This is a genomic window from Aestuariivirga sp., from assembly GCF_047602625.1.
GTDB lineage: Bacteria > Pseudomonadota > Alphaproteobacteria > Rhizobiales > Aestuariivirgaceae > Aestuariivirga.
The window spans coordinates 674,610-730,364 of sequence record NZ_JASGGV010000001.1; the positions used below are offsets into that span (position 1 = coordinate 674,610).

A 55,755-nucleotide genomic window follows, 5' to 3' on the forward strand; every position below is an offset into this window, starting at 1 on the left:
CAGGAGGGGCACTGGCGCGGGTCGCCGCCATCCGCACGGGCCGGGAAGATATGCGGAGCCAGAAGATCGTTCAGCGCGTCGAGCACATTGGCGACGCGGAGATCCTTGATCTCGTCCAGCGCCACCGTGAAGTCGCGCCAGAAATCGCGCATCACCTGCTTCCAGTCGATCTCGCCGGCGGACACGCGGTCAAGCTGCTCTTCGAGATCGGCGGTGAAGCCATATTCAACGTAGCGGCCAAAGAAGCTTTCCAGAAACGCCGTGACGACGCGGCCCTTGTCCTCGGGAATGAACCGTTTCTTGTCGAGGCGTGCGTAGCCGCGGTCCCGGATGACCGAGAGAATAGAAGCGTATGTTGAAGGGCGGCCAATGCCCAGCTCTTCCAGCTTTCCGATGAGCGAGCGTTCGGAATAGCGCGGCGGCGGTTCGGTGAAGTGCTGATGCGCGGCAATGTTCCTGATGCCAATTGAATCGCCGCGCGCCATTGGCGGCAGGCGGCGGGCGTCCTCGTCTTCCGTATCTTCCAGATCTTCGTTGTACACCTTGAGAAAGCCGTCGAACTTCACCACCGATCCGGTGGCGCGGAAGGTGTAGTGTTTGCCGTCGCGGCCATCTGCGCCGATGTCAGCGGTGGTGCGCTCAAGTTCGGCGCTTTCCATCTGGCTGGCGATGGTGCGTTTCCAGATCAGCTCATAAAGCGCATGCTGTTCGCCATCGAGATTCTTGCGCACGCTGTCGGGATGACGCGAGAGCTCGGTCGGGCGGATGGCTTCATGGGCTTCCTGCGCGTTTTTCGCCTTCGTTGTGTATTGGCGCGGCGCGGATGGCAGATAGGGTTCGCCGAACTGTTTGAGGATGGTGTTGCGCGCATCGGCGATGGCCTCGGGTGCCATATCAACGCCATCGGTGCGCATGTAGGTTATGAGACCCACCGTCTCGCCGCCGATATCAACGCCTTCATAAAGGCGCTGAGCGATCTGCATGGTCTTGGATGCCGAGAATCCGAGTTTGCTTGAGCCTTCCTGCTGCAGCGTGGACGTGCGGAAGGGCGCGAAAGGATGCCGCCGCGCCGGCTTGCTTTCAATCGTATCGACCTTGAAGGGCTGGCCCTTCACCGCCTGCTCGATGGCGCGTGCGGAGGCTTCGTCCTTGAGATCGAGCTTGGCCAGCTTCTGACCATTGACGGCGTTCAGGCTGGCGGAGAACTCCGCCCCCTTTGGCGTGACGAAGGTGCCGTCGATGGTCCAGTATTCCTGCGACCGGAAGGCTTCGATCTCCAGTTCCCTGTCACAGATGAGGCGCAGCGCCACGGACTGGACGCGGCCGGCAGAGCGGGAACCTGGCAGTTTCCGCCACAGCACAGGCGAAAGCGAGAAGCCGACGAGATAATCGAGCGCGCGGCGGGCCAGATAGGCATCAACTAGCGCCGCATCCACCTCGCGCGGATGCTTCATCGCTTCCAGCACCGATTGCTTGGTGATGGCGTTGAACACCACCCGCTGCACCGCCTTGCCCTTGAGGGCACCCTTCTTGCGCAGCACTTCAAGAACATGCCAGGAAATCGCCTCGCCCTCGCGGTCAGGGTCGGTGGCGAGGATGAGCCGGTCATCACCCTTGAGGGCCGAGGCGATGTCAGCGAGGCGCTTGGCGGATTTGGCATCCACCTCCCAGGACATGTCGAAATCCTCATCCGGGCGGACGGAGCCATCCTTGGGCGGCAGGTCGCGGACATGGCCATAAGAGGCCAGAACCGTGAAGTCCTTGCCGAGATATTTGTTGATGGTCTTGGCCTTGGCCGGGGATTCGACGACAACGACGGTCATTCAGTGTCCAGAATTGCGGGGTTGTGCGCCTCATATAGGCATCGTCTAGCTGTCGCAAGGTGGGGAGGGGTAAACTGGGCCGACGGATCAAATACTCAATATGAGTCAGAATGCAGCTAAACTCAACTTATAATTGCTTCATATTGTAATATGCACGTATATACTAGGTATGGGGTTGAGAGAGTTGGGGATGGCACGGGATGCGTAACAAATTCGATGCAGCGCAGCAGCGCGAGGCAAAACGGCTTCAGCTTGCTATTCTGGATATCAAACAATCTGCGGAACGGTTCAAACTGACGACCGCCATCCCACCTCTCAACTACGCCCTCCAGGAAATGACTGAAATCGCCTTCCCGGGTACCGGATTACCCCCGGAGATCAGAGAGTTGCGGCAGGGCAAATCGAAGCTTTTCTGACCAGCGATCATTTCCCTCTTCCAAGGATCATTTTCAATCAAATGCAATTTTTACGTGCTTAACATTTACTATGACACGTAATAGGTGTGTTGACGTAAGGGGCATCAATTTTGGAGAGCCACCATGCCGTCGACCACTACACCCCGAATTGCAGGAGTTGAGAATAAATCTGTGTTGCCAAGCAATCTGCCCAACCCGGACAGCATGACACAACGCCAAACCGCGCAATATGTTGCGGATATGGTTCTCGAGCTTCGGAAGATGAGCAAGGCGCAAGGCCTTTTCAAAGTCATGCCTCCGCTGGAATATGCCTATTACGAGGCGTTCACGCTGGCCAATCAGGTTGACGTGCCAAAGGAAGAGCTAGACCACCTTCGTCAGCTCGAACAGGCGGGGCGCGATCAGGAAAAAGCGATTTGCAACGATTATTGATGTTTGCCGGACACCGTGGCGATCAGCGCTATCGCGCGGTCTTGCGGCTCCAGCAAGACGTTTTCGCCGCAAACGGCCACAAGGCTTTCGCCGTTTGCCACCCACAAGCCATTCGCGTGAACCCTCGCGCCGATAATGTGAACAAGCAGGGTTTGATGCAGGCCTGCTTTCAGGCGTTGCGGTTGGCCGAGATGGGCAACACGCAGATCGCTATCAAGTTCTGATCGCAACGCCATCAGGTTGAAATCCTTGAGCGGGCTGCCGCGCAAACTTGCCCGGATCGGCCAATCGCCGGAAAAACGCCGGGGCTGGAAATGCTGTGTGAGGTTTACGGGGCCGTCCGGGCCGCCCTCCAGCACCATGCCGCCGCCTTCGAGCACGAGGATATGCCGGTCATAACCTGGAAAGAGCGAGAAAGGGCCATCGGCTGATACGCCAGCAATGCTGACGCGCCACAGGAAGGGAAGCTCTGGATCGGCTAGTTCACGGTAAAGCTCAGCGGTCGATCCGCCGCCGTTCTTCCACGGCATAACCCTGTAATCCGCTGGCTTCAGCAGGCGCATGGCGCTCAAACGTCCGGGTGGATTTGTTCGATTGCCGCCGCCACACGTTTCTGCAGGTCCCATAAATATGGATCGTGAATGCCGTTGGTTTCCAGCGCCAGCACGGTCTGCAAGAGGTAGTCCGCGCCGCTTCCCCAATGCCCGCAGGCGCTCGCAAGCCGCCGGGCGATCTCATCGGGATCAATCGTTCCAAGATAATTTGGGCTAGACGTGTTGGCGACGAAGGCAACCGCGCGGGCAGGGCCATCCGCGGTTTCAACGTCAATCCATTCCGGCAACTGGCTTGCGGGTTTCACCGTCATTTCACGGCGAAACAGGATGTCCAGTGTCCGCGCTTCCGTTCCCGATCGGATTGTTTGAAGCATCCCCTCGCACAGGCCGCCGCGATCGATCTGCATCATCAGGCCGGGCTGGTCGATGGTGCCGCGGAACCGCATTACCCTGAGGCAGAAGGCGCGGTGCCACCCATGCGCGGTGGCGCGGGTGACGGAGGCCGGGACAAAGGCAGGTTTCCAGATCAGCGAACCATAGGAAAACACAGTCAGAGGGCCACCGCGCCAGCCATTCAGCACATGCTCGACAAAGCTGGCGTAGTCTGCATCCGTCAGAAGCTCCATATCGGGGAGCGGCCCCGGGTCCGCCATGTCACGGTGGACGCGGGCGATATGGCCGGACGTAAGGTGCAGGGATGCAGTCATAGGCATGACTGTGCTGTTTGATCGCAGGGGATGCAAGCCTTGCAATGCAGCGTGTTGCGGCTTTGCCCTTGCGCGTGCGGCGCAACACGTGGCTCCACTGCTGCAGCAATCATGTCCGCCGAATCCACCATTGCGCCGATGCCCCTGCCGAGACGCGCGGGAGCCTATACGTTCGCGATCCTTTTTTCGCTCGAGAGCTTCACCCGGTCCCTGAACTCTACAGTCGTTTCGCTGCAGGCCTACGACATTTTGGGCGCCAGCCAGAAGGTGAGCGTGCTGTCCACCTCAGTTTCGCTGTTGGTGCTGATGACCACGCTGATGCTGCCGCTTCTTCTGGGGCGGCTACGGCGGCGCTGGGCCTATACGCTGGCGGCCTGCCTTATGAGCTGCGCCGCGCTGGCGCTGGCCACCCACACCTTGCCCGGCCAATGGATCGGCGCCTATTTGCGCAACAGCTCCGCCGCGATGTTCAACATCGTGCTTCAGCTTTATATTCTCGACAATATCCGGCGGCACGAACTGGCGCGCGCGGAACCAATCCGCCTTTCGGTCTCGACCCTGTCATGGACAATCGGGCCGGCGCTCGGTGTCTGGCTTTATGTCGGCTTTGGGCCATGGGGGCCACAGCTTGGCGTGATTGCTGCCGTAGCGCTGCTGATGGCGGTATTCTGGACCCTCCGCCTGTCCGATCACGGGCAGATTCTGCCGTCCGGCCGCGCCCACAGCTTCAGCCCGCTGTCCAATGTGAAACGGTTTATCGCCCAGCCCCGTCTGCGGCTGGCATGGACGATTGCCTTCGGGCGGTCCTGCTTCTGGACCACATTCTTCATTTATGGACCGCTGCTGATGGTCGAAGGGGGAATTCCCAAGAGTGTCACTGGTCTTGTCATCTCGGCCAGCCAGGCGCTGCTGTTCACCGCTTACATTTCAGGCTGGATTGCACGGCGGAAGGGATTGCGCACGGTGATTGCGGGGGCGTTTGTGATTGCCGCATTGGCGTCCATCGCTGCGGGATTGGCGGGCACGCACTTGCCATGGCTGGCCGTGGGATTGCTATTGGTGGGCACCGTGGCATCCTCCGCCATTGACGGCGTGGGCGCCATTCCCTTCATGCGCGCGGTGAAGCCGCACGAGCGGCAGCGCATGACGGCGGTCTACCGCACCTTCATCGATTTTTCCGAATTGATCCCGTCTTTCATCTTTGCCTTTGCATTGATGTGGCTGCCGATTGGCGCAACCTTTGTGATACTTGGGATTTGGCTTTTGATTTGTTCAGTCATCAGCTGGCGCTATTTGCCGCGCGGGCTGTGACGAGGCCTTGACGTGTGAACTGCGGCTGCTGCAACGTGCGCCGCTTTTGAATGAGGAGTGGTAGCAATGGCGCAGAACATCACGCTTGGCATCAAGGATATGATGGCCAATGCTGACAAGGCTGTGGATAGTGTAACAGCGGAGGAGGCCATTGCGCTTCACGGCCGCAATGATGTGGTGATTATCGACATCCGCGATCCGCGCGAACTGGAGCGCGAAGGGCGTATTCCAGGTTCGTTTCACGCCCCGCGCGGCATGCTGGAGTTCTGGGTTGATCCCGCGAGCCCCTATCACAAGCCGATCTTCGCCGAGGATAAGACCTTCATCATCCACTGTGCCAGCGGCTGGCGCTCGCTCCTCGCCACTGAAGTGTTGCAACGCATGGGCCTAAAGCCCGTCAAGAATCTGAAGGGCGGATTCGGTGCGTGGAAGCAGGCGGGCGGGCCGGTTGAAGCGAAGGAGCCTCACAAATGAGCAGCCTGACGCTGGTGATCGGCAACAAAAACTATTCGTCCTGGTCGCTGCGGCCATGGATGGCGCTGACCATGGCTGGCATTCCGTTCAACGAAATCGTCATTCCGTTGGACCAGCCGGATACGAAAGAAAAAATTTCAGCACACAGCGCAGCTGGCCGCGTTCCCGTGCTGCATCATGGGCGGACGGTGATCTGGGACTCGATGGCGATCATCGAATATGCTGCAGAGCTGTTCCCGGAGAAAAACCTGTGGCCAAAGATGATTGCCGCGCGCGCTATGGCGCGCTCCGCTTCGGCGGAAATGCATTCCGGTTTTTTCGCCCTTCGCAACGCATGCCCGATGAATCTGAAACGCGGCAAAAAGCCCGTTCCGATGGACGATGCCGTCAGGGCTGATATTGCGCGCATTGAATCGCTCTGGGCCGATTGCCGCGCGCGCTTCGCCAAAAGCGGCAAGTTCCTGTTCGGCAAATTCAGCGCGGCGGATGCCATGTTTGCGCCTGTCGTGACGCGTTTCGAAACTTATGAAGTGCCGGTGAGCGGCAGCACCCGCAGCTATATGGATGCGGTGATGGGCACTCCGGCTTTCACATCATGGAAGGACGCGGCGCTGAAAGAAAACTGGGTTGTGCCATCTGATGAGGTGGACTGAATGGCGATCAAGCACTCAATGAGATTGCGCCCTGAGCGTGACGGATAATTTTTCCGGCGAGTTCCAGTTCCAGCAAAAGACAGGTTGCAATTGCTGCCGGGAGCATTGATTCTCTCACGAGATCGTCGAGGTCAATCGGGCTGGGAGACAATAATTCGATCAACCGCTGGCGGTCTGTGTCTGAAGTGCCGCGCGCGTCGAATGGTCCGTATTCAGCTTCGCGGAACGGAAGATGCGCGCCGGTGAAACTACCGAGCGTTTCCAGCACGTCATTGGCAGACGTCAAAAGGGTCGCACCCTGGCGTATCAGGCGGTTCGTGCCCTCGCAGCGCGGATCGAGCGGTGAACCCGGAACGGCAAAAACTTCGCGGCCCTGTTCGGCGGCATTGCGGGCGGTGATGAGAGAGCCGGAACGCAAGGCTGCTCTATCACAATGGTGGCCCGCGAACTGCCGGAGATAATGCGGTTACGGCGGGGAAAGTGATCGGCCTTGGGAATGGTGCCCGGCTTCATCTCCGAAACAAGAAGGCCGCGCTCGCCGATCAACGCGTGGAGTTTGGCGTTTTCCGGCGGGTAGATATTATCGAGTCCACCCGCCAGCACCGCGATCGTTCCGGTTGTCAGTGATGCCTCATGCGCCGCCGTGTCAATTCCTCGCGCAAGGCCGGAGACAATGACAAGCGCTTCACTCCCTAATCCTGATGCGATTTGCCGCGTAAATTTCAGACCAACAGCAGAGGCGTTGCGCGCGCCGACGATGGCGATGGCAGAGCGCTCCGTGATCGAGACATCACCTTTCACCCACAGGACGGGAGGCGCCGAGTCGATATGGCGGAGCAAATCAGGATAACCTGCCTCTCCCGGCAAGACGGCCGATGCGCCCATCGCCTGGCCGCGCGCAAGGTCTGCATCAGCTTCCGCCTCACCATAGATGCGTGGGGGACGGGACAGCCCGCCCTTGCGCGAGAGTTCCGGCAGATGCGCCAGGGCGTCACCGGCGTTTCCATAGAGCGCCAGCAATTTGCGGAATGTAACTGGCCCGACATTTTCGCTGAGACTGAGCCGCAAAAGGTCACGGCGTTCGGCGGCGCTGATCATCAGCCCTTCTTGCCCAGATCAATCCTGGGCTCGGTGCCCTTGATGAGGCGCGCGATGTTCTCGTGGTGCTTGATCCAGATGGCAGCGCCGATGACGAGCGTTGGAATCAACAGGTCTATGCGATGAAAGAGAAACGCCCAGAGCGGCGTGAGCAGGCTGGCGGTGAGCGCCGACAACGAGGATTTCCGGAACAGGAAGGCGATGGCGATCCACACGGCAAGAAAAATCAGCCCCAGCGGCCAGAACCAGCCGAACAGCACGCCGATGTTGGTGGCCACGCCCTTGCCGCCCTTGAACCCCAGCCAGACCGGGAAGAGGTGGCCTGCGAAGGCCGCAAGGCCTGCGATGATTCCGGCAGCTGGACCATAAAGCCATGTGGCGGCCAAAGCGGGAATGGTGCCTTTCAGGGCATCGCAGAGGAGGGTGAGGGCGGCGATCTTCTTGCTGCCGGTGCGCAGCACGTTCGTGGCGCCAATGTTGCCCGAGCCGATCTGGCGCACATCGCCCAAGCCCGCCCAGCGGGTGAGGATCAGGCCAAATGGAATGGTGCCGCAGAGATAACCCAAAACGGCAGAGACGATTGCTTCCAAGGCGCCCAAGCTGATTTCCCCAAACCCACTAGCGAGCGTAAGCGTAAACGCTGCGGCCCGCAACGACGGTTTCAACCGCCCGGCCTTCCAGCGTGCGGTGCTCGTAAGGCGAGTTCTTGGAGCGCGACCGCAAGAGGTCGTCCTCCACGGTCCAACTCAGATGCGGATCAACGACCGTGAAATCGGCGGGCGCGCCGGGCGCCATGCGGCCTTGTTCGAGCCCAAGTATATCAGCGGGCTGTGAAGACATTGCTTCAACAAGGCGCGCTAAGGATATGCTTTCACTATGATAAAGGGAAAGTGCAGCGGACAGCATGGTTTCCAGCCCGATGGCGCCAAAGGCCGCTTCGGCGAAGGGCAGACGCTTGGTGTCGGCGCTCTGTGGGTCGTGGCCTGAGACGATCACGTCAATCGTCCCGTCCGCCACGCCGTTCACCAGCGCCCGTCGGTCTTCCTCCGACCGGAGCGGCGGAGAGAGCTTGAAGAAGGTGCGGTATGCGCCGACGTCCAGTTCATTCAGCGTGAGGTGGTGAATCGAAACGCCGCAGGTGACCGGCAGGCCCTTGGCCTTGGCGGCGCGGATCACCTCCAGCGACAGGCGCGAGGAAATCTGGTGCGCATGGTAACGGCTGCCCGTCATCTCCACCAGGCGCAGGTCGCGCTCCAGCATGATGACTTCCGCCATGGCTGGAATGCCCGAAAGGCCCAGCCGCGCGGCGCTTTCGCTGGCGTTCATCACGCCCGTGGAAAGTGAGGGTTCCTCCACATGCTGGATCACCGGCATATCGAAATCACGCGCATACATCATAACACGGCGCAGCACATTGGCATTGACGAGCGATTTGTTGCCTTCGGTGACGGCGACAGCGCCGGCATCCTTCAGCGCGCCGATTTCCGTCATCACGTCGCCGGCCAGGCCTTTGGTAATGGCGGCCATGGGATGCACGCGCACCAGCGCCGTATCGCGGGCACGCCTGAGGATGAAATCCACAATGGCGCTGTCGTCGATAACCGGCTGCGTATTGGGCATCACGATCATGGTGGTGACGCCGCCCGCCGCCGCAGCGACCGACGCGGAGGCGAGGGTCTCGCGATATTCAGTTCCTGGCTCGCCAGTGAAGACACGCATGTCGATCAGGCCGGGGATCAGAAGCAGGCCCTTGCAATCCGTCACGGCGGCAGCGCCGATGGTGTCACGCGTCACCTTGGGGCCGGCAGCGAGGATCCAGCCATCCTCGATCAGGATGCCGCCCGGACCATCGAGGCCCTGCGCGGGCGCCACGATGCGGGCGTTGAGATAGGCGCGGCGGGAGGAGACCATCAGCCGTTTCCTCCGCCGGGCATATTGCGGGCCAGCGCGTCCAGCACTGCCATGCGGACGGCCACGCCCATTTCCACCTGTTCGCGGATCACCGACTGGACGCCATCGGCAACATCGGAGTCGATCTCGATGCCACGGTTCATCGGGCCGGGATGCATGACGAGAGCATCGGGCCTGGCGAGTTTGAGTTTTTCGGCGTTGAGGCCATAGAAGCGGTAGTATTCGCGCTGCGAGGGCACGAAAGCGCCACTCATGCGCTCAAGCTGGAGCCGCAGCATCATCACCACATCGGCATCGGCAAGGCCCGTTGTCATGGAGCGATGCACATCCACGCCAAAATTGCCAATGCCGGTGGGAAGCAGCGTTGAAGGCGCCACCACTCGGACGCGCGCGCCCATTTTGTTGAGCAAATGAATATTGGAGCGGGCGACGCGCGAGTGAAGCACGTCACCGCAGATCGCCACCGTCAATCCCTCGATGCGGCCCTTGCGGCGGCGGATGGTGAGCGCGTCAAGAAGCGCTTGGGTGGGGTGCTCATGCTGGCCATCGCCCGCATTGATCACCGCGCAGGAGACTTTCTGCGCCAGAAGCTCCACAGCACCTGAAGAGGAATGGCGCACCACCAGAAAATCGGGATGCATGGCATTGATCGTCATGGCGGTGTCGATCAGGGTTTCGCCTTTGGAAACCGAGGACGTGGCAACCGACATGTTCATGACGTCGGCGCCCAGCCGCTTGCCGGCGATCTCGAAAGAGCTTTGCGTGCGGGTAGAGGCCTCGAAAAACAGGTTCACCTGCGTGCGGCCCGAAAGCACATCCTGCCGCTTGGATACCTGCCGGTTTACCTCGACATAGCCTTCGGCCAGATCGAGCAGGGCTGCGATTTCAAGCGGGGAAACATCCTCGATGCCCAGAAGATGCTGGGCCTTGAGGAGCGGGCGGGGGCGCTGCGGCGATGTCATTAAAGCCGGGTGTGTAGGGGCTAATCCCGCCAAGGGCAAGAGGGTCGATGCGGCTGTTCACACCATATCGAGATAGGTCTCGTATTCGAAGTCGGTTACCTGCAGGGCAAAGGTGTTCATCTCCTGCCGTTTGCAGGCCACCAGCATGTCGCGCAGCATGGTGGGAAGCATGTCCTCCACGATGCGGCCTGCCGCGAAAGCCTCGATTGCCGAAGCCCAGTCGGGGGGAAGGCTACGGAGCTTGAGCGTATAGGCATCACCAGTTACGGGTTCGGGCTGTGTCATCTGGCGCTCGATGCCCGCCAGTGCCCCGGCCAGAATGCCGGCCAGCACGAGATAGGGATTGGCATCGGCGCCCGCCACGCGATGCTCGATTCGCCGCGCCACGTTTGGTCCGCCTGGAATACGGACGGCGACGGTGCGGTTTTCATAGCCCCACGCGGCTGCGGAGGGTGCATGCGTTCCGGGCCTGAGGCGGCGGTAGGAATTGGCATGCGGCGCAAAGAGCAGCGTTGTCTCGGCCATCGTTTCGATCAGGCCACCCACGGCGTTCAGCATGATCGGGCTTCCATCCCGCGTTCCATTGTCGAAGACATTTTTGCCCGCGCGGTCCAGCAGGCTGAAATGAACGTGCAGGCCGCTGCCCGACCGCTGGCCGTAGGGCTTGGCCATGAAGGACGCGGCAAAGCCATGCTTGCGCGCCACGCCCTTTACGATGCGCTTGAACAGCACCGCGTCATCGGCCGCCTTTAGAGGATCGGCCACATGGAGCAGGTTAATTTCAAACTGGCCGATGCCGTTTTCGGCAATGGCGGAATCGGCGGGTACGCCCTGCAAGGCGCAGGCGTCGTACACATCGCGGAAGAAGGCCCCGAAGTCATCGAGCTCATCGATGGAGAGGACAGAGTCCGCATCGAGCCGCTTCCCGGTGATGGGCGACACGGGTGCGGCGGGGCGGTCTTCCGCCGGATCGTAAAGATAGAACTCCAACTCCATGGCCACCACCGGCGTGAAGCCATGGCTGGCAAAGCGCTGCACGATGGCATCCAGCGCGCGGCGCGGATCACCGCCAAAGGGCATGCCGTTTTCTTCGCGGAGCCATAGCGGAATGAGGGCTGTGGGTTCTGATGTCCAGTCCATGGGAAGAATGCCGCGACCGATCGGTTCGCAGAGGCCATCTGCATCACCGGTGGCAAAGACAAGCGGCGAGTTCACGATATCCTCTCCCCAGATATCGACGCCCACCACGGAGAGTGGCATGCGCAGGCCCCCTGCCAATACCTTCTCGGCCTGTTCAACGGGAATGCGCTTTCCCCGCATCACGCCATTCAGGTCGCAGACGGCGGCTCTCAGGCTGCGAACATCCCGGCGTTCGTCGAGCCATCTTAATGCGTCGGTCGGCTTCATAAATTCCCCTCAATTCGGCCATAGCGTAGCCCTCAGCGTGCCGAAAGGCAAAGAGTCATAAATTTCAATGGATTGCAGGAATAGCCGCGATGACCGTCAATATCGTTTCACAATCGCAATACATGCTTGACGGAATTTTTCTGGCCCGTGCGACCTATGGCGGAGAATATATCGCTCCCGCCTATGATCTCGGTGGCGATAACGACGCCGAACGCAATGACGATTATCGGGGCTACATTGCCTCGCAAGGCTCGGGGTGGCGTCTGCTCGATGCGTCGGATTTGCCGACTTTCAACAATCATGGTGGCGACGACGAATTCACCAGCGGCGGACTTTACAACGCTGTTGTCCACACCGCGACGACAGACAGCCATGACGCGCAGGGCCTGCTGGCCGTGCAGGGCAACACATTGGTCATGTCTTTCCGCGGCACGGACGGCGAAGACCCTGCGGTTCTGTCGGGCCAGACCTTTGTCGGTTCATCTCTTGCTGCCAATTACGAAGCTTTCGAGGGTCTAATCGATGCCGCCTACGACTATCTCGCAGCGCATCCCGAAATTGATCATATGGTCGTATCGGGCCACAGCCTTGGCGGCGCGATGGTGGATTTGTTTACGCTCACCGACGCGGCGCGTTTCCGCGCGCTGTTGAACGGTGGGCTCACCATCGTGTCAATTGCTTCTTCGGGTGTGCCGAAGGATACGCCGGAATATCTGGACAATGTCGATACGTCCGTCGCAACCATCAAGGTCAAGAATGGCGTGAGCACAATCACGTCGCTAACACCGCCGGATGATTATGTCTCGCTGGCATCGGATCACGACCGTGCCCGCTTCGCCAAGGATTTTCCGGATGTGCCGGAAGCGCTGGGGCTCGTTCCGATCGTCACGCTGAAGGACAACCTGCACTTTGGCGCTGATGTCGTGGTGAGCAATCTCAACATCAACAACAAGGATGTGACCTATCACAACCCGCTCACGCACCCCTATGATTTTCGCGGCATCGGCGCCCAGCACAGCAGCGCGCTGATGTGGGTGAACATGCAGGCTTTGCTGACGGATGCCCTGAAGGCCGACTATACCAATCAGCACATCATTTTTGGCATCGATGACTATGCTCATGCCAAGGATTGGGATGGCGACACCATCAGGCTGTTCAAATATTATAATTATCTGGATACGGCCGGAAATGACAACGACTCCGGCACGAAGTCGCTGATTGGCACGGCGGGCGCGGACTATATCCTCGGGCTTTCCGGCAATGACACGATCCGCGGCGGAAAAGGTGCTGATCTCTTGTCGGGTGGCGATGGCAGCGACACGCTGAGCTATCAGGGGTCAACTGCTGTGACGGTGAACCTCGCGCTCAACACCGCAACCGGCGGCGATGCTACCGGTGACAAGATCGCTGGATTTGAGAACCTCATTGGCGGCGCCGGCAACGACGTGTTGACCGGTTCAGGAGTGGTCAATCGCCTGAATGGGGGCGGCGGCAACGACCGGCTTACAGGCCTTGCAGGCAAAGACACGTTGACCGGCGGAACGGGCACTGACACCTTTGTATTCACAGCCATCACCCAATCGAAGGTCGGCGCTGCGCATGATGTGATTACGGATTTCAGCCAGACGGACCATGACCGGATCGGCCTGGCGGCGATCGATTCCGACACGAACGCTACTGGCAACCAGGCCTTCAGCTTCATTGGCACGGCGGCATTTGATGTCGGCGTGGCTGGCGAGTTGCGCGCTTTCCAGCAGGGCGATCAGGTGATCGTTCAGGGCGACGTGAACGGCGACGGCAAGGCGGATTTCGAAATTGCCTTGAACGGCCACATGGTTCTGACGGCGCTGGACTTCATCCTGTAACTCCAGCCAGCCATAGCACCAGCGGCAGGGTGAAGGCGGCGGTGATCACCTGCATGGTCATGATGCTGGCAATGAGCGAGGCATCGCCGCCCATCCGTCTGGCCAGCACATAGGCGCCGGACCCGGTCGGCACTGCGGAGCACAGCATCGCTACCTGTGCCGCTTCGCCATGAACGCCTAGCAACACCAGCCACACCGCCATGAATAGCGGCATCAGCAACAGCTTTGCGGACGTAGCAAAGATCACCGGCGCTTTGGTTGAAAGAGCCTCATCGATTTTCAACCCGGCGCCCACAGTGAGAAGCGCCAGCCCAAGCGCCCCTTTGCCGATCATGTCCAGCACCTGCACGCCCATCCCGGGGACGGGCAGATGCAGAAGTTGCCACGCCACGCCCCCAAGTGAGGACAGCACAAAAGGGTTGCGGATGATGGAGCGGAGCAGGGCGCGGTTGTCGGGACGGTGCCCCAGCCCATAGATCGAGATGACCGCAACATTCACGATGTTGAGCAGCGGCGTCATGGCGGCAGAGCTCAGGCCGCCGAGGGCCAACGCCTTTTGCCCGAAATAAATGGGAATGATGGCGAAGGCGATGAAGGTGTGCCAGCGCGTTGAACCTTGAAACACGCTAGTGAATTGCGGTCCATCCAGCCCAAGCCAGTCACAGAGCCGCTTCCTGCCCCAAAGCAGCAGCGCAAACATGGTGATGATGGCCATGATCATCGCGAAGGACATGCGCCATACCGGAACCCCGGTGAAATCGGCGGAGGCGATTTCCTTGAAGATGATGGCCGGGAAGAGAACATAGTAGCAGACATGATCCACCGCATCCCAATGATGCGCGTCGATCAGGCCGGAGCGGCGCAGGCCATAGCCCACCAGAATGACGATGAAGACCGGCAATAGCCCCAGGATCGCGGCCGTCATCGCAGCGAATCCAGCGCCGCCTGCAGCAGCCACGCGGCGGCCAGCTTGTCGATCACCTCGTCGCGGCGCGCGCGGGAGGTATCGGCCTCGATCAACATGCGCTCCACCGCGGCGGTTGAAAGCCGTTCATCCCAGAAGGCGATGGGGATAGGCGTCAGCTTCGCCAGGTTTCTCGCGAAGGCCCGTGTGGATTGGCAGCGCGGGCCTTCCGTGCCGTCCATGTTCACCGGCAGGCCGAGAACGAACAGCCCGACAGCCTCCCGCGCCGCCAGCGCCAGAAGCTGCTCTGCGTCCTGCGTGAATTTCTTGCGCATGATCGTGGTAAGGGGGGTGGCTATCTGGCGCGTCAGGTCGCTGGTGGCGATCCCGATGGTTTTGGACCCCAGATCAAGCCCCATCAGCCGCGACATGGGCGGCACCGCTTCCAAAGCGGTCTTGAGCGGGGTATCGGAAGTGGCCATGCCGCTTCCCTAGCCGATTTGGCAGGAAGGGCAAGATTTGTGGAGATTTGCCATGGCGAAGAGAAGCGAAACCAGGAAGATTGAACGCCCGGTGGGCCACCCGGTTGACCCGCTGCCGCCCGGCAACGTTCCCGATCTCAGGCCATTGCCCGGCCGCTGGGTGAAGCTGGAACATGTCTCAGCCGCCAAACATGCCCGTGATCTTTATGACAGCTTTACCGGCAGCGACCCGGAAGGCCATGTGTGGACCTATCTCGCTTATGGCCCGTGGCAGAGCTTCGAGCAGTTCGAGGAATGGCTGAAAGGCCGCGAGGCCTCCCGCGATCCCTGGTTCTACGCCTTCATCGACCGCGCCTCGGGCAGGGCGGTGGGCATGGGCTCTTTCATGCGCAACGATCCCGCCAATGGCGTGATCGAGATTGGCCATATCTGGATGTCTCCGGGGTTGCAGCAGACACGCGAAGCCACCGAAATCATCTTCCTGATGATCCGGCATTGCTTCGACGATCTCGGAGTCAGGAGGCTGGAATGGAAATGCGACAGCCTCAACGCGCCGTCGCGGAAGGCGGCGGAGCGCTTCGGCTTCAAGTTTGAAGGCGTTTTCCTCCAGCATTTCATCGTCAAGGGCCGGAACCGCGACACCGCGTGGTTTGCCATGCTGGACAAGGACTGGCCGCGCATCCGCAAGGCCTTTGAAACATGGCTGGAGCCATCGAATTTTGACGCCGAAGGGCATCAGAAAGCCAAGTTGCGGGCCGCCTGACGAGGTGTTATCCACCGCCCGTCGCAAGCTGAAGGGTGTTTTGGATGTCGGTCGATCAGGCCACGGTCAAGCGGGTGGCGCGTCTCGCGCGCATCAAGGTGAAGGATGAGGACGTGCCGCGCCTGGCGGGCGAACTCAATTCCATCCTGCACTGGATCGAGCAACTGAACGAGGTCGATGTCTCGCAGGTCGAGCCTCTCACTTCCGTTGTCACCATGAAGATGAAGATGCGCGAAGACGTGGTGACGGACGGAAATTATGCTGCCCGCGTGGTCGGCAATGCGCCGGCGGAGGAGGATTCCTTCTTCATGGTTCCGAAGGTGGTGGAATGACTGCGCTCACCTCGCTCACCATTTCCGCCGCGCGTGAGGCGCTGCGGAAGAAAGAGTTTTCCGCTCTCGAGCTGACGGATGCCTATCTCGCGGCGATGGAAAAGGCCCGCGTTCTCAACGCCTATGTGGTGGAGACGCCGGAAAAGGCGCGAGCCATGGCCAGGGCCTCCGATGCGCGGCTGGCGAAGGGCGAGGGCGGGGCACTGGAAGGCATTCCGCTGGGCATCAAGGATCTCTTCGCCACCGAAGGCGTGCATACCCAGGCCTGCAGTCACGTGCTGGATGGCTTCAAGCCCGCCTATGAATCGACCGTCTCCGCCAATCTCTGGCGCGATGGCGCGGTGATGCTGGGCAAGCTCAACATGGACGAATTCGCCATGGGTTCGTCCAATGAAACGAGCTATTACGGCAACGTCATAAATCCGTGGAAGCGTCAGAACGCCAATGCCGCGCTGGTGCCGGGCGGATCATCCGGCGGCTCGGCAGCAGCCGTCGCGGCGCATATCTGTGCTGCGGCAACGGCAACTGACACGGGAGGCTCCATCCGCCAGCCCGCCGCCTTCACGGGCACGGTCGGCATCAAGCCAACCTATGGCCGCTGCTCGCGCTGGGGTGTGGTGGCCTTCGCGTCCTCTCTCGATCAGGCAGGCCCCATCGCCCGCGATGTGCGCGATGCGGCGATCATGCTCAAATCCATGGCGAGCGTGGACGGCAAGGACACGACCTCGGTCGATATGCCGGTGCCGGATTACGAGAAGGCCATTGGCCGTCCCATCAAGGGCCTCCGCGTGGGCATTCCAAAGGAATACCGCGTCGACCCGATGCCTGCCGAAATCGACGCGCTGTGGGCCAAAGGCGCCGAGATGCTGAAGGACCAGGGGGCGGAGATCGTCGAGATTTCCCTGCCTCACACCAAATATGCGCTGCCCGCCTATTACATCGTGGCGCCGGCTGAGGCCTCTTCAAACCTCGCGCGCTATGATGGTGTGCGCTATGGGCTGCGCGAAAAAGGCGATGACATCGTCGCGATGTATGAAAACAGCCGCGCCGCCGGTTTTGGCCGCGAGGTGCAGCGCCGCATCATGATCGGCACCTATGTGCTGTCGGCGGGCTATTATGACGCCTATTATGTGCGGGCGCAGAAGGTCCGCACACTGATCAAGCGCGATTTCGACGAGGCGTGGAGCAAGGTGGACGTGGTGTTGACCCCCGCCACGCCCAGCCCCGCTTTTGCGCCGGGAGAGATCACTGATCCGGTGCAGATGTATCTGAACGACATTTTCACCGTCACGGTGAACATGGCGGGCTTGCCGGGAATCGCCGTTCCGGCCGGCATATCATCGGATGGCCTGCCGCTCGGCCTGCAGTTGATCGGCAAGCCGTTCGATGAGGAAACGCTGTTCCAGACAGCCGCGGCGATTGAGGCGGCGGCAGGCGGTTACACCGCGCCCAGATGGTGGTGAACGGCGGGGCGTGCCGGGATTACTTCTTGTGGGATCCCATCACGTTCCAGTTGCCGCACATCTTGTTCTTGGCTGTGCAGACAAGCGTGTAGCTGTCATGCTTTTTCGGCGGCGGAGCGTGCTTGGTTTTGTGCGCTTCCGCCGGGAGCGTTGCGCATGCCGCAGCAATGCCGAGCGTCAGCGTAACTGCCGTCAGATATTTCATGATTGGTGTTCCTCCGCATTTTGCAGCGCGTTTTGCGGTAGCCGCGTACCAATCAAATAAAGCCGCTGTCACGCGGTCAAGTGAAAGAAAGTTAAGGGCGCCGCCTGACAAAGCAAAACCCCGGCGGAAACGCCGGGGCTCTTTCGGAATGCGATAGCTGCAATGGCCTATTTCGGCTGCGGCACGACGCGCAGATAGGGCTTCAGCGTTTTCCAGCCGCCGGGGAATTTTTCCTTGGCGGCGTCGTCTGAAACCGAACCCAGAATGATCACGTCATCGCCCTGTTTCCAGTCGGCGGGTGTCGCCACCGATTTGGTCGCGGTGAGCTGCAGCGAGTCGAGCACGCGCACGATCTCGTTGAAGTTGCGGCCGGTGCTCATCGGATAGGTGAGGATCATCTTGATCTTCTTGTCCGGCCCAATGATCAGCACATTGCGGACGGTGGCATTGTCAGCGGCGGTGCGGCCAGAGGCATTGCCTGACACGTTCGGATGGATCATGCCATAGAGCTTGGCGACATGCAGGTCGGTGTCGCCGATCATCGGATAGGCAACCGTCGCACCGGTCACGTCCTTGATGTCCTGCTTCCAGCGCTGGTGGTCGGCCACCGAGTTCGACGGAAATGCCGATCAGCTTGGCGCCGCGCTTGTCGAATTCCGGCTTCATCTTCGCCACGGAACCGAGCTCAGTGGTACAAACAGGCGTGAAATCCTTGGGATGTGAGAAAAACACCACCCATGATCCGTCGATGTAATCGTGAAACTTGATGTGGCCTTCGGTGGTATCGGCCTCGAAATCGGGTACGATGTCGCCCAGTTGCAGAGCCATTATGGCCTCCTCGTTTTTGCGTGATCTCTGTCGCGGCAGGCTATATAGCGGGATTATCGTTCGGATTAAAGAACAACCGGGTTTTAAAATTTCTCACATCAGCCCTGAGGGAATCGTAATGACCACGCAAGACGGCGGCGCCGTCAAAACATCATGGGTGCGCTACATTCTGAGCTTTCCGGCCCTGGCGCTGGTGGTCGCCGCCTACAATGCCTTCGTGCTGCTCACGTTTGGCATGCTGGACGCGTTATCGCAGATGTTTTCCTGGGTGCTACCATCCGGCGCGGAAGCCTTTTTCTCGGCCGGGGACCTGTTCGTGATTGCCGGCGTGGTGGCGCTGTTCACCGAAATCGTAAAGGCGGCGAAAATGGGCACCGCGTCATGGGCGGCGCGCGGCATGTCACTCGCCCTGTTTGCGGTGGCGCTGATTGAATTCCTGTTCGTGCCCTTCTGCGGCACGTCCTCGTTCTTCATCCTGCTGGTGATGACGCTCATCAGCGTGCTGGCGGGTTTCTCGATCGCCTGGTTCGGCTGGCGCTACACCCGCTAGCTCACGCCTTGATGCGGGCACCCTTGGGATCATAGAAGGGCGCGAACTGAACGGTCGCGGGATAGCGCTTCCACGCCAGTTCCACCTCCCATGATCCGCTGTCCAGCCAATCCTTGGTGACGCCAGCTTCATGCTTCACATAACCCATGCCGAGCGACAGGTTCACGCGGTGGCCCCACGCGCCCGAGGTGGTGGAGCCGACGATCACGCCGTTCCGGTAGATCGGCTCCTCGTGATACATCATCGGGGCTGAGGCTGAATTATTTTTAAGCGCAAGGCAGACCATGCGCTTGGGCTGCACGCTCAAGGCCCGCTGCTTTTCCAGCGCCTCCTTGCCGATGAAGCCGCCCGCCTTGTCCCAAGACATCACGAAGCCGAGGCCCGCTTCCATGGGCGTATCCTCGTCGGAAATGTCATGGCCCCAGTGGCGGTAGGCTTTCTCCACGCGGCAATTGTTCATGGTGTGCATGCCAGCGGGGGTGAGGCCGAAGTCCTTGCCAGCCTCCCACAGCCGCTCGAACACATGGGCGGTAAATTCGGCGGGGATATAAAGCTCCCAGCCAAGTTCTCCCACATAGGTGATGCGGCTGGCGCGCAGGCGGGCATAACCGATCTCGATCTCTTTCGAGGTGCCAAAGGGGAATGCCTCGTTGGAGAGATCTTCACCGGATAGCTTCTCCAGCAATGCGCGCGACTTCGGCCCCATCACGGCGATCATGGGAAGGCCAGAAGTGATGTCCGTCGCCACGCAATTGGCGCCCTCCGGCGTGTGGCGCTTCAGCCAGGCCATGTCACGTACCTGCGGTGCCGCGCCGGTCACGACGAGGAACTTCTCGTCTGCGAGACGCGTGACGGTCAGGTCAGCCTCGATCCCGCCGCGCTCGTTCAGCCACTGCGTGTAGACAATGCGGCCCGGCTCGACGTCGATGTTGGCGGCGGAGATGCGGTTCAGAACCTTGCAGGCATCGCGTCCTTCAACGGAATATTTGGCGAAGCTCGCCTGGTCGAAGAAAGCACAGTCGCTCATCAGCTTCTTTGCTTCATAGTCGGCACAGGGAAACCAGTTCTGGCGGCCATAGCTGTATTCATATTCAGGCTTCACGCCATCGCGCGCATACCAGTTGGGGCGTTCCCAGCCGTTCACTTCGCCGAAAACCGCGCCCAGCTCTTTCTCGTAAGTGTAAAGCGGAGAGCGGCGCACGCCGCGTGCCGTTTCCGGCTGCCGGTAAGGCCAGTGCATGGCATAGAGAAGCCCCAGGCTCTCGGTCACGCGGTCATGCACATATTCGCGCACCGACTGGAAGGGATGGATGCGGCGGATGTCCATGCCGCTCACGTCCATGGAAGGATGGCCGTTCTTGATCCAGTCGGCCAGTACAAGACCCGCGCCGCCCGAGGACTGGATGCCGATCGAGTTGAAGCCGGTCGCCACGTAGCAGTTCTTCACCTCCGGCGCTTCGCCGAGATAATAGCGGTTGTCGGGCGTAAAGCTCTCGGGGCCATTGAAAAACAGCTGGATGCCCGCCGTTTCCAGCAGCGGCACGCGGTTGATGGCATTACCGAGGATCGGCTCGAAGTGGTCCATGTCCTCCGGCAAGGTCACGAAGGCGTGTTCGTCGTCGATGCCGCAGGTGCCCCATGGCTTGGCTTTGGGCTCAAACGCCCCAACCATCAGCTTGCCTGCGTCTTCCTTGTAATAGGTGCATTCGTCCGGCACACGCACGACGGGCATGTTGCGCGGCAAATCCGCAATTGGCTCCGAGACGATATAGAAATGCTCGCAGGCGTGAAGCGGGATCGACACGCCGATGGACTTGCCAAGTTCGCGCGACCACATGCCGGAGGCGATCACCACCTTGTCGGTACGGATCGTGCCATCGGTGGTTTCAACGCCAACTGCCGCGCCGTTCTCAACGATGATGCGGGTGACCTTTGTATTCTCGAAAATCTTGGCGCCACGCGAACGCGCACCCGCCGCCAGCGCCTGCGTCACGTCAATCGGGTTCACCTGTCCGTCCTTGGGCAGGAACACCCCGCCCAGCACATTTTCCATATTGTAGTGGGGCAGGCGCTGCTTGATGTCGGCGGTCGAGATCACTTCCACCGCAAGGCCGAAATTCTTGGCCATGGATGCGCCGCGCACCAGTTCCTCGAGCCTTCCCGGCGTGAGGGCGATCGAGATCGAGCCATTCTGCTTGAAACCCGTTGCTTGGCCGGTTTCTTTCTCAAGCCCTTCAAACAGGCTGGTGGTGTATTTGGCGAGTTCAGTGAGATTGCGCGAGGCGCGGAGCTGCCCCACAAGCCCCGCCGCATGCCATGTCGTGCCGGATGTCAGCTGCTTCCGCTCCAGCAGCACGGTGTTGGTGATGCCCACTTTCGTCAGGTGATAGGCAATCGACGCGCCGACGATACCGCCGCCGACGATCACGACATCGGCTTGGGCGGGCAGGGATTTGGACATCTCGAAACTCCGGATTGGCTGGTGAATTCTTCTAACAGGTCAGCCCCCTGCGCCGGAAGCGCCAGACTGTCTCACTGGAGAGGGCGAACGGCTCACCAGCGGGCGCTGTCCGCTACTTCTTGTGTTGATGGTCGTAAAACAGTTTAAACATGAAATTTGCATCGTCTGCAAAGCCAGGCTCGGACTCGATGCCGGAAACATTCCTGACGTCGATGAAGTTCATAAGTTCGACATCGCTGTAGTCGTCATTGTAAATGGCGACGCGTGCACCTCCACGCATCGGATCGCCAAACTCGTTCTTCGAGATATCCAGCCAAATATAGAATTTTGGCCAACCCACGCCCGTAACTCGCGGTCTTCCGAGCACGGTGAACTTGACGGCTGAATCTGCAGGAAGTCTCAAAAACTTGAAAATTGCGGTTTTAAGTGCCGCCGGAGGATCCTTGAGATCGGGTAACGGTTGAACACTTGCCCAAGCTCGATATTCTTCAAGGGTGGTGATGCTGTCGGGTGCCGTTGGAAAATCCCAGTCATAAGGGCCGGGAGGATAGGGCGTTGCAGCGAACGCCAACTGTTCTCGGGACATCGAGACGGCGAAAAGAGAGGACCAGCCAAGGAGTTCAATAAGTGTTCGCCTATTCATCTGTTCACTTGCACAAGCTTCATCGCGGCCGCGATCCTTCCATGTTTTAATAACGCCTTCAACACTCGGAAGCGCCAGACTGTCTCACTGGGCGGGGCCACCCGTTCACCACCGGCGAGAAAGAGCGTATATTGAAGCTTTCCCGCATGCCGTGCCGCATTTAACAGGAGGTTTTGATGACCGCTTACAATGCCGTGCGTTTCAAGGTGAAGCAGGGGATGGAGAAGGCGTTTGAAGACGCTCACCGCATCAATCCGGTCTTCAAGGGTTTCAAGGGCGGCGGATTGGTAAAAACCGGTGACCGCGCCTATTGCTTTGTAGGCGCGTGGGACAGCATGGATACGCTGGCGGCGGCGCGGCCGCAGATGCTGCCCATCCTCGACAGCATGCGCCACATGCTGGAAGATCTGGGCGGCGGACTTGGCGTCACTGATCCGGTATCCGGCACGGCGGTGGTGGAGTTTCCGGCCAGCAAAGCCTGATCGCAAAGGCCAGCAGCCAATTCCGTTTGCGGGCCGTTCCCGTTTCGACTATTGCTGTTCGAAATAACGAACGGGTTCAAGCCATGCATCAGGGCGATATTTCAGCCGCGGAAGCTTATCAGCGGCTGCAGAACAACGCGGCCGCCGTGCTCATCGACGTGCGCACGCAGCCGGAATGGGTGTTTGTCGGCGTTCCCGCCGTCGAACGGCTGATCCGCCTGTCCTGGCAGGTCTTTCCTTCCATGCAGGTGAATGCCCAGTTCGTGGCCGAAATCGAGCAGATGGGCTTGCCGAAAGATACGGAGATCCTGTGCATTTGCCGCTCCGGCGCGCGCTCGGCATCCGCCGCCTCGGCGCTGACTGACGCAGGCTTTACCAACGCCTGGAATGTGGCGCAGGGCTTCGAGGGCGACAAGGATGCCCAGGGGCACCGCGGCACCTTGGGCGGGTGGAAGGCGGCGAGCCTTCCCTGGGTGCAGAGCTAGGCGATCATGAAAAAGAAATTTCCATCAGACCCCAAGGGCTGGGGTGATGCCACCAAGCTCGTGCGCGGCGGGCTTGAACGCTCTCCGCATGGCGAGACCTCGGAGGCCCTCTATCTCAATTCAGGCTTTGTGTACGACGAGCCGGAAACCGCCGAGCGCCGCTTTGCCGGCGAAGATGACGGCTATGTCTATGGCCGCTACGGCAATCCCACCGTCACCATGTTCGAGGAACGGCTGGCGCTGCTCGAGGGCGCGGAAGCCTGTTATGCGCTGGCTTCGGGCATGGCGGCGGTATTCGGGTCCCTCGCGTGCCAGTTGAAGGCTGGCGATCATCTTATTGCTTCTAAAGCGCTTTTTGGATCCTGCTACCAAGTCATTACCAGCATTCTGCCGCGCTTTGGAATCACCAGCACGCTTGTGGATGGCAGCGATCTCAAAGCCTGGAAAGAGGCGATCACGCCCAGGACCAAATGCGTGTTCCTCGAAACGCCGTCCAACCCGACGCTTGAGGTGATCGACCTTGAGGCCGTCTGCGGCATCGCCAAGGCTGTTGGCGCCAATGTCGTGGTGGATAATATCTTCGCCACGCCGGTTCTGCAGAAGCCGCTGGCCTATGGCGCGGATGTGATCGTCTATTCCGGCACCAAGCATATGGACGGGCAGGGCCGGGTGCTGGGCGGCGCCATTGTCTCGACGAAGAAGTTCAAGGAAGAACTGCTGAAACCCTTCCTGCGCCACACCGGGCCTTCGATCTCGCCCTTCAATGCCTGGGTGCTGCTCAAGGGCATGGAAACCCTGAAGCTCCGCGTCGATGCGCAATCGCAGGCCGCGTCGAAAATCGCCGAAGTCCTGTCGGGCCTCCGGGGTGTGTCGCGGGTGATCTATCCGCATCTCGACAGCCATCCGCAGGCAGCATTGGCCCGCAAGCAGATGCGGCTGGGCGGCACCATGGTCACCTTCGAAGTGGAAGGCGGAAAGAAGAAGGCCTTCGACCTTCTCCGCTATCTCGGCATCATCGACATCTCCAACAATCTCGGCGATGCCAAATCGCTGATGACGCATCCTGCCTCCACCACGCACCGGAACATCGGCGCCGAAGCCCGCGCCATGATGGGCATTACGGATGGCATGGTGCGATTGTCAGTCGGCCTTGAGGAAGTGGACGACCTGATCGGCGATCTGAAGCAGGCGCTGGCGCGGTGATCGCCGACGCTTAAGCGTTCAACACTTTTTCAACATCAACGATTTCATGCGTGCCGTAGCCGTTGAAGCGGGTGCGGGTGGCGAGGCCGTAGGCGCCCAGCGTGCCGAACTCGATGAAATCGCCTTCCATGATGGTAGCTGGCAGATCAAGCCGGTGCGGCAGCACGTCCAGCGGATCGCAGGTGGGACCAAAGGTTTTCCACGCCTTGGTTTCACCGGTGAGAACGGCGCCGTCGCGGATCACGCGGTAAGGCGGTTGCAGTTCCGGGGCCTGCATATATTCCATCAGCCCGCCATAGATGCCGTCATTGATGAAGATGTCATCGCCATCCGTGCTGACCAGCTTGATGCGTGTGAGAAGCGACATGCAATTGGCTACAAGCCCGCGGCCCGGTTCGCATTCGAGCTTTGGCTCATTTCCCGCGCCGAACGCCTTTGTGGTGGCGGTGGCAATTGTCTTGAAGAATGAGGAGAGCGCCGGAGCCTTGCTGTTGGGATAGTTGGCGGGAAAGCCGCCGCCGACATTGAGTTTGCCGATGCGGATGCCCGCCAGCTTTGCAATGCGAGCCGCAGCTTCGATATGGCGTGAATAGGTTTGCGGCTCCCGGCTTTGCGAGCCGGGATGGAAGGTGAGCAGCACCTTGAAACCGCGCGCCGCCGCATCTTTCAGAAGCTCGACGCAGATATGTTCTGGCGCGCCGAATTTGGTGGAAAAGTCATGGGCGGATGATGTGCGTTCGCGCGGCAGAACGAGGCGCACCGCGATTTCGACAGCGGGGTCAGAGCCGGTGACGTCAGCGACCTTCGCCAGCTCTTCGCGGCAATCCACGGCGAAACGCCGGCAGCCGTAGATGCCATAGGCGTCGGCAATCTCCCGCCGCGACTTGACAGGGTTGTGATAGTGAAACACCGCGTCAGGCGAGACCCGGCGCACGGCGGCCATTTCATGGACCGAAGCTACGTCCCAATGCTTCACACCGGCGGCAGCGAGCGTCCGCAGCACCGGCTCCGAATCATTGCATTTGACCGCATAGGAGACTTCGCCGGGAAAGCCTTTTTTGAACGTCGCCAGCCGGTCACGAAGCTGACCGGCACTGAAGCAGAAGAGCGGCTCCTCGGGGAGAAGATTGCGCGCCACGCTCGGCGCGTCGGCATAGGCCGGGGCATCGGGGCGCTGGATTTTCAGGGCAGCAACGGTCATCGAATCCTCCAGGGCGGCATGGCAGAGGTGACGGGATGTAACGGGCGCATGAGTTGGATAACATACGGCGATGTGCTGAAATATGACGGACGAGTCGTCGAAACGCCAATTCTTGCCCCGAAACGCCGGATGCTTCACTTAACCTCCAAGGACGAAGAACTGATCGCGCTGCTGCGCGTGGATGCGCGCGAACCCGTGGCATCCCTGGCGCGCAAGCTTGGTCTTTCACGAACGACTGTGCAGGACAGGCTCCGGCGGCTGGAGGATCAGGGTGTCATCACCGGTTACGCCGTGCGCCTGGCCGAGGAAGTGGACAAGGGCGGTATCCGTGCGCTTGTCACGATATCGGTCGAGCCAAGGCGGCAGGTCGAGGTGGCGCGGCTGCTCGCGCGCTTTCCGCAATTCGAGACGCTTCACACGGTGAGCGGAAAATTTGACCTCGTGGCGACGGTAAAAACCGCTTCTGCTGAAGATATGGACACGCTCATCGACAAGCTGGGCGTGATTCCCGGCATCACCAGGACAGAAACCGCGGTCATTTTGTCGACAAAGCTTGATCGCAGATAAAGCTTCTTTTGAAACAGGGATATTCCATGCGCACAGTGATCGCCGTCATCGCGGCAGGCTTCATGATCGCCACGCCCGTTTTGGCCGATACGTCAGTTCCGGCCAGCAAGAGCGAGATGGTGCTGTCTTTCGCGCCGGTGGTGAAGACCACGGCCCCGGCGGTCGTGAACGTCTATGCCTCCAGCAAGGTGGTCGCCGACGATGACCAGGGCGTGATGGCTGATCCGTTTTTCCGCCGCTTCTTTGGCGATGACGGCAGCTTCGGGCGGCCGCGCGAGCGTGTTCAAAACTCGCTCGGATCAGGTGTAATCGTCGATGCTTCCGGTTTGATCGTCACCAACAATCACGTTGTTCAGGGCGGCACCGACATCCGCGTGGTGCTGGCCGACAAGCGGGAATTCGAAGCGAAACTCCTGCTCACCGACGAGCGCACCGATCTTGCGGTGCTGAAGATCAATGTGCCTGACGAGAAATTGCCCGCGCTCAAGCTGGGCGACAGCGATGCGCTGGAGGTGGGTGATCTCGTGCTCGCCATCGGCAATCCCTTCGGCGTGGGGCAAACGGTGACCAGCGGCATCGTGTCGGCGCTGGCCCGCACGCAGGTGGGCATCACCGACTATCAGTTCTTCATCCAGACCGACGCCGCCATCAATCCCGGCAATTCCGGCGGCGCGCTGGTGAACATGGCGGGACAGCTCATCGGCATCAACACGGCCATCTTTTCCAAGACCGGCGGCTCCATCGGCATTGGCTTTGCCATTCCGGCCAACATGGTGCGCACTGTCGTGCAATCAGCCGAGAACGGCACGGCGGTCAAGCGCCCTTGGCTCGGCGTGGAATTGCAGGACGTGACGCAGGACATCGCTGACAGTGTGGGGCTGGCGCGGCCGGAAGGCACGCTGATCGTTAGCCTTCATCCCGATAGCCCGCTCGCCAAGGCTGGGCTCAAGCGCGGTGACGTGGTGCTGGCGCTGGAAGGAAAACCCATCGAGAACTCGCGCGAGCTTGGCTATCGCGCCGCAACGTCGGCGATCGGTTCCAAGGTCATCGTCGAATATCAGCGTGGTGGCAAAAGCATCGAAACCAGCGCCATCATGATGGCGGCGCCCGAGACGGTGCCGCGTGACGTGACGCTGTTCGCAGGCAAGAGTCCTTTCACTGGTGCTGTTCTTGCCAATCTCTCTCCTGCAGTTGCGGATGAGCTTGATCTGCCGGCCGAGTCGACCGGCGTTGGCATCATGGCGATCAAGGATGGCCCCGCGCAGCGCTTCTTCCGCAAGGGCGATGTGGTGCTGGAGGTGAACGGCACGAAGATCACAGATGTGAAAACGCTGGGAGAAGTGCTGGATCAAACCGACGGACTCTGGCAGATCGCCATCAACCGCGGCGGCCGCGTGCTGAAACTCGCTGTCGGCGGCTGATGTCTACACTCTTCGAGGCAGCCGGACTGGGCAAGGATGCGCCGCGTCCCCTGGCCGACCGGTTGCGCCCGGCAAAGCTCTCGGATGTGGTAGGGCAAGACCATCTTGTGGGGCCCGATGGCGTTTTGACGCGCATGCTGGCGTCAGGGCGAATCCCTTCGATCATCCTGTGGGGGCCGCCGGGCACGGGAAAAACCACCATCGCGCGCCTCCTGGCGGGTGAAACAGGGCTCGCCTTCGAGCAGATCTCGGCCATTTTTTCCGGGGTCGCCGATCTCAAGAAGGCGTTTGAACAGGCCCGCATCCGGCGCGAGCAGGGGCGGGGCACGCTGCTGTTCGTGGACGAAATCCACCGCTTCAACAAATCACAGCAGGATTCTTTCCTGCCCTTTGTGGAGGATGGCACGATCATCCTCGTTGGCGCGACAACGGAGAATCCTTCATTCGAGTTGAACGGCGCGCTTCTCTCCCGCGCCCAGGTGCTGGTGCTGAACCGGCTTGATGCCGACGCGATGATGGCCCTGATCCGCCGTGCCGAAATGTTTGAGCGGCGCGTCTTTCCCGCCGATGAAGCCGCGCGCTCCGCTTTGATCCAGATGGCGGACGGCGATGGGCGGTATTTCCTCAATCTGGTCGAAGAAGTGTTTGCCGCCGTACCGGATGGCGCGCCTGCGCTTACGCCGGAAACGCTTGCACAGACCGTGCAGAAGCGCATGCCGCTCTATGACAAGGCGGCTGATGGGCACTACAATCTTATTTCGGCCCTCCACAAATCGGTGCGTGGCTCCGATCCCGACGCGGCGCTCTATTACCTCGCGCGCATGCTGGTGGCGGGCGAGGACCCGCTGTTTCTCGCGCGGCGCATCGTGCGCATGGCGGTTGAGGATGTGGGGCTCGCCGATCCGCAAGCCGTGCAGCAAGCGCTGGCGGCGAAAGACGTTTTTGATTTTCTTGGGTCGCCAGAGGGTGAACTGGCGCTGGCGCAAGCCGTCGTCTATATCGCCACCGCCCCGAAATCGAACGCGCTCTACGTGGGTTTCAAACAAGCGATGCAGCGGGCGAAAGACACGGGCTCCCTGGCGCCGCCGAAGATCATCCTCAATGCGCCGACGAAGCTGATGAAGCAGCAGGAATATGGCTCAGGCTATCGCTACGACCATGACGAGCCGGACGCGTTTTCCGGGCAGAACTATTTTCCCGATGGCATGACACGGGAGGAATATTACCGCCCCGTGGAACGCGGCTTCGAGCGGGAGGTCAAAAAACGCCTGGAATACTGGTCCAAGCTCCGCCGGGAACGGCAATAGCAGCCACTATTTCGCCACGACCGTGAAGCCCTTGTAAGAGGACTTGCGGCATGTGGAGGCGTATTCCTGGACAACCTGTGAGGTTGCCATGTCTCGATATTCATCCTCCCTTTCGATTAACTCAAAAGCCAACGTCTATGCGCTCATGCTGGCGGCCGCAGCTTACGCGGCCTTGAGCCTGACGGTGCAGATTTTGCTGCCGCAATATTTCGGCACCGAGCTCTCGCCGATTGAAGGCGCGATGTGGGTTGCCATCATCGGCGGGATGGTTGCGACGAGTTTCCGCATCGCACAGTGCAGCCGGGATAGCCGGATGTTTCGCTATTGGCTTTTGGCAGGCGGCGCCATCCTGTCGATCGCCATTCTGCAGTGCGAAGATTGGACGATGGACATCTTCTTCAGCGCCATCGACACGAAAACGACCCGTCACCTTGAATATCTGGGCAATGCAACGCTGGCGATCATCCTTGCGGCGGGTGTTATCATCCTGGCAAGGCTCCCACGTGACTATGTGTGGTTGAGACGGGCTTTGCTGGCGGCGGTGGCGTTTCAGATTGTCGCGATCGTGGCAGAGATAATCGAGCATCATTTTCGCCGGTCGCCGCCTCAGGGCTACGATTATGCCTTTGCGCTTCAAATGGCGCAGCTCCTGTGCATCGAGTTTTTCGTGGTTGCCGTCGCCGTTTCGGGCCGTGGCAATGCGGCTTCCGTTAAAGCCTTTGCCGAAACGGAGATTGGCGCGCGTGCGCGTTATGACAGCGAACGGTTTGGCCTTCTCACGCGGCATGCTTATCCGCCTATCGCGCTGGCTTATTATCCTATCCTGCAGGACGTGGCTATCGCTGTGGTGATAGGCTGGCTGCTGACCAAGGCAGGCCCGCGCGTGCGCTCCATGGCGGGCGTATCGTACATCAGGCAGGCGCGCGATATGTTTTCGCTGTGGTACCGCCAGCGCATCGATCCGCCGAGCTATTACCAACTCGAATTCTATACGCCGGAACGGCGCGCCCATGCGGATGAATATCTGACCCGCTTTGAAACCAAGAATGGGCTTTTCGGAGCAATCAACAAAATGCGCCCCCAGCCGTTCGATCAAACAGAGCTCGGGCACAAGAAAATGTTCGATGATGTGTGCACAGAGCATGACATCCCGCATCCGCGGATTTTGATGACAGTCGAGAATGGCAAGGCGAACCTGTTAGCGCCCCCCGATGAATTGCGGAGAAATCTTTTCTGCAAGAGGGAAAGAGGCATGGGGGCCATTGGCACGCAAATGTTCCGCTATAGGTCGCCGGATTGCTACGTTGACGAAGCCGGAGAGTTCGCATGATTTTTCGGACATGATCGCCGAGATCACGAGGGAGTTGGAAGGCAAGCTGATGATTGTTCAGCCATGGCTGCGCAATCATTCCGATATTGCCGATTTGGCAAAGGATTCTCTGATCACTTTCCGGGTTGTAACCTGTCTCAACGCGCATGGCGATCCTGAGGCAACCATGGCGATGCTTCGCGTGCTGGCCAAGCTGGAGCCGGACTGGGCCAATGCGCTTGATGAGGAATATGCAGCGCCCATTGAACTGGAGACGGGCCGGCTCGGCCTTTTCACGGGCGACAATATGGCAACCTCGACACTTCGATATGACGTTCAACCCATCACCGGAGCACAGGTGGCCGGCCGTATTGTGAAGGAATGGCCTGCAGTGCGGGACATTGCCCTCCGCGCGCATCGGGCTATCCGGCATCGCGCTGCTATCGGCTGGGACATTGCTCTTACTCCTGAGGGGCCAATGGTTCTTGAAGGCAATAACAATTTCGACGTGATGTTTCTGCAGCGCGTGCACGATGTTGGAATTGGCCGCACCCGGCTCGGCGTTTTGCTCGCCCATCAGTTCGATTTGCTGATTGCTGGCCGGAAGGATGTTTGGGCCACCTGATCCTGAAATGAAAAATGGCCGGGACGTGCCCGGCCATCACAGAGGAATTGGCGAAAGGCCTCAGGTGCGTTTGGCGTCAAGGCTCCAGGGGCCAGCACCAGCCGCAGAGAAATAGAGAAAAACGAAGCAGAACATGATGGCAAGTTCGCCGCCGTTCTGGATGGGGTAAAACGAGTTGGGCGCGTGCGCCATGAAATAGGCGACAGCCATGAAGCCCGCCAGCACAAAAGCAGCGATGCGCGTGAAAAGCCCGACGGCGATCAACAGACCGCCAACGATTTCGAGAACGCCAGCAAGGCCCATCAGCGACATCAGCGGCACGCCGCCTTTGAACATTTCAACCGCCGGCCAGCCGAAAAACTTGGCGGTGCCATGGGCAATGAAGAGAAGGCCGGTCATGATGCGAAGAAGTGACATGAGGGGGCCGGACCAGGTGGCGGGGATGACGGCAGGGGCGCTCATTAGGGGTTCCTTGTTTCGTGGTTTAGTAATGAGCCGGAAACTATAATAACCCTATTGCAGTGCAAACAGAAAGAATTCAGAAGTTTTGAAATGCTGTGATTCCGTTTTGGAACGGAACAACTCATTCTGCCGCTTCTTTCTTTCCCCGCAACAGCACGGGTTTCAGGAATTGGCCGGTGTAACTCCGCTTCTCTCGCGCGACCTCTTCCGGCGTGCCGGAGACCACAATCTCACCGCCTCCATCGCCGCCTTCGGGGCCAAGATCGATGATCCAATCAGCCGTTCTGATGACTTCCAGATTATGCTCGATCACCACAACCGTGTTGCCCTGGTCCACCAGCTCATGCAGCACTTCGAGAAGCTTTTTCACGTCGTGGAAGTGCAGGCCAGTGGTCGGTTCATCCAGAAGATAAAGCGTTCGTCCCGTCGCGCGGCGCGACAGTTCCTTGGCCAGCTTCACGCGCTGCGCCTCACCGCCTGACAGCGTGGTGGCCTGCTGCCCGACGTGGATATAGCCGAGGCCCACGCGCTCCAGCGTTTCCATCTTGTCGCGCACAGAGGGCACGGCGCGGAAAAACTCCGCCGCCTCCGCCACCGTCATGTCGAGAACATCGGCAATGGACTTGTCCTTGAACTTGATCTCCAGCGTCTCGCGGTTATAGCGCTTGCCGTGGCATTCATCGCAGGTGACATAGACATCGGGCAGGAAGTGCATCTCGATCTTGATGACGCCATCGCCCTGGCATGTCTCACAGCGCCCGCCCTTCACGTTGAAGGAGAAGCGTCCCGGCTCATATCCGCGTGCCTTCGCCTCGGGGAGGCCTGCAAACCAGTCGCGGATGGGCGTGAAAGCCCCGGTATAGGTGGCGGGGTTTGAGCGCGGCGTACGGCCGATGGGGCTCTGGTCAATGTCGATGATCTTGTCGAGTAGCTCCAGCCCCTCGATCCGGTCGTGCTCGGCGGGCGCCTCACGGGTGTTCATCAGCTTGCGGGCGGCGGCACGATAGACCGTGTCGATCAGCAGGGTGGATTTGCCGCCACCGGACACGCCGGTGACACAAGTGAAAACGCCCAGCGGAATCTCCGCCGAAACATTCTTGAGATTGTTGGCGCGCGCACCTTTCACGCGGATGGACCGGCCCTTTTCCCATTTGCGCCGGAACTGCGGCAACGGCACCTGTTCAAGCCCGGTCAGATATTTGCCGGTCAGTGAATTGGGATTGGCCATGATTTCGGCAGGCGTTCCCTGCGCGATGATCTGCCCACCGTGAATTCCGGCCCCCGGACCAATGTCCACGACATAGTCGGCCAAGCGGATCGCATCCTCGTCATGCTCCACCACGATCACCGTGTTGCCGAGATCGCGGAGATGCACGAGCGTTTCCAGAAGCCTGGCATTATCCCGCTGGTGCAGGCCGATCGACGGCTCATCCAGCACGTAGAGAACGCCCGTAAGCCCTGAACCGATCTGCGACGCAAGGCGGATGCGCTGGCTTTCGCCGCCCGACAGCGTGCCGGATGTGCGCGACAGGTTGAGATAGTCCAGCCCCACATCGACGAGAAACTTCAGACGTTCGCGGATCTCCTTCAGGATACGGGCGGCGATTTCCTGGTCCTTGGGCTTGAGCTTCGCCAGCAACGCGTCGAACCAGATATTGGCCTCACGGATCGACAGGGACGAAACTTCACCGATGTGCTTATGATCGATCTTCACCGCCAGCGCCTGCGGTTTGAGGCGATAGCCGTGGCAGGCTTCGCAGGGGTGATCGGACTGGAAGCGCGACAGTTCCTCCCGCATCCATTGGGAATCGGTTTCCTTCCAGCGCCGTTCGATATTGCCGATCACGCCTTCAAAGGGCTTTTTCGTCTTGTAGGAGCGGATGCCATCATCATAGGTGATCGAAACCTCTTCATCGCCGGTGCCATAGAGCACCGCCTCACGCGCCTTCTTCGGCAAATCCTTCCAGGCCGCGTTCATCGAGAACTTGTAGTGCTTGGCCAGCGCCTCCAGCGTCTGCGCATAATAGGGCGAGGTATTGCCGGTCTTGGCCCATGGCAGGATTGCGCCGTCACGCAGCGACAGCGTGTCATCGGGCACCACAAGGTCCGGTTCGAAACGGAGTTCGGTGCCAAGCCCGTCGCATTTGGGGCAGGCGCCGAAGGGATTGTTGAAGGAGAAGAGCCGGGGCTCGATCTCGTCAATGGTGAAGCCCGAAACGGGGCAAGCGAAACGCTCGGAGAACAGGATACGCTCGTGCGTTTCGTTCTTCGATTTGTTGGCGCTGTCCTCAGCCGTCTGTGATGGCGGCAGAGGCTTGTCGGCAAATTCGGCCACGGCCAAACCATCCGCCAGCCTCAGCGCCGTCTCGAAACTGTCGGCGAGGCGGGTGGCCAGGTCCGGGCGCACCACGATGCGGTCCACCACCACGTCAATGTCGTGCTTGAACTTCTTGTCGAGGGCGGGCACGGCGTCGATCTCGTAAAACTGGCCATCCACCTTGACGCGCTGGAAGCCTTTTTTTTGGAGATCCGCCAGTTCCTTTTTATATTCGCCCTTGCGGCCGCGCACGATGGGAGCGAGCAGATAAAGGCGTGTGCCCTCCGCCAGCGCCAGCGTGCGGTCCACCATCTGCGTCACCGTCTGGCTTTCGATGGGAAGCCCGGTGGCAGGGGAATAGGCCACGCCAACGCGCGCATAGAGCAGGCGCATGTAGTCATAGATTTCGGTGACGGTGCCGACGGTGGAGCGCGGATTGCGGCTGGTCGTCTTCTGCTCGATGGAAATGGCAGGCGAGAGGCCGTCAATCTGGTCGACGTCCGGCTTCTGCATCATCTCGAGGAATTGCCGGGCATAGGCCGAAAGCGATTCCACATAGCGGCGCTGGCCCTCGGCATAGATCGTATCAAAGGCGAGCGAGGATTTGCCGGAACCGGATAGCCCGGTGAACACGATCAATTTGTCGCGCGGCAGATCGAGCGAGACGTTCTTCAGATTGTGCTCGCGCGCACCCTGAATGGAGAGAGTCTTTTTGTGTTCGGCCATGGGATGTTGCTAGACCAAAAGGTGAACATGGGCAAGGATTGCTGCCATGTTGCGCTCATATGGGGTCAGCAGGTGTCAGCAGCACGAAGAAATCAACAGCAAAATCACCCTTGCATGGCTGATGCGTGAATCAGTCTATGAGCAGCCAATCATGAGCGCACAAAGCATCCTCCGCTCCACCTTCGGCTATGAAACCTTCCGCCCCGGGCAGGAGGAGATCGTCGATGCGCTGGTTCAGGGCGAGGATGTTCTGGCGGTGATGCCAACGGGGGCCGGGAAATCGCTCTGCTATCAGGTTCCGGCGCTGGTGCGGGGCGGCTTGGCAATCGTGGTTTCGCCCCTCGTGGCGCTGATGCAGGATCAGGTATCGGCCCTGAAACTGGCGGGGGTTCCGGCCGAGACGATCAACTCAGCGCAAACGCGCGAGGAGAATGTGGATGTGTGGCGGAGGGTGGCACGCGGCGAAACCCGGCTCCTCTATCTATCGCCGGAGAGGCTGATGACCGACCGCATGCTGGCGGCCTTGCAGGCCTGCGATGTGCGGCTGATCGCCGTCGATGAGGCGCATTGCATGTCGCAATGGGGCGCCTCTTTCCGCCCGGAATATGACATGCTGAGCGGGTTGAGGCCTTCATTTCCAGGTGTGCCCATCGGCGCGTTCACCGCCACGGCGGATGAAACCACCCGCCGCGACATCGTGCGGAAGCTCACGGACGGTAAAGCTCGGGTGTTTGTCTCAGGCTTCGACCGCCCGAACATCAGGCTGACCGTCGAGACGAAAGCCAACACGGGCAAGCAGCTTCTCCGGTTTCTGGAGGAACATGAAGGCGAGAGCGGCATCGTCTATGCGCTCTCACGCAACTCCACTGAAAAGCTGGCCGAAAAACTGCAGGAGAATGGCTACCGGGCCTTGGCCTACCACGCCGGGCTTTCCGCCGAGAGCAGGGCCGACACCCAGAACATTTTCATGGCCGAGAAAGGCGTGATCGTCTGCGCCACCATCGCCTTCGGCATGGGCATCGACAAGCCGGACGTGCGCTTTGTTTTCCATGCCGACCTGCCATCGTCGCTTGACGCCTATTATCAGGAGATCGGCCGCGCTGGCCGCGATGGCGAGCCGGCGGAAGCGCATATGGTATTCGGCAAGCAGGACATTGTGATGCGGCGCAAATTTATCGACCAGGAGGAGGCTGGGGAAGAGCGCCGCCGACGGGAGGTGAAGCGGCTCAACGCGCTGGTTGACTATGCCCAGACGCTGGATTGCCGGCGGCAGGCGCTGCTGTCTTACTTCGGCGAAACAGCGCAGCCTTGCGGCAATTGTGACATCTGCCTTGGAACATCCGTGCCCGTGGATGCGCCCGCATCCGTCCGTACACGGAGAAAGCCCGCCGCCATGGCTGACCCGCGCAGCGATGCGCTGCTGCAACGGCTGAAGGCGCTGCGCATGAAGATTTCGCGCACCGCGAAGGTGCCACCCTATGTGGTGTTCAGCGACAAATCGCTGATCGATATGGCCGCCCGGGTGCCGCTCACCAAATGGGACTTCGGCGAGGTGCATGGGGTGGGCGAAGCGAAGCTGGAACGCTTTGGCGACATCTTCCTCACCGAGATCCGCGCCTTCGTGCAGGAAGCATCGAAAACCGCGAGGTCTTGAAGTTTTCAGCCGCTCGCGTCTAATCTGCCTTGAGGCCGGAGGCGGCCTGCAGCCCGCGCCCTTGAGAAGGGGCATGGCGAACGCCTCACACTGTTCTTTGCTGACCGTTTCAACCGTCAGGCGAAGGCGTTGGCAATGCGGGCGCTGACGATCGGCTTCGCCGGACAGGAGAAACGGATATGCGTGACTACCGCGATGCCAAGGCCATGGCGAAGGCGCTGAAAGAGGCGCTGGCCGCAAACGGATCGTTCATCACCCACAGCGAGGCGCTGGAAATCGTCGCCCGGCAATTCGGATTACCGAGCTGGAATGTGCTTTCCGCCAAGATCGGCGGCGATGAACGGCCATCCATCGCATTCGAGCGCGTGGTGCCGATCGTGCGCATCTTCGACGTGGCGAAGGCGCATGAATTCTATCTCGGCTTCCTCGGCTTCAAGGTGGATTGGGAACACCGCTATGGCGACAATTTCCCGCTCTACACGCAAGTATCACGCGGAGAGTTGAAGCTGCATCTTTCCGAACATGCGGGAGACGCGACACCCGGCGGCAATATGTGCGTTTATATGAAAGGCATCCGCGCCTTTCAGGCCGAACTCATCGCCAAAAACTACCGCTACATGAAGCCGGGGCTGGAAGAACAGGAGGAGATGCTTGTGACGGAAGTCACCGACCCCTTCAACAACCGCATACGCTTCATGGAGTCAAAAGCAGGTTAATCCGGCTCGGCCATCGCAAAGGCGTCGATCTCGATGATCATGCCGGGATAGGCGAGAACGGGGAATGAAATATCCGTGCTCGCCGGTCCCGGGTCTTCGAAGAACGCCGAGCGGAGCTGCATGTTCTCCGCCAGCGCATCCGCGCCGGGTGGGCCAGCATACATTGTGGTGAGCTTGCAGATGTCATCATAGCCGGCGCCAAGTTCGGCAAGGATCGAGCCGATATGCACCATGGCCTGCGCCGTCTGCGCCCGCATGTTGTGGGGGTTGACGGCGTGGCCCTGAGTGTCGAGCGACACCTGGCCGCCCAGGAAGATCATGTCGTGGCATTTCAGGCCGTGATAATAAGGGATGTTGATGGTCCAATCCCACAGGCTATCAGGCCAGACGTGGCGGCGCGGGAGATGCGCGCCATCTTCGCCGAGCATGGCCACCACCTCGATCTTGATGAGTTGCCCGTCCCGCGCGTGGAGCGGCACGGGAATACCCGTGGCGGCGGGGCCGGGTTCGCTGAAGTTCTTGGCGCATTCGAGTGCGGCGGGCTCGAAGTCCTCGGTCTTGCCCTTGCCTACATACCAGCGGTTGATCTTCACGACGTCCGCGAAATCCGCGCCAAATTCCGCCAACGCCGCGCCAACCTGGGTCATCACCTGCCGCGTCTGGGCGAGAATGTCATCAGCATGAAGAAGCTTGCCATCCGGCGTGACAGGGCTCTGGCCGCTGATAAAAATCATCTTGCCGCAGCGCAGCCCGGTGGTGAAGGTCTTGGGAAGCGGAGATACCTGCACGGGGTCGATCCGTGTACGGATGAGCGAGCCATTCATAGCGTAGGAATCGAGAGACACCAGTGCGCCGGGAAAGGGGAGATAGGACACCGGCACCGCCGTGACAGCCGGACGGACGCCTTCCGGCAATGCCTTGCCCACGTCAGCGAGGAGGGCCTGTTCGTCCACGCTGCCGTCATTCACATAGATGCAGAGCAATTTCACAACATCGCTCAGGCTCGAACCCGCGGTGGAGGCAACATCCGAGAGATTGGCGGCAGCCCCCGAAACCTGCTTCGCAAGGTTCCCGGCGTTGCGAACGCGGCCTTTGGCATCAAGGTCCATTTGCCCACTGATCCAGACGAGATCGCCGCATGTTACCGCCTGGCTGTGGGTCACGGGGAAAGGCCACGTCCAGTGCTGTTTTGGTGAGATATGGTTTTTCTTCATGGGAAATTCCTATGCCGCAAGTTTCAAAAGCGCGATGCTGAGCGCGGTGACCGTGACAGCCGTGAGGCGCACCGGGCCGGGGCGTTCCTTCAACACTACGATACCGATGATGACCGCGAAAATCACCGTTGTCTCACGGAGCGCGCTCACCATGCCGATAGGCGCCCAAGTCATGGCCCAGATGACGATCCAGTAGGTGGCGGCGGAAAATGCGGCGCCCAGCGGCCCGCTGTACCAGCGGGTGCGGAATGTTTCCGCGATGGCGCGCGGGCGGAGGATCAGGGCCGGGATCAGGAAGGCGAAGCCGCCGGTGAGCGTGAGCCACCAGACATAGCTGCCGGAATTTCCGGTAATGCGGGAACCTACGCCATCGAAGATCGAATAGGCGGCAACCGCCACGCCAGACGCAATCGCCACGCCACCGGCCGCAAGATCTATGCGGCCCCGCGAATTGCGTGACAGCGCCAGCGTCATGATGCCGGCGGTGATCAGGAAAATGGCGAAGAACTGTCCTATGGTGAGCGTTTCATGCAGCCAGATTGCCGAACCGGCCGTCACCAGCAGGGGAGCGGTGCCGCGGGCCAGCGGCATCACCTGGCTCAGGTCGCCGAGTCGATAGGCATAGCAGGTGAAGAAGCGATAGACGGTCTGCAATGCCACCGCGCCGAGAAGCCAGCCCCACGCGGCCAAGGGCGGCGGCGCAAAGATCATTGAACCGATCGCGCCATAAATCACCTCAAAGGTGGCGATGCAACCGATGGCGGCAATCTTGTCGCCGCCTGTCTTGACGATGGCATGATAGACCGCGTGCATCATCGCGGCGAAGAGGACGGCGAGGAGAACGCCGAGCGACATCAGTTACCGAGGAGTTTGTCGCGCAATTTCGATACCGCATTCGCGTGGGCATCGAAGCCCTCATAGCGCGCGATCACGCCCGCATATTTGGCATGCGAGGCATAGGCCGCCCGGGTGACCTCGACGATGGACGTCCGCTTCATGAAATCATGTACGGAGAGAGCGGAGAATGTCTTGGCCCATCCGCCCGTGGGCAGCACATGGCTAGGACCGACTACGAAATTGGCAAGTGTTGAAGGTGAGTATTCGCCCAGCAGCACTTCGCCCGCGTAGCGGATCAGCGGCAGGTATTTTTTCGGCTCCTTGGAGAGCACCTGCAAATGCTCTGGCGCATAATCATTGATGAAAGCGAAGGCCTCTTCAGCGTCTCTGGCGATCAGGATACCGCCGCGATCAGAGGTGAGGACGGCGCGGGTGAAACTCACCCGCTGTTCGCCCATCTCTTTCCAATAGTATGGGATGGCGGCCAAGGCATCGCGCGCCACCTCTTCACTGGTGGTGACGATGAAGGCGCCGGAGTCAGGCCCATGCTCGGCTTCGATCAGCAGGTCGAGCGCCGCGAGTTTTCCGCTGGTCGTCCCATCCGCGAAGACGATGGCCTCGCTGGGGCCTGCGGGCGTGCCTGTATCGATGCGGCCGGCCAGCAGGCGCTTCGCCGCCACCACCCAGGGCGAGCCGGGGCCGACGACCTTGGCATAGCGGCCAATGGTTTTGGTGCCGAAGGCCACAGCAGCGATGCCCTGCGCGCCGCCCGCCTTATAGACTTTGGATACGCCAGCGGCTTCCGCCGCCACCAGTGTTGCCGCATCGATATGTCCATCGGGGCCGGGCGGCGTGATGATGCAGATATCGGGAACCCCCGCCACGCTGGCGGGAATGCAGGTCATCATCACCGAACTCGGGAATGCGCCCTTGCCGCGCGGGATGTAGCAGGCGACGGAGGGGATGGGCAGCGACCGGTCGCCCGCGAAGGAACCGGGGCTGATTTCCTCCATCCACATTTCTTCCGGCTTCTGTTCTTCATGAAACTTGCGGATATTGGCGGCGGCATAGCCGATCGCCGCCACAACATCGGGCTCCAATTCCTTTTTTGCCCGTGCGAAATCGGAAGGCGTCGCGGCAATCGTATCTGCCGTGACGGGGGATTTGTCGAAGTGGTTGGCAAATTCGGCGAGCGCTTCGTCTCCCCGTTCGCGCACCGCTTCGATGATCGGCTTCAGCTTCTCGAGATAAGACGAGAGATCGCCTTCGGTGCGGGTGAGAAGCTGCTGGCGCTTTTCGGGTGAAAGATCGGCAAGGCGGAGAAAATTGATGGTGGGCTCTGTCATGGTGAGCCGCTTTTAGGACCGGCCAATCAGCCGGTAAAGGACACGCCGCGATAACGCATGCCAGCCCTGACGGCGCCGATGATCGCATGCGAGAGGATTGCCATGTCGAGCGGCTGGTTGGGGCGCCAGACATCGAGAAGCAGCGCCATGCGCGGCTGGCTTGACCGGTTTATCACCTCATGCGGAAAAGTATCATCCCACAATAGCGTTTCGCCATCGGAAATCCGGTACTCCCGGTCATTGATCATCATCAAAGTTGCGGGGGTTCCTTCATCCTGTTTGGGGATTTGCAAGCCCAAATGGAATCGCATGATGCCGCGGAAGGGACCGCGGTGGCGGGGGATATGTTTGTGCGGCGCGAGCACTGAAATGGTTGCGGAGAGAACCTCAGGACATTGTTTCAGAATACCGGCCAGCTTGGGCATGCGCGCAATATTTTCAGGAACCTCAATGCCATAGGCCTTGAGGATGAACATCCGCCAATCGCGGTTGTCATTGGCGGAGATATCGGCCTGTTCCGGCATGATGTCGTGGAAACGCGGCATGCGGTCGGTGCGGAGGGCCTGCGCCTCATCCCGGATGGCCCGCCAGTTTTGCGCATAGAGGGTCGCGTGGGGGAAATCCGTTTCGGTATTCAGAATCGGCGGCGTATGGATGCGTTTTTCATAGATAAGGCGGACAGCGTTTGAGGCGTGGTCGTAAAAGCGGGTCAAGGCCCGAACTCCGATTACCGGATGCGGTCAATTGCCTGAGTGGTTGGTGGTGGAGATATAGGTTTCGTCTTCCTGGCCGGCGCGTTCGAATTTCAGGAAATCATAATAGCCGCAATGGCCTTCGCCGGGGAAAATGCGGCAAGTAGAGGGGCGTGCGAGGTAGATGGTGCAGCGCCGCTCCTTGGTGTCGAAGAACTGGCAGATCTTTCCGTAATGCTCATCCTTCTGGCGGCGCATGATACGCTTGTAGCCATGGGCAGACTTGAAGAACTTCTTCTCCGCCTGTGCCAGTGTGAGGCCAAAGTGCTTGGCAATGCGCGCGGCGTCGCGGTCCTTCACCTCGATGACGGGATAGGAGCAGCAGTAGCCGGGGCATTTCATGCAGTCGTAGAGCTTGCGGGCCATGGGCGAATCCGGATGAATATCAGGGGACGCTAGAGGCTGGCGGCGTGCCGCGCAACTCGCGCACCGGAGTTTTCGACGCATTCTTTATTGCCGCGAACTTGCGGTTGGTATCCACCATCTCCGCCATCAGCCATTCGCGGAAGGAACGGGCAGGGGCCGATTCCTTCTGTCCCTTGGCGCGCACGATCCAGTAGTGCCAATGGTCTTTCATGTCGAAATTGAACGGCCTCACCAGCCAGCCTTCCACAAGGGAGTCGGTGGCCAGAATCTGATCGCTGAGCGCAAAGCCCTGTCCGGCCTCGGCGGCTTCGATGGCGAGATGGTTCTGGAACACCGTCCCCCGCCAGTCTTCCACGCCCGCAACTCCCGCCGCCTGCAGCCAGTCGGCCCACCATTCCTTCCGCGATTCATGGAGCAGGTTGTAATGCGCGAGATCAGCAGGCTGCAGGTTCGGCGCATCGGCGATCAGCTTGGGCGCGCAGACGGGAAAGATCACCGCGTCAGTGAGTTTCACGGCGTCAACGTCATCCCATCCCCCCGGTCCATAACGGATGCCGACATCGGCCTGGCCGGACCGGAAATCGGCGAACTTTGAGTCCGGATCGATCGACAGTTCGATATCGGGATGAAGCGTGTTGAAGTTGCCCAGCCGGGGCACCAGCCAGCGCGAAGCGATCGAAGGTTCAACCGTGACCTTGAGCTGCCGGGCGTCACCCACCGCAGCCGCTTCCCGCGTGGCGTCCGCCATCGCATCGAAAAGGGGCGTAAGCTTGCCGCCGAAGCGCCGTCCGGCATCGGTGAGCACCACGCCGCGTCCGGTGCGGGTGAACAGCTCCGTGCCCAGCCAATCCTCGAGATCGCGGATATGGCGGCTGATCGCGGCATGGGTCACGAACAGCTCGCCCGCCGCATCGGTGAAGCTTTCATGCCGGGCCGCCGATTCGAAAGCGCGCAGCGCATTGAGTGAGGGGAGACGTCTGGCCATCACAAGCCTGTAAGTTTTTGTTACAGGGAGCGTAGATTATTGCCGTTTGTGTTGCAAGAGCGAAACAGCCATATTCCGATCACACAAGAAGAACACAAAGGAGTTTGACAATGAACTGGGTAATTGAAACTTATTCAAATGTTTACAACACTGCCATGATGCAGGATGCTAAGTCGCCGCGTCATGTTGCAACTGCGAAGGAGCGCTCTGATGCAAAGCGTCCGTCCTTCCTCGGCCGCATCTTCCGCGGCTGAGACACCAGGTTTCCAGCGGCTCCGGCTCATGTGGCCGGGGCCGCTGCCACAACTGCAACCTCCACTACGAGCCGCGGGTCGGCCAGGCCAGAAATCACCAAAAGCGTTGCCGCTGGCCGGTGGCCTTTGAGAATCCGGTCGCGGACCTCCCGGTAAATCCCGATATGGGTGCGGTCGGTGATAAAGACATGGGCATCCACGATATTTTCGTGCGACATGCCCGCCGCCTTGAGAATTGCCAGAACATTCGCCCAGGCCAGTTCATGCTGGCGCTGCGGATCGTCGGGGATGACGCCCTCGAGCGTGACGCCGACTTGCCCCGCCACATGGAGCAGGCGGACGCTTGCCTCCACCTCCACGGCCTGTGAATAGTTGGAAAAGGTTTGGGCGCATTGGGCGTCTGGATCGGCTTCAGCATGGGAACTCCTCTTGCAATGAGAACAAATAACGAACATATAGGGTGTGGATAAATCGTACCTTAGCGTGAAACGGCTGGTCTGAAAGACTAGGGTTGCGCCAGATTTGGGGAGAAGCGTCATGGCGGGTTCGGTCAACAAGGTCATTCTGGTGGGCAATCTGGGCCGTGACCCGGAGGTGCGCCACACGCAGGATGGCAAGCCGATCGTCAATCTCTCGATCGCTACCTCCGAAACCTGGCGGGACCGGAATTCCGGCGAGCGCAAGGAGCGCACGGAATGGCACCGCGTGGTGATCTTCAACGAGAACCTTGCCAAGGTGGCCGAGCAATATCTGAAAAAGGGCTCGACGGTTTATATCGAAGGCCAGCTCCAGACGCGCAAATACACCGACAAGGACGGCGTGGAAAAGTTCAGCACCGAAGTGGTGCTGCAGAATTTCCGTGGCGAACTGACCATGCTGGGCGGCCGCCCGGGCGAGGGCTCATCCTCCTATGGTGGCGGTGGAGACGAGTTCGGCCAGTCCAGCCCCATGGACCGCCCGCGCGGCAACCCCGGCGGCGGCAAATCGCAAAGCTTCACGCGCGATCTGGACGACGAGGTTCCGTTCTAGAAACGCTTGCCAAAAATCCGCATTTTTTGCGGGAAATCAGCGGCTTTTCGTTGCCCCGGCGAGACCTCGCCTCTAAAGTGAGAGGCCTTCCGAATCGTGGGTTCGAAGCCCCGAAAACGGCAGGCCCTGCAAGGGTCAATCCAAAGGTTTTCCGTGGCCGATAACGACGACAAGACTGGCGGCGTTCCTCCCGCCAATCCCGCCGAAATTTCTCTGATCTCCATCGAAGAGGAGATGCAGAAGAGCTATCTCGATTACGCGATGAGCGTGATCGTCAGCCGCGCGCTGCCTGACGTGCGAGACGGCCTGAAGCCCGTTCACCGGCGCATTCTCTATACGATGGATGAAAACGGCTTCACGCCGGACAAGGCTTACAAGAAATCGGCGCGCGTTGTCGGCGATGTGATGGGTAAGTATCACCCGCACGGCAATCTGGCGATTTATGACGCGCTGGTGCGCATGGCGCAGGATTTTTCTCTCAGGCTGCCGCTGATCGACGGTCAGGGCAATTTCGGGTCCGTCGATGGCGATCCTCCGGCCGCCGACCGCTATACCGAATGCCGTCTCGCCAAATCAGCCATGCCGCTGCTCGACGATCTCGACAAGGATACCGTCGATTTCCAGTTCAACTACTCCAACGAGTTCCGCGAGCCGACGGTTCTCCCGGCGAAATATCCAAACCTGCTGGTCAATGGTTCAGGCGGCATTGCCGTCGGCATGGCCACGAACATGGCGCCGCATAATCTGGGCGAGGTGATCGACGCCTGCTTCGCGGTGATCGACAACCCCGCCATCAGCATCGATGAACTGATCGACATCGTGCCGGGGCCGGATTTCCCGACCGCCGGAATCATCCTGGGCCGCAGCGGTGCGAAATCGGCGGCGCATACGGGCCGCGGGTCCATCATCGTGCGCGGACGCGTGGCGGTAGAGGAAATCCGCAAGGACCGCGAAGCCATCATCATCACCGAAATTCCCTATCAGGTGAACAAGGCGATGATGATCGAGCGCATGGCGGAGCTGGTGCGCGAGAAAAAGCTGGAAGGCATCTCCGACATCCGTGACGAAAGCGACCGGCAGGGCATGCGGGTGGTGATCGAGATCAAGCGCGACGCCGTGCCCGATATCGTGCTGAACCAGCTTTATCGCTTTACCGCTTTGCAAACGACATTCAGCTGCAACAACATCGCGCTTTCGGGCGGCCGCCCCGAAATGCTGACGCTGAAAGATCTGCTGCAACTCTTCATCGCCTTCCGCGAAGAGGTGGTGACGCGGCGCACCAAGTTCCTGCTCGGAAAGGCGCGCGACCGTGCGCATGTTTTGGTCGGCCTTGCCATCGCCGTTGCCAATATCGACGAAGTGATTGCCCTGATCCGCCGCTCCAAGGACGCTGCCGAAGCGCGCGAGGCCTTGATGTCGCGCACATGGCCGGCGCGCGACATGGAACCCTTGATCGCGTTGATTGCAGATCCCCGCCATGGGCTTTCCGCGGATGGAACCTACAGGCTTTCCGAAGAACAGGCGCGCGCCATCCTTGATCTCCGCCTGCAGCGGCTTACGGCTCTTGGCCGGGACGAGATAGCCGAAGAGCTGGAAAAGCTGGCCAAGGAAATCTCCGATTATCTCGACATCCTGCGATCGCGCGCCCGCGTGCTGGACATCATCAAGGAAGAGCTGGCGGCGGTGAAGGCCGAATTCGCCACGCCGCGCCGCACCGAGATCATAGACAATGAGGGTGAGGTCGAGGACGAAGACCTGATCCAGCGCGAGGATATGGTGGTGACGGTGAGCCACGCTGGCTACGTCAAGCGCGTGCCGCTCTCCGCCTATCGCGCCCAGCGCCGCGGCGGCAAGGGCCGGGCGGGCGTTCAGATGCGCGATGAGGATTTCGTCACCAAGCTGTTCGTCGCCAATACCCACACGCCGATCCTGTTCTTCTCCAGCGCGGGAATGGTCTACCGGCTCAAAGTCTGGCGCCTGCCGGTGGGCAATCCGCAGGCGCGCGGCAAGGCGCTGATCAACCTGCTGCCGCTGGCGCAGGATGAGCGCATCACCACCATCATGCCGATGCCCGAGGATGAAAAGAGCTGGGGCGCGCTGCAGCTGATGTTCGCCACCCGCTCGGGCGGCGTGAGGCGGAATGAACTTTCGGATTTCGAGAGCATCAATCGTGCCGGCAAGATCGCCATGAAGCTGGACGAGGGCGACCAGATTGCCGGCGTCGAAATTTGTTCGTCCACGGATGATGTGCTGCTGACCACAGCCCAGGGCCAGTGCATCCGCTTCGCCGTGGATGATGTGCGCGTCTTCAAGGGCAGGGATTCTACCGGCGTGCGCGGCATCCGGCTTGAGGGCGGCGACAAAGTGATCTCCATGGCGATCATCCGCCACATGGAGGCGTCCAGCGAGGAACGCGCCGCCTTCCTCAAGATGTCGCGCGCTGTGGCGGGCGAGGAAATTGAGGAGAACGGCTCTGACGAGGAGGCTGTCGCCGATACGGCTTTGTCGCAGGAACGCTTTGCCCAGATGGGCGCGGCCGAGCAGGTGATCCTCACTGTGTCTGCCAACGGCTATGGCAAGCGCACCTCATCCTATGAATACCGGCTCACGGGCCGCGGCGGCAAAGGCATCGTCGCCATGGCGGTGAATGACCGCAATGGCCCGCTCGTCGCCTCCTTCCCGGTGGAGGAGAGCGACCAGATCATGCTGGTGACGGATGGCGGGCAACTCATCCGCTGCCCCGTTCATGACATCCGCAAGGCCGGGCGCTCGACGCAGGGTGTGATCCTCATCGACACGGCGGAGGACGAACACGTCGTATCAGTCGAGAGCGTCAGCGAGGAAGAAAGCGGCGGCGAGGAAGGCTGATGCCTTCCCCGTCAGTGCGCCACCGCCTTGATTGAGTCCGACATGATCGAGAGGCCCTGATCGATCTCAGCCTCCGAGACGGTGAGCGGCGGCGCGATGCGGAAGACGCCGCCCATGCCCGGATATTTGACGATGTTCATGCTGAGGCCGCGCTTCATCGCCTCATCCATGATCTTGGCGCCCAATTCAAAGCCGGGTTTCTTGCTGTGCCTGTCGGTAACGACCTCAAGGCCCAGAAGCAGGCCACGGCCACGCACATCGCCCACGCATTCAAACCGCTGCTGAAGCGATTGCAGCCCCTTTTTCAGCCTGTCGCCGCGCGTGATGGCCTGCTGCACCAGATTGTCGCGCGCCACCACATCCAGCACCGTCACACCCACGGCGGCGGGCAGAGGATCGGAGACATGGGTGGTGTAGAACAGATAATTCTTCTCATGCGCCTTCTGTTCAATCTCCGCCGTGGTCATCACGGCAGCCAGCGGTAACCCCGCACCAAGCGTTTTGGACAGGGTGAGAATATCGGGCGTCACGCCATCGCGCTGGAAGGCGAACATATGGCCGGTGCGGCCCACGCCGGTCTGCGCCTCATCGAGAATCAGCAGCATGCCGCGCTCCTCGCATTTCTTCTTGAGGGCCGCGAGATAGCCGGGAGGCAGCTCCAGAATGCCGCCGCTGGAGAGAATGGGCTCGGCAATGAAGGCAGCGAGGTTGCCGGTGGATTGCCGGTCAATCAGCTCGAATGCATCATCCAGTTCGGATTTCCAGTCGAGCGAGCCATCAGCATGCTTGAAGCGCGGGCGATAGGAATTGGGAGCCGGGATCACGAAAGAACCGGCTGCAGCGGGGCCATAACCCCGACGGCCGGCGCTGTAGGTGGCGGAGGCCGCACCGCCTGTCATGCCATGCCAGCTTTGAGCGAAGGCGACGATCTCGTGTCCGCCCGTTACCAGCTTGGCCATGCGAATGGCGGCTTCGTTGGATTCGCCGCCGGTCGAGAGAAGCTGCACGCGGTCCAGCCCCGGGGCGAGCGCGGCAAGGCGGGACGCCAGTTCGACGACCGGGCGCGAAAGCATGCCGCTAAACAGATGTGCGACGGATTTCATCTGAAGATCCACGGTTTTCACCACGTCAGGGTGCGTATGGCCCAGCACGGCGCTCATCTGGCCGGACGTGAAATCGAGGATCGGCCTGTCGTCGGCGTCATAGACGAAGCTGCCTTCGGCGCGCTCGATGATGACATCCTCGAAGCTCGGCCCATAGCGGGTGAGATGCTTGTTGGCGGGCACCCAGAAATTGGGATCGGCGTTCAGTGTCATGCAGCGGCTCCGTGAAATGATGGCTCATTGCTAAGCGCGCTTGCGCCACAAGACAAATTGATATTTGTCTATTCCGGTATTCGTAGAATTGATGCCATGCCGGATATTGATCTCACTTTGCTCCGGAGCTTTGCGGCTGTCGCCCGCACGGGTTCGATCAGCGCCGCCTGCCAGCAAGTAGGCCGAACGCAATCGGCGTTGAGCATGCAGATGCGGCGGCTGGAGGACATGATCGGCCAGCCGCTCCTGCACCGGAGCGGATCGGGCGTCAGGCTGACGACGGCGGGTGAGCGGATGCTCATTCATGCCGAGACACTGCTGGCGCGTCACGATGAAATTTTATCCGACATGCGGGGCGAGGGCTTGGCGGGTTCTGTGAGTTTCGGCTGCCCGGAAGATTATTCGATCGCTTTCCTGCCGCAGATTCTCAAAGGCTTCTGCGCCCGCAATCCAAACGTGGAATTGCGCATGATCTGCGCGCCGACCAGCGATCTCCGCCCGCTTCTTCACCGGCGGCAAGTGGAGATGGCGCTGGTGTCGCTGCCAGACGCGCAGGGGCCCGGGGCGATCCGCAGTGAGCATCTGGTGTGGGTTGGCAATGAAGAAAGCCCCGCCATCCTGCGGAATCCGGTTCTTCCCCTGGCGCTATCAGCGTCTTCGACCGTCGATCATCGCGCTGCCTGTGATGCCATGGAAAACATGGGGCGGCGCTATCGCATCGCCTTTGCCAGCAACAGTCTTGCAGGATTGATCGCCATTGCGCGGTCTGGCCATGCCATCAGCGTGTTGACGCGGCTGGCCGTGCCGCCTGATCTCCACATCCTGTCGGACGGCCTGCCGCCGCTTCCGGAAATCGGCATCACGCTTGAATTCGCTGATCCCCAGCCGTCGCGCGCGGCGCGGGTCCTGGGCGAGCATATAAGGTCCGTTCTGCCTGATGTGAAAGCGGATGGGACTTGAATGCTCCAGTGGATTTATGGCTCATGGTGCCGGGAGGACCACCCATGACCATCGAGAACTGGATCGCCTTCTGCACCGCTGCCGCAGCCCTCGCTTTCGTGCCAGGGCCAACGGTGACCGTGATCATCGCCAACAGCCTGCGCTATGGTGCGAGGGCCGGGCTTCTGAATGTGGCGGGCACGCAGGCGGGCGTCGCCATCTGGCTCGCCATCGCGGCGCTTGGGCTCGGCGCCGCCATTCAGGTGATGGGCGTCTATTTTGATATCCTGCGCTATGCGGGTGCGGCCTATCTGATCTGGCTGGGCTATAAGCTGCTGCGCTCCAAGGGCGATCTGGCTGTGGCAACGGAGCGGGCGAGGCCGGGCGGAAGCTTTTTCCTGCAGGGTTTTATCGTCATCATGTCGAACCCGAAAATGCTGGTGCTGTTTGGCGCGCTCATCCCGCCGTTCGTGGTGCCGGGAGCGGGCTATACGCAGCAGGTGGTGATTCTCGGTCTCACCTTCGCAGGCATAGCCCTTGTCGGCGACACGCTCTATGCGCTGGCGGCGGGCAGGGCCGGTCAGTGGCTGTCACGCTCCCGCATCCGCGCCATCGAGATCATCAGCGGCATCTGCCTGACGGCCGGAGGCGTATGGCTTGCGCTGAAGCACCGCTAGGCCGATACTCGCACCATGGCGCGCACTGGCTTTTATCCGGGTTCTTTCGATCCCGTCACCTATGGGCATCTTGATATCATCGCCCGGGCGGCGCGGATCGTCGACAAGCTGATTTTGGGCGTGGGTGTTCACCACGGCAAGCAGGCGCTGATCGATGCCGATACCCGCATTCGGCTGCTAGAAGAGGTGACGAAGCCGATAGCAGAACATACAGGCCTCAAGATCGCCTTTGCCACCTTTGATGGTTTGGCCGTGGACGCGGCGCGGCATCACCATGCGGGGTTGATCGTGCGCGGTCTCCGCGATGCCTCGGATTTCGACTACGAAGTGCAGATGGGGCAGATGAACGGAGCCATGGCGCCCGACATTGAAACCGTGTTCCTCGCCGCATCACCCGCCACCCGGATGATTGCGTCGTCTCTGGTGAAACAGATCGCCCGTATGGGCGGTGATGTAAGCCTCTTCATCCCCCGGGAAGCGCAGGCGGCAGTGGCCGCGGCCCTCAAAAAGCCGCCGCATTGACTTTTAAGGTGGCGCACGCCACTAACCCACCCCGACCAGCAACCGGAGTTTTTCATGCTCAAGACCTTCGGCTTCGCGGCGTTTCTCGCCGCCGGCCTCGCTTCCCCAGCCCTTGCTGCCGACACAACCATGACCGTCGAAACCAGCAAGAACTGCTCGTTCGACATTACGCTTCGCCCCGATCTGGCGCCCAAGCATGTGGCGCAGATCGTGAAACTGGCAAAGTCTGGTTTCTATGACGGCATCGTGTTCCATCGCGTGATCGATGGCTTCATGGCGCAGACCGGCGATCCGACCGGCACTGGCATGGGCGGCTCCAACGAGCCCAATCTTGAGGCCGAATTCAGCAAGGCTCATTTTGCCCGCGGCACCGTGGGCATGGCGCGTTCCAGTGATCCCAACTCCGCCAACAGCCAGTTCTTCATCATGTTCGCCGACGGCGGCTTCCTCGATGGTCAATATACCGTGTGGGGGCAGGTGGATGAAAAGGGCATGGCCTGCGTTGACAAGATTACCCGCGGCGAGCCGCCCCAAAACCCTGACAAGATGATCAAAGTAATGGTGAAGTAATGGCTGACCTCGAAAACACCCTCTATCTCGATATCGGAAATTCCAAAGGCGAGCCCAAGGGCCGCGTGACCATCGCGCTCCGGCCCGATGTGGCTCCCAATCACGTGGCACGCATCAAGGAGCTGGCGCGTGAAGGCTTCTACGACAATGTAGTGTTCCATCGCGTGATCGAGGGCTTCATGGCGCAGGGCGGCGACCCGACCGGCACCGGCATGGGCGGCTCCAAGAAGCCGAACCTCAAGCAGGAGTTCTCGAAAGAGCCACATCAGCGCGGCGTATGCTCCATGGCGCGCTCGCAGAATCCGGACTCGGCCAACAGCCAGTTCTTCATCTGCTTTGGCGATGCCGGCTTCCTTGACCGCCAATATACGGTGTGGGGCAAGGTGACGGATGGCATGGACGTGGTTGATGGCATCAAGCGCGGCGAACCGGTGCGAGAGCCCGATAAGATCCTCAAGGCCCAGGTGGCAGCCGACGCCAAGTGAACGGGGGGAGGTGAAAGCCTCCCTTTTTTTTGCAAGGGAACAATACATGAAGCGCCTCGCCGCATTGTTGTGGTTTCCAGTCCTCACGGCTTCGCCCGCACTGGCCACTGAATGGCTGAACTGCGCCGCCGAAGGCGGCAAGGCGGAAATGAATGTGCTGCTGGGATTGACCGACTATGTCGCGGTTGACACCGTGAATATCTCGGTGGGCAAGAAGACATGGTCGAACAAGAAGGGGCAGGGCATTTCCGTCGCCGTATCGCAGGCCTATCAGACATCCGACATGACCCTCATCGACGTGGCTGACAATGACGGCGCGCAGGTGGGTCAACTTCGGATTTTCACTGCGAGCGAGGGGGAGGATAGCGCCTACGGCGGCGTGCTTCGCATTGTGAACGAAGGCGCATGGCCGGTGAGCTGCTCGGGGCCATAATTGCGCGTATCCGATTTTGATTTCGATTTGCCGCCGGAGCGGATTGCACTGCGCCCGGCCTCGCCGCGCGAGAGTGCCAGGCTGCTCTTGGTAAAGCCGGAAGTCCTGGAGGATCGCACCGTTGGTGATCTTCCGTCGTTGCTCAGCGCGGGTGATGTGCTGGTGTTCAACGATACCAAGGTGATTCCCGCCTCATTGCACGGACACCGGTTTGGCCGGGGCGGCACGGAGCCCAAGATCGCTGCGCTTCTGCACATGCGGCTGGACGCCTCGCGCTGGAGGGCGTTCGTGAAACCGGCCAAGAAACTGGAGCAGGGCGACCGCATCCGCTTCGGCGGTGAGAGCCGGGTCTGCCTGCTGGGCGAGGTTTTGGCCACCGTGGAAGCCAAGGGCGAGATGGGTGAGGTCACGCTGGCCTTTGATTTCTCGGGGCCCATTCTGGATGAAGCGATTGCCGCCGTGGGCGAGATGCCCTTGCCGCCCTATATTGCTGGAAAACGCACGCCCGATGCGCAGGACCAGCGCGACTATCAGACCATGTTTGCCCGTGAAGAGGGTGCCGTGGCCGCTCCCACAGCCGGTCTTCACTTCACGCCATCTCTCATGAGATCATTGCAAGAAGCTGGAATAGCAAGAGAATTCGTAACGCTCCACGTTGGAGCTGGCACCTTCCTGCCGGTGAAGGCTGATGACACGCAAGATCACAAGATGCATGCCGAGTGGGGCACGGTCAGCGCCCAGACCATCCAACGGCTCAAGGCGGCGCGCGAGAAGGGCGGGCGGATCGTGGCGGTGGGCACCACCTCGCTGCGCCTGCTCGAATCCTCTGGCCTCGAACCATTCTCCGGCGTTACTGATATTTTCATCACGCCGGGATACTGCTTCCGTGCCGTCGATCTGCTGATCACCAATTTCCACTTGCCGAAATCCACGCTGTTCATGCTGGTCTCGGCCTTTGCCGGGCTGGAGCGGATGAAAAGCGCCTACGCGCATGCCATCGCGCAGAACTATCGCTTCTATTCCTATGGCGATGCGAGCCTGCTATTCCCCGCGCCATGACGGCGGAATTCTCCTTTACCCTCCACAAGACAGACGGTTCGGCGCGGCGTGGGACGGTGCACACGCTGCACGGTGATATCCGTACGCCTGCTTTTATGCCAGTTGGCACGGTGGGCACCGTGAAGGGCCTTTACCTCGATCAGGTCAAAGGAACCGGGGCGGACATCATCCTCGGCAACACTTATCACCTGATGCTGCGGCCGGGCGCTGAAGAGGTGGCGGCGCTGGGCGGGCTTCACACATTCATCGGCTGGGAGCATCCGATCCTCACCGATTCCGGCGGCTTCCAGATCATGTCGCTGTCGAAGATCAGAAAGATCACGGAGCAGGCGGCGCTGTTCCAGTCGCATATTGATGGCAGGCGTTACGAACTTTCGCCCGAGCGCGCCATGGAAATCCAGCGATTGCTGGGCTCCGATATCCAGATGCAGCTCGACCAGTGCATCGAATTTCCGCACACGGAGAAGGACGCCGAAAAGGCTATGCAACTCTCGTTGCGCTGGGCGGAGCGTTCGCGCATTGCCTTCGGACGACAGCCGGGCCGGGGCAATTTCGGCATCGTGCAGGGCGGCACCGATGCGCGGCTTCGGCGGCTGTCAGCGGAAGGCCTGCGTTCAATCGGTTTTGAAGGCTACGCCATCGGCGGTTTGGCGGTGGGCGAGGGGCAGGTCTTGATGCTCTCCACGATCGAGTTGACGGAACAGTATCTGCCGCAGGACAGGCCGCGCTATCTGATGGGCGTGGGAACGCCGGAAGATATTCTCGAATCCGTGGCGCGGGGCGTCGATATGTTCGATTGCGTGATGCCCACGCGCTCAGGCCGCCACGGGCAAGCCTTCACGCGCTTCGGAAAGATCAACCTGCGCAACGCCAAACATGCGAACGATCCACGCCCGCTTGACCCGGAACATCCTTGCCCGGCCTTGTCGCAATATTCCCGTGCCTATCTGCATCACCTGATCCGCTCGGGTGAGCTCCTGGGCATGATGCTGCTGTCCTGGGCCAATATCGCCTATTACCAGTCGCTCATGCAGGGCATCCGTGATGCAATCGAGACCGGACGCTTCGCCGATTTCCGCCTTGCGACGAAGGAACAGTGGAAACGCGGCGATATTGCGCCCTAAGATGCTCCCGCTTTGGGAGGACGAAAACATGAAACTATCCGGCGAAGAAATCATACCCGCCTCACGCGAGACGGTATGGAAGGCGCTCAACGATCCGGCGGTGCTCAAGCAGTGCATCCCCGGCTGCAAATCGATCACCAAGCATTCCGACACGGATATGGAAGCCACGGTGACGGTGGCGCTCGGGCCGTTGAAGGTGAATTTCAACGGCAAGGTGAAGCTCTCCAATCTCAACCCGCCCATCTCCTACCGGATCAGCGGGCAGGGCAGCGGCGGCTTCGCGGGCAATGCCTCGGGCGGCGCGGACGTGAAGCTCGAAACGGTGCCCGAAGGCACGAAGCTCATCTATGACGTGGATGCACAGGTGGCGGGCAAACTCGCCACCATGGGCGCACGTTTCATCGATCCCGTATCGCGGAAACTGGCGGGGGAATTCTTCGAGACCTTTGCCAGTGTGGTGAGCGGTATGAAGGACGAAGCGCCCGCAAAGAGCGCCGCTCCCGCCAAGGCTCCGGTTGCGAAGAAAGCGCCCGCCAAGAAGGCACTTGCCAAGAAAGCAGCGGCGAAAAAGCCTGCTGCAAAGAAGGCCGCGAAGAAACCGGCAAAGAAAAAATAGCTCCTGCGCCGTGGCCGGAGCGGTTCATGCCGCTCCGGCTATTTTCCCGCACCCGCCGTGTGTTCGCCTTCGCGCGTGAGATAATAGGCGAGCAGGATCGGCACGAAGGTGACGGCGATCACGATGATGGCGACGACATTCGTCACCGGGCGCTGGCGCGGGCGGATCAGTTCGTTCAGCATCCAGATGGGCAAGGTCGCCTGCTGGCCTGCCGTGAAGGTGGTGACGATCACCTCATCGAAAGACAGCGCGAAGGCCAGCATGCCGCCCGCCAAAAGGGCAGAAGCGATCTGCGGCAGCACCACATGGCGGAAGGTCTGGAAGCCGTCGGCCCCCAGATCCATCGAGGCTTCGATCATGCTCTGCGAGGTGCGGCGGAAGCGGGCCAGCACGTTGTTGTAAACCACGACGATGCAGAAGGTCGCGTGGCCCAGCACGATCGTCCAGGTCGAGAACGGGATGCCGCCGATGTCGAAAGCCGAGCGGAGTGCAATGCCGGTGATGATGCCGGGCAGCGCGATCGGCAGGATGAACAGCAGCGATACCGAATCCTTGCCGTAGAACTTCGCCCGCGCCAGCGCGGCAGCGGCCAACGTGCCAAAAATCAGTGCCAGTATGGTGGCGATGACAGCCACCTTGAGCGAGAGATAGAGCGGCGGCCAGATGTCTGGCCGGTCAAACCAGGCGGTTGAAAACCATTTGAGCGTGAGGCCGGGCGGCGGGAATTGGAAGCTGCGGTCTTCTGTGGTGAAGGCATAGAGAAACACCGAGGCGAGCGGCAGGTGCAGGAACAAAAGGCCTGCGATGGCGCCGAGCTTCAAACCCCACCCCGCTTCAGAGCGCATCGAAGGCTCCCATGCGGCGGGCCATCACGAGATAAAGCCCCATGATGATCATCGGCACCACGGTGAAGGCGGCGGCCAGCGGAATATCACCCGCCGTGCCTTGCAGCGTATAGACGGCCTGGCCGATCATCAGCCGCGAATTGCCGACAATCTGCGGCACGATGTAGTCGCCCAGCGTGAGGGAGAAGGTGAAGATCGATCCCGCCACGATGCCGGGCAGGGCCAATGGAAAAATCACCGTTCGGAATGTCTGGCCGGGATGGGCGCCGAGATCGGCGGAGGCCTCGATGAAATTTTTTGGCACCCGTTCCAGCGATGCCTGCACCGGCAGGATCATGTAGGGAAGCCAGATGTAGACGAAGACGAGAAATGTGCCGATGTAGCTGAACGACAGCGAGGGCCCGCCGATCACCGGCGTTGCCAGCAGCGGCATCGCAGCGCCCAGCCCAAATGCAGCTTATCCGCTATCCAGGTGATGATGCCTTCCTTGGCGAGGATGAGTTTCCACGCATAGACCTTTACCAGATAGGACGACCACAGCGGCATCATCACCGCCAGATAAAACAGCGCCTTGGCCGGTCCTTTGGCATAACGCGCCGCATAATAGGCGATGGGAAAGGCGATCAGCGCCGCGGCCATTGTCACCGCAGCCGCCATGACAATGGTTCGCAGGATGATGAAGAAATTCGACTCTTCCAGAAGCTTCGCATAGGTCGACAGCGTGAATTCGTGGATGATGAGGCCCGAGAAGTCGTCGAGCGAATAGAAGCTCTGCAGCAGCAGCGCGAGAAGCGAGCCG

57 protein-coding genes and 3 pseudogenes (2 of these 60 running past the window's edge) are annotated in these 55,755 nt (G+C 60.4%); 32 read left to right on the forward strand and 28 right to left on the reverse strand.

From position 1 onward, the window contains the following. Nucleotides 1-1,823, reverse strand: the 5' portion of a protein-coding gene (gene topA / locus QM694_RS03475; RefSeq protein WP_415005548.1) for a type I DNA topoisomerase. 796 nt of this gene lie to the left of the window's left edge; only the first 1,823 of its 2,619 coding nucleotides appear in the window; the start codon lies at nt 1,821-1,823; the stop codon falls past the left edge of the window. A 200-nt stretch (nt 1,824-2,023) separates the two neighbouring features. On the opposite strand from topA, the gene QM694_RS03480 reads away from it, so the two are divergent. Both QM694_RS03480 and QM694_RS03485 read left to right on the forward strand, forming a co-directional pair. Beyond that, nucleotides 2,024-2,239: a hypothetical protein gene (locus tag QM694_RS03480; RefSeq protein ID WP_415005549.1), complete on the forward strand. Its 216-nt coding sequence runs from the start codon at nt 2,024-2,026 to the stop codon at nt 2,237-2,239. A gap of 123 nt (nt 2,240-2,362) precedes the next feature. Then, entirely contained in the window at nt 2,363-2,671 is a 309-nt protein-coding gene (locus QM694_RS03485; protein ID WP_415005550.1) for a hypothetical protein, read from the forward strand. Here the strand turns inward: QM694_RS03485 and QM694_RS03490 are convergent. Then, entirely contained in the window at nt 2,665-3,234 is a 570-nt protein-coding gene (locus QM694_RS03490; protein ID WP_415005551.1) for a HutD family protein, read from the reverse strand. The genes QM694_RS03485 and QM694_RS03490 overlap by 7 nt on opposite strands. A gap of 5 nt (nt 3,235-3,239) precedes the next feature. Beyond that, nucleotides 3,240-3,938 (reverse strand): gamma-glutamylcyclotransferase, encoded by a 699-nt coding sequence (locus tag QM694_RS03495; protein WP_415005552.1) that lies wholly within the window; start codon nt 3,936-3,938, stop codon nt 3,240-3,242. Between the two features lie 105 nt (nt 3,939-4,043). Here QM694_RS03495 and QM694_RS03500 point away from each other — a divergent pair, with 105 nt between their 5' ends. The 3 genes from QM694_RS03500 (at nt 4,044) to QM694_RS03510 (ending at nt 6,370) form a co-directional block, all read left to right on the forward strand. Beyond that, the gene (locus tag QM694_RS03500) at nt 4,044-5,243 is read left to right on the forward strand and encodes an MFS transporter (protein WP_415005553.1); all 1,200 of its coding nucleotides are present in this window, start codon (nt 4,044-4,046) and stop codon (nt 5,241-5,243) included. A gap of 66 nt (nt 5,244-5,309) precedes the next feature. Continuing rightward, nucleotides 5,310-5,717, forward strand: coding sequence for a rhodanese-like domain-containing protein (locus QM694_RS03505; RefSeq protein ID WP_415005554.1), 408 nt, complete (start codon nt 5,310-5,312; stop codon nt 5,715-5,717). Next, entirely contained in the window at nt 5,714-6,370 is a 657-nt protein-coding gene (locus QM694_RS03510; protein ID WP_415005555.1) for a glutathione S-transferase family protein, read from the forward strand. The genes QM694_RS03505 and QM694_RS03510 overlap by 4 nt, the downstream gene beginning before the upstream one ends. A 7-nt stretch (nt 6,371-6,377) precedes the next feature. On the opposite strand, the gene QM694_RS03515 is transcribed toward QM694_RS03510, so the two are convergent. The 6 genes and pseudogenes from QM694_RS03515 to QM694_RS03540 all read right to left on the reverse strand — a co-directional run bounded on the left by QM694_RS03515 (nt 6,378) and on the right by QM694_RS03540 (nt 11,748). Next, a complete protein-coding gene (locus QM694_RS03515; protein ID WP_415005763.1) occupies nt 6,378-6,638 on the reverse strand; it encodes a hypothetical protein in 261 nt (86 codons plus the stop codon). Between the two features lie 72 nt (nt 6,639-6,710). Then, nucleotides 6,711-7,468 (reverse strand): annotated as a pseudogene (gene dprA / locus QM694_RS03520) (DNA-processing protein DprA); the annotation flags it as partial. Continuing rightward, nucleotides 7,468-8,067: a glycerol-3-phosphate 1-O-acyltransferase PlsY gene (gene plsY / locus QM694_RS03525; RefSeq protein ID WP_415005556.1), complete on the reverse strand. Its 600-nt coding sequence runs from the start codon at nt 8,065-8,067 to the stop codon at nt 7,468-7,470. The pseudogene dprA and the gene plsY, both read right to left, overlap by 1 nt. A 19-nt stretch (nt 8,068-8,086) precedes the next feature. Beyond that, nucleotides 8,087-9,379 (reverse strand): dihydroorotase, encoded by a 1,293-nt coding sequence (pyrC, locus tag QM694_RS03530; RefSeq protein WP_415005557.1) that lies wholly within the window; start codon nt 9,377-9,379, stop codon nt 8,087-8,089. Beyond that, on the reverse strand, nt 9,379-10,341 hold the full coding sequence (locus tag QM694_RS03535) for an aspartate carbamoyltransferase catalytic subunit (protein ID WP_415005558.1): 963 nt from the start codon (nt 10,339-10,341) through the stop codon (nt 9,379-9,381). Before QM694_RS03535 ends, pyrC begins: the two co-directional genes overlap by 1 nt. A gap of 57 nt (nt 10,342-10,398) precedes the next feature. Then, nucleotides 10,399-11,748, reverse strand: a complete 1,350-nt coding sequence (locus QM694_RS03540) for a glutamine synthetase family protein (protein WP_415005559.1) — start codon at nt 11,746-11,748, stop codon at nt 10,399-10,401. 89 nt (nt 11,749-11,837) lie between these two features. Between QM694_RS03540 and QM694_RS03545 the strand changes: the two genes are divergently transcribed. Beyond that, nucleotides 11,838-13,613, forward strand: a complete 1,776-nt coding sequence (locus QM694_RS03545) for a hypothetical protein (RefSeq protein WP_415005560.1) — start codon at nt 11,838-11,840, stop codon at nt 13,611-13,613. Here QM694_RS03545 and QM694_RS03550 read toward each other — a convergent pair. Further along, nucleotides 13,603-14,538: an AEC family transporter gene (locus QM694_RS03550; RefSeq protein WP_415005561.1), complete on the reverse strand. Its 936-nt coding sequence runs from the start codon at nt 14,536-14,538 to the stop codon at nt 13,603-13,605. The genes QM694_RS03545 and QM694_RS03550 overlap by 11 nt on opposite strands. Beyond that, entirely contained in the window at nt 14,535-14,999 is a 465-nt protein-coding gene (ruvX, locus tag QM694_RS03555) for a Holliday junction resolvase RuvX (RefSeq protein WP_415005562.1), read from the reverse strand. Before ruvX ends, QM694_RS03550 begins: the two co-directional genes overlap by 4 nt. Nucleotides 15,000-15,051: 52 nt before the next feature. Between ruvX and QM694_RS03560 the strand changes: the two genes are divergently transcribed. Genes QM694_RS03560 through gatA form a run of 3 tightly spaced genes read left to right on the forward strand, consistent with a single transcriptional unit; the run spans nt 15,052 to nt 17,557 of the window. Then, nucleotides 15,052-15,762, forward strand: a complete 711-nt coding sequence (locus QM694_RS03560; RefSeq protein ID WP_415005563.1) for a GNAT family N-acetyltransferase — start codon at nt 15,052-15,054, stop codon at nt 15,760-15,762. A gap of 44 nt (nt 15,763-15,806) precedes the next feature. Further along, nucleotides 15,807-16,094: an Asp-tRNA(Asn)/Glu-tRNA(Gln) amidotransferase subunit GatC gene (gene gatC / locus QM694_RS03565; protein WP_415005564.1), complete on the forward strand. Its 288-nt coding sequence runs from the start codon at nt 15,807-15,809 to the stop codon at nt 16,092-16,094. Beyond that, nucleotides 16,091-17,557, forward strand: coding sequence for an Asp-tRNA(Asn)/Glu-tRNA(Gln) amidotransferase subunit GatA (gene gatA, locus QM694_RS03570; RefSeq protein WP_415005565.1), 1,467 nt, complete (start codon nt 16,091-16,093; stop codon nt 17,555-17,557). Before gatC ends, gatA begins: the two co-directional genes overlap by 4 nt. A gap of 19 nt (nt 17,558-17,576) precedes the next feature. Here gatA and QM694_RS03575 read toward each other — a convergent pair whose 3' ends face one another. Continuing rightward, on the reverse strand, nt 17,577-17,762 hold the full coding sequence (locus QM694_RS03575; RefSeq protein WP_415005566.1) for a hypothetical protein: 186 nt from the start codon (nt 17,760-17,762) through the stop codon (nt 17,577-17,579). Between the two features lie 167 nt (nt 17,763-17,929). Next, nucleotides 17,930-18,590 (reverse strand): annotated as a pseudogene (locus tag QM694_RS03580) (peroxiredoxin). Nucleotides 18,591-18,708: 118 nt separating this feature from the next. Here QM694_RS03580 and QM694_RS03585 point away from each other — a divergent pair. Then, nucleotides 18,709-19,140 (forward strand): hypothetical protein, encoded by a 432-nt coding sequence (locus QM694_RS03585; RefSeq protein WP_415005567.1) that lies wholly within the window; start codon nt 18,709-18,711, stop codon nt 19,138-19,140. Nucleotide 19,141: 1 nt separating this feature from the next. Here the strand turns inward: QM694_RS03585 and QM694_RS03590 are convergent, their stop codons facing one another. Together QM694_RS03590 and QM694_RS03595 are read right to left on the reverse strand one after the other, a co-directional pair. Then, nucleotides 19,142-21,601 carry a GcvT family protein gene (locus QM694_RS03590; protein ID WP_415005568.1) on the reverse strand — a complete coding sequence of 820 codons (2,460 nt, stop codon included), beginning with the start codon at nt 21,599-21,601 and terminating at the stop codon, nt 19,142-19,144. A gap of 112 nt (nt 21,602-21,713) precedes the next feature. Then, nucleotides 21,714-22,172 (reverse strand): hypothetical protein, encoded by a 459-nt coding sequence (locus QM694_RS03595; protein ID WP_415005569.1) that lies wholly within the window; start codon nt 22,170-22,172, stop codon nt 21,714-21,716. 248 nt (nt 22,173-22,420) lie between these two features. Here QM694_RS03595 and QM694_RS03600 point away from each other — a divergent pair, with 248 nt between their 5' ends. From QM694_RS03600 to metZ, 3 genes are all read left to right on the forward strand, one after another. Beyond that, on the forward strand, nt 22,421-22,726 hold the full coding sequence (locus QM694_RS03600) for a DUF718 domain-containing protein (RefSeq protein WP_415005570.1): 306 nt from the start codon (nt 22,421-22,423) through the stop codon (nt 22,724-22,726). Between the two features lie 83 nt (nt 22,727-22,809). Then, on the forward strand, nt 22,810-23,211 hold the full coding sequence (locus tag QM694_RS03605; protein ID WP_415005571.1) for a rhodanese-like domain-containing protein: 402 nt from the start codon (nt 22,810-22,812) through the stop codon (nt 23,209-23,211). Between the two features lie 6 nt (nt 23,212-23,217). Continuing rightward, nucleotides 23,218-24,414 (forward strand): O-succinylhomoserine sulfhydrylase, encoded by a 1,197-nt coding sequence (gene metZ / locus QM694_RS03610; protein WP_415005572.1) that lies wholly within the window; start codon nt 23,218-23,220, stop codon nt 24,412-24,414. A 10-nt stretch (nt 24,415-24,424) separates the two neighbouring features. On the opposite strand, the gene QM694_RS03615 is transcribed toward metZ, so the two are convergent. Further along, nucleotides 24,425-25,615 (reverse strand): hypothetical protein, encoded by a 1,191-nt coding sequence (locus QM694_RS03615; protein ID WP_415005573.1) that lies wholly within the window; start codon nt 25,613-25,615, stop codon nt 24,425-24,427. Nucleotides 25,616-25,663: 48 nt separating this feature from the next. Between QM694_RS03615 and QM694_RS03620 the strand changes: the two genes are divergently transcribed. From QM694_RS03620 to QM694_RS03640, 5 genes are all read left to right on the forward strand, one after another. Then, nucleotides 25,664-26,182: an Lrp/AsnC family transcriptional regulator gene (locus tag QM694_RS03620; protein WP_415005574.1), complete on the forward strand. Its 519-nt coding sequence runs from the start codon at nt 25,664-25,666 to the stop codon at nt 26,180-26,182. A 26-nt stretch (nt 26,183-26,208) separates the two neighbouring features. Then, on the forward strand, nt 26,209-27,603 hold the full coding sequence (locus QM694_RS03625; protein ID WP_415005575.1) for a DegQ family serine endoprotease: 1,395 nt from the start codon (nt 26,209-26,211) through the stop codon (nt 27,601-27,603). Then, nucleotides 27,603-28,910 carry a replication-associated recombination protein A gene (locus QM694_RS03630; protein ID WP_415005576.1) on the forward strand — a complete coding sequence of 436 codons (1,308 nt, stop codon included), beginning with the start codon at nt 27,603-27,605 and terminating at the stop codon, nt 28,908-28,910. The genes QM694_RS03625 and QM694_RS03630 overlap by 1 nt, the downstream gene beginning before the upstream one ends. A gap of 88 nt (nt 28,911-28,998) precedes the next feature. Next, nucleotides 28,999-30,240, forward strand: coding sequence for a hypothetical protein (locus QM694_RS03635; protein WP_415005577.1), 1,242 nt, complete (start codon nt 28,999-29,001; stop codon nt 30,238-30,240). Between the two features lie 10 nt (nt 30,241-30,250). Continuing rightward, entirely contained in the window at nt 30,251-30,844 is a 594-nt protein-coding gene (locus QM694_RS03640) for a sugar-transfer associated ATP-grasp domain-containing protein (RefSeq protein ID WP_415005578.1), read from the forward strand. A gap of 60 nt (nt 30,845-30,904) precedes the next feature. Here QM694_RS03640 and QM694_RS03645 read toward each other — a convergent pair whose 3' ends face one another. Then, nucleotides 30,905-31,306 carry a DoxX family protein gene (locus QM694_RS03645; protein ID WP_415005579.1) on the reverse strand — a complete coding sequence of 134 codons (402 nt, stop codon included), beginning with the start codon at nt 31,304-31,306 and terminating at the stop codon, nt 30,905-30,907. Nucleotides 31,307-31,427: 121 nt separating this feature from the next. Then, on the reverse strand, nt 31,428-34,349 hold the full coding sequence (gene uvrA, locus QM694_RS03650; RefSeq protein WP_415005580.1) for an excinuclease ABC subunit UvrA: 2,922 nt from the start codon (nt 34,347-34,349) through the stop codon (nt 31,428-31,430). A 151-nt stretch (nt 34,350-34,500) separates the two neighbouring features. Here uvrA and QM694_RS03655 point away from each other — a divergent pair, with 151 nt between their 5' ends. Both QM694_RS03655 and QM694_RS03660 read left to right on the forward strand, forming a co-directional pair. Then, nucleotides 34,501-36,003, forward strand: a complete 1,503-nt coding sequence (locus QM694_RS03655) for a RecQ family ATP-dependent DNA helicase (RefSeq protein WP_415005581.1) — start codon at nt 34,501-34,503, stop codon at nt 36,001-36,003. A 179-nt stretch (nt 36,004-36,182) separates the two neighbouring features. After that, on the forward strand, nt 36,183-36,719 hold the full coding sequence (locus QM694_RS03660) for a glyoxalase superfamily protein (protein WP_415005582.1): 537 nt from the start codon (nt 36,183-36,185) through the stop codon (nt 36,717-36,719). Here QM694_RS03660 and QM694_RS03665 read toward each other — a convergent pair. Genes QM694_RS03665 through gcvA form a run of 6 tightly spaced genes read right to left on the reverse strand, consistent with a single transcriptional unit; the run spans nt 36,716 to nt 42,219 of the window. Continuing rightward, nucleotides 36,716-37,933: a RidA family protein gene (locus tag QM694_RS03665; RefSeq protein ID WP_415005583.1), complete on the reverse strand. Its 1,218-nt coding sequence runs from the start codon at nt 37,931-37,933 to the stop codon at nt 36,716-36,718. The genes QM694_RS03660 and QM694_RS03665 overlap by 4 nt on opposite strands. A gap of 9 nt (nt 37,934-37,942) precedes the next feature. After that, complete coding sequence (locus QM694_RS03670) at nt 37,943-38,788, reverse strand: EamA family transporter (RefSeq protein ID WP_415005584.1); 846 nt, start codon at nt 38,786-38,788, stop codon at nt 37,943-37,945. Beyond that, complete coding sequence (hisD, locus tag QM694_RS03675; protein ID WP_415005585.1) at nt 38,788-40,116, reverse strand: histidinol dehydrogenase; 1,329 nt, start codon at nt 40,114-40,116, stop codon at nt 38,788-38,790. Before hisD ends, QM694_RS03670 begins: the two co-directional genes overlap by 1 nt. 26 nt (nt 40,117-40,142) lie before the next feature. Further along, a complete protein-coding gene (locus QM694_RS03680) occupies nt 40,143-40,829 on the reverse strand; it encodes an aspartyl/asparaginyl beta-hydroxylase domain-containing protein (protein WP_415005586.1) in 687 nt (228 codons plus the stop codon). Between the two features lie 27 nt (nt 40,830-40,856). Then, entirely contained in the window at nt 40,857-41,234 is a 378-nt protein-coding gene (locus QM694_RS03685) for a YkgJ family cysteine cluster protein (RefSeq protein ID WP_415005587.1), read from the reverse strand. Nucleotides 41,235-41,253: 19 nt separating this feature from the next. After that, nucleotides 41,254-42,219, reverse strand: coding sequence for a transcriptional regulator GcvA (gene gcvA, locus QM694_RS03690; RefSeq protein ID WP_415005588.1), 966 nt, complete (start codon nt 42,217-42,219; stop codon nt 41,254-41,256). 110 nt (nt 42,220-42,329) lie between these two features. Between gcvA and QM694_RS03695 the strand changes: the two genes are divergently transcribed. Further along, entirely contained in the window at nt 42,330-42,473 is a 144-nt protein-coding gene (locus QM694_RS03695; RefSeq protein WP_415005589.1) for a hypothetical protein, read from the forward strand. 26 nt (nt 42,474-42,499) lie between these two features. Here QM694_RS03695 and QM694_RS03700 read toward each other — a convergent pair whose 3' ends face one another. Beyond that, entirely contained in the window at nt 42,500-43,012 is a 513-nt protein-coding gene (locus tag QM694_RS03700; protein WP_415005590.1) for a RidA family protein, read from the reverse strand. Here QM694_RS03700 and QM694_RS03705 point away from each other — a divergent pair. Both QM694_RS03705 and gyrA read left to right on the forward strand, forming a co-directional pair. After that, nucleotides 43,011-43,502 (forward strand): single-stranded DNA-binding protein, encoded by a 492-nt coding sequence (locus QM694_RS03705; protein ID WP_415005591.1) that lies wholly within the window; start codon nt 43,011-43,013, stop codon nt 43,500-43,502. The genes QM694_RS03700 and QM694_RS03705 overlap by 2 nt on opposite strands. Nucleotides 43,503-43,655: 153 nt before the next feature. Beyond that, nucleotides 43,656-46,370: a DNA gyrase subunit A gene (gene gyrA / locus QM694_RS03710; protein WP_415005592.1), complete on the forward strand. Its 2,715-nt coding sequence runs from the start codon at nt 43,656-43,658 to the stop codon at nt 46,368-46,370. 11 nt (nt 46,371-46,381) lie between these two features. Here the strand turns inward: gyrA and QM694_RS03715 are convergent, their stop codons facing one another. Beyond that, complete coding sequence (locus QM694_RS03715) at nt 46,382-47,686, reverse strand: aspartate aminotransferase family protein (RefSeq protein ID WP_415005593.1); 1,305 nt, start codon at nt 47,684-47,686, stop codon at nt 46,382-46,384. A gap of 96 nt (nt 47,687-47,782) precedes the next feature. On the opposite strand from QM694_RS03715, the gene QM694_RS03720 reads away from it, so the two are divergent. The 9 genes from QM694_RS03720 to QM694_RS03760 all read left to right on the forward strand — a co-directional run bounded on the left by QM694_RS03720 (nt 47,783) and on the right by QM694_RS03760 (nt 54,111). After that, entirely contained in the window at nt 47,783-48,646 is an 864-nt protein-coding gene (locus QM694_RS03720; protein WP_415005594.1) for a LysR family transcriptional regulator, read from the forward strand. A 44-nt stretch (nt 48,647-48,690) separates the two neighbouring features. Next, nucleotides 48,691-49,302 carry a LysE family translocator gene (locus tag QM694_RS03725; protein WP_415005595.1) on the forward strand — a complete coding sequence of 204 codons (612 nt, stop codon included), beginning with the start codon at nt 48,691-48,693 and terminating at the stop codon, nt 49,300-49,302. A gap of 15 nt (nt 49,303-49,317) precedes the next feature. After that, nucleotides 49,318-49,824 (forward strand): pantetheine-phosphate adenylyltransferase, encoded by a 507-nt coding sequence (gene coaD / locus QM694_RS03730; protein WP_415005596.1) that lies wholly within the window; start codon nt 49,318-49,320, stop codon nt 49,822-49,824. 129 nt (nt 49,825-49,953) lie between these two features. Continuing rightward, nucleotides 49,954-50,394, forward strand: a complete 441-nt coding sequence (locus tag QM694_RS03735; protein ID WP_415005764.1) for a peptidylprolyl isomerase — start codon at nt 49,954-49,956, stop codon at nt 50,392-50,394. Then, nucleotides 50,394-50,879: a peptidylprolyl isomerase gene (locus QM694_RS03740; protein WP_415005597.1), complete on the forward strand. Its 486-nt coding sequence runs from the start codon at nt 50,394-50,396 to the stop codon at nt 50,877-50,879. Before QM694_RS03735 ends, QM694_RS03740 begins: the two co-directional genes overlap by 1 nt. A gap of 46 nt (nt 50,880-50,925) precedes the next feature. After that, the gene (locus tag QM694_RS03745) at nt 50,926-51,312 is read left to right on the forward strand and encodes a hypothetical protein (protein ID WP_415005598.1); all 387 of its coding nucleotides are present in this window, start codon (nt 50,926-50,928) and stop codon (nt 51,310-51,312) included. Further along, the gene (queA, locus tag QM694_RS03750; RefSeq protein WP_415005599.1) at nt 51,313-52,371 is read left to right on the forward strand and encodes a tRNA preQ1(34) S-adenosylmethionine ribosyltransferase-isomerase QueA; all 1,059 of its coding nucleotides are present in this window, start codon (nt 51,313-51,315) and stop codon (nt 52,369-52,371) included. Next, nucleotides 52,368-53,495, forward strand: coding sequence for a tRNA guanosine(34) transglycosylase Tgt (gene tgt, locus QM694_RS03755; RefSeq protein WP_415005600.1), 1,128 nt, complete (start codon nt 52,368-52,370; stop codon nt 53,493-53,495). The genes queA and tgt overlap by 4 nt, the downstream gene beginning before the upstream one ends. A gap of 28 nt (nt 53,496-53,523) precedes the next feature. Further along, on the forward strand, nt 53,524-54,111 hold the full coding sequence (locus QM694_RS03760) for an SRPBCC family protein (RefSeq protein ID WP_415005601.1): 588 nt from the start codon (nt 53,524-53,526) through the stop codon (nt 54,109-54,111). A gap of 38 nt (nt 54,112-54,149) precedes the next feature. Here the strand turns inward: QM694_RS03760 and QM694_RS03765 are convergent, their stop codons facing one another. Both QM694_RS03765 and QM694_RS03770 read right to left on the reverse strand, forming a co-directional pair. After that, nucleotides 54,150-54,956, reverse strand: a complete 807-nt coding sequence (locus QM694_RS03765) for an ABC transporter permease (RefSeq protein WP_415005602.1) — start codon at nt 54,954-54,956, stop codon at nt 54,150-54,152. Beyond that, nucleotides 54,946-55,755 (reverse strand): annotated as a pseudogene (locus tag QM694_RS03770) (ABC transporter permease) (it continues 98 nt past the right edge of the window). The gene QM694_RS03765 and the pseudogene QM694_RS03770 overlap by 11 nt, the downstream one beginning before the upstream one ends.

Coding starts and splice junctions, on each gene's coding strand:
- QM694_RS03720 (WP_415005594.1), top strand. CDS start 47,783: ATGCCGGATATTGATCTCACTTTGCTCCGGAGCTTTGCGGCTGTCGCC.
- QM694_RS03510 (WP_415005555.1), top strand. CDS start 5,714: ATGAGCAGCCTGACGCTGGTGATCGGCAACAAAAACTATTCGTCCTGG.
- pyrC (WP_415005557.1), bottom strand. CDS start 9,379: ATGGTCTCCTCCCGCCGCGCCTATCTCAACGCCCGCATCGTGGCGCCC.
- QM694_RS03765 (WP_415005602.1), bottom strand. CDS start 54,956: ATGCGCTCTGAAGCGGGGTGGGGTTTGAAGCTCGGCGCCATCGCAGGC.
- QM694_RS03490 (WP_415005551.1), bottom strand. CDS start 3,234: ATGCGCCTGCTGAAGCCAGCGGATTACAGGGTTATGCCGTGGAAGAAC.
- QM694_RS03745 (WP_415005598.1), top strand. CDS start 50,926: ATGAAGCGCCTCGCCGCATTGTTGTGGTTTCCAGTCCTCACGGCTTCG.
- QM694_RS03725 (WP_415005595.1), top strand. CDS start 48,691: ATGACCATCGAGAACTGGATCGCCTTCTGCACCGCTGCCGCAGCCCTC.
- QM694_RS03630 (WP_415005576.1), top strand. CDS start 27,603: ATGTCTACACTCTTCGAGGCAGCCGGACTGGGCAAGGATGCGCCGCGT.
- QM694_RS03700 (WP_415005590.1), bottom strand. CDS start 43,012: ATGACGCTTCTCCCCAAATCTGGCGCAACCCTAGTCTTTCAGACCAGC.
- QM694_RS03685 (WP_415005587.1), bottom strand. CDS start 41,234: ATGGCCCGCAAGCTCTACGACTGCATGAAATGCCCCGGCTACTGCTGC.
- QM694_RS03665 (WP_415005583.1), bottom strand. CDS start 37,933: ATGAAGAAAAACCATATCTCACCAAAACAGCACTGGACGTGGCCTTTC.
- gatC (WP_415005564.1), top strand. CDS start 15,807: ATGTCGGTCGATCAGGCCACGGTCAAGCGGGTGGCGCGTCTCGCGCGC.
- metZ (WP_415005572.1), top strand. CDS start 23,218: ATGAAAAAGAAATTTCCATCAGACCCCAAGGGCTGGGGTGATGCCACC.
- QM694_RS03540 (WP_415005559.1), bottom strand. CDS start 11,748: ATGAAGCCGACCGACGCATTAAGATGGCTCGACGAACGCCGGGATGTT.
- gatA (WP_415005565.1), top strand. CDS start 16,091: ATGACTGCGCTCACCTCGCTCACCATTTCCGCCGCGCGTGAGGCGCTG.
- QM694_RS03575 (WP_415005566.1), bottom strand. CDS start 17,762: ATGAAATATCTGACGGCAGTTACGCTGACGCTCGGCATTGCTGCGGCA.
- uvrA (WP_415005580.1), bottom strand. CDS start 34,349: ATGGCCGAACACAAAAAGACTCTCTCCATTCAGGGTGCGCGCGAGCAC.
- QM694_RS03550 (WP_415005561.1), bottom strand. CDS start 14,538: ATGACGGCCGCGATCCTGGGGCTATTGCCGGTCTTCATCGTCATTCTG.
- QM694_RS03505 (WP_415005554.1), top strand. CDS start 5,310: ATGGCGCAGAACATCACGCTTGGCATCAAGGATATGATGGCCAATGCT.
- ruvX (WP_415005562.1), bottom strand. CDS start 14,999: ATGGCCACTTCCGATACCCCGCTCAAGACCGCTTTGGAAGCGGTGCCG.
- QM694_RS03605 (WP_415005571.1), top strand. CDS start 22,810: ATGCATCAGGGCGATATTTCAGCCGCGGAAGCTTATCAGCGGCTGCAG.
- QM694_RS03640 (WP_415005578.1), top strand. CDS start 30,251: ATGATCGCCGAGATCACGAGGGAGTTGGAAGGCAAGCTGATGATTGTT.
- QM694_RS03735 (WP_415005764.1), top strand. CDS start 49,954: ATGACCGTCGAAACCAGCAAGAACTGCTCGTTCGACATTACGCTTCGC.
- QM694_RS03560 (WP_415005563.1), top strand. CDS start 15,052: ATGGCGAAGAGAAGCGAAACCAGGAAGATTGAACGCCCGGTGGGCCAC.
- QM694_RS03615 (WP_415005573.1), bottom strand. CDS start 25,615: ATGACCGTTGCTGCCCTGAAAATCCAGCGCCCCGATGCCCCGGCCTAT.
- QM694_RS03715 (WP_415005593.1), bottom strand. CDS start 47,686: ATGACACTGAACGCCGATCCCAATTTCTGGGTGCCCGCCAACAAGCAT.
- QM694_RS03495 (WP_415005552.1), bottom strand. CDS start 3,938: ATGCCTATGACTGCATCCCTGCACCTTACGTCCGGCCATATCGCCCGC.
- QM694_RS03500 (WP_415005553.1), top strand. CDS start 4,044: ATGTCCGCCGAATCCACCATTGCGCCGATGCCCCTGCCGAGACGCGCG.
- QM694_RS03655 (WP_415005581.1), top strand. CDS start 34,501: ATGAGCGCACAAAGCATCCTCCGCTCCACCTTCGGCTATGAAACCTTC.
- tgt (WP_415005600.1), top strand. CDS start 52,368: ATGACGGCGGAATTCTCCTTTACCCTCCACAAGACAGACGGTTCGGCG.
- QM694_RS03695 (WP_415005589.1), top strand. CDS start 42,330: ATGAACTGGGTAATTGAAACTTATTCAAATGTTTACAACACTGCCATG.
- QM694_RS03585 (WP_415005567.1), top strand. CDS start 18,709: ATGACCACGCAAGACGGCGGCGCCGTCAAAACATCATGGGTGCGCTAC.
- coaD (WP_415005596.1), top strand. CDS start 49,318: ATGGCGCGCACTGGCTTTTATCCGGGTTCTTTCGATCCCGTCACCTAT.
- QM694_RS03740 (WP_415005597.1), top strand. CDS start 50,394: ATGGCTGACCTCGAAAACACCCTCTATCTCGATATCGGAAATTCCAAA.
- QM694_RS03760 (WP_415005601.1), top strand. CDS start 53,524: ATGAAACTATCCGGCGAAGAAATCATACCCGCCTCACGCGAGACGGTA.
- QM694_RS03620 (WP_415005574.1), top strand. CDS start 25,664: ATGAGTTGGATAACATACGGCGATGTGCTGAAATATGACGGACGAGTC.
- hisD (WP_415005585.1), bottom strand. CDS start 40,116: ATGACAGAGCCCACCATCAATTTTCTCCGCCTTGCCGATCTTTCACCC.
- QM694_RS03590 (WP_415005568.1), bottom strand. CDS start 21,601: ATGTCCAAATCCCTGCCCGCCCAAGCCGATGTCGTGATCGTCGGCGGC.
- QM694_RS03485 (WP_415005550.1), top strand. CDS start 2,363: ATGCCGTCGACCACTACACCCCGAATTGCAGGAGTTGAGAATAAATCT.
- QM694_RS03600 (WP_415005570.1), top strand. CDS start 22,421: ATGACCGCTTACAATGCCGTGCGTTTCAAGGTGAAGCAGGGGATGGAG.
- QM694_RS03545 (WP_415005560.1), top strand. CDS start 11,838: ATGACCGTCAATATCGTTTCACAATCGCAATACATGCTTGACGGAATT.
- QM694_RS03625 (WP_415005575.1), top strand. CDS start 26,209: ATGCGCACAGTGATCGCCGTCATCGCGGCAGGCTTCATGATCGCCACG.
- gcvA (WP_415005588.1), bottom strand. CDS start 42,219: ATGGCCAGACGTCTCCCCTCACTCAATGCGCTGCGCGCTTTCGAATCG.
- QM694_RS03535 (WP_415005558.1), bottom strand. CDS start 10,341: ATGACATCGCCGCAGCGCCCCCGCCCGCTCCTCAAGGCCCAGCATCTT.
- QM694_RS03635 (WP_415005577.1), top strand. CDS start 28,999: ATGTCTCGATATTCATCCTCCCTTTCGATTAACTCAAAAGCCAACGTC.
- QM694_RS03705 (WP_415005591.1), top strand. CDS start 43,011: ATGGCGGGTTCGGTCAACAAGGTCATTCTGGTGGGCAATCTGGGCCGT.
- QM694_RS03670 (WP_415005584.1), bottom strand. CDS start 38,788: ATGTCGCTCGGCGTTCTCCTCGCCGTCCTCTTCGCCGCGATGATGCAC.
- QM694_RS03645 (WP_415005579.1), bottom strand. CDS start 31,306: ATGAGCGCCCCTGCCGTCATCCCCGCCACCTGGTCCGGCCCCCTCATG.
- QM694_RS03660 (WP_415005582.1), top strand. CDS start 36,183: ATGCGTGACTACCGCGATGCCAAGGCCATGGCGAAGGCGCTGAAAGAG.
- QM694_RS03480 (WP_415005549.1), top strand. CDS start 2,024: ATGCGTAACAAATTCGATGCAGCGCAGCAGCGCGAGGCAAAACGGCTT.